Source organism: Chitinophaga sp. SYP-B3965, assembly GCF_009647655.1.
In the GTDB taxonomy this organism is placed as follows: domain Bacteria; phylum Bacteroidota; class Bacteroidia; order Chitinophagales; family Chitinophagaceae; genus Chitinophaga.
This window is the reverse complement of the sequence record NZ_WJFD01000006.1, coordinates 288,357-334,138: the sequence shown is the minus strand read 5'-3', so window position 1 is coordinate 334,138 and position 45,782 is coordinate 288,357. Positions and strand designations below refer to the sequence as shown.

The window sequence follows — 45,782 nt, the reverse complement described above, 5'->3', positions numbered from 1 at the left end:
ATCAGGAATAAACTCGTAGACAGGATGTTTGCCGTCATTAAACGACAAACACCCTACTCTGAAAATTTACAGACAGCTGCCTGATATAAATTTGGAACTATCTTAGAATACACAACGGCGGCTGAATAAAGAAGAAAAGCCGGCTACATCATCTCCTTAAAAAAGACCCTTAAATTTGTACAAACCCGATCATTATGAAAGCACTAAGTACCTCCGTTGTCATCCACGTTTCTGACCTGGATCGCGCGCTTAATTACTACAAGGATACTTTAGGTTTCAGGGAAGATTTTAAACTGGAAGCCTATGCAGGATTGGAACTTGACAACGTTTTCATCCATCTGAGCGGACCGGCAAATCCCGGGAGAAAGAAAACACCGGGCAGTGCTCACTTCTGTATTGAATGTGATGAAGTAGATGATTACTTTGATACCATCTCGAAAAAGGGTGCTTTCATAGATGTGCCATTGGAGGACCGCTTCTACGGCATGCGGGATTTTGCAGTGAACGATCATGACGGCAATACGCTGGTTTTTGGGAAAGCCCTCTAAAAGAAAAAGGGAAAGACCCGTGGCCTTTCCCTGCTTATATAACCCATGTAAATAGCTTAGTTGTCCCTTGTGAGGATATCTTTTAAAGATTGCTTTTCCAATAGTTTCAAAGTGGCGTCCCGTACCTTGCCCATCACCTCATTCAGCCCACAAACTGCTTCATCTTTACAATTGTCGCAGCGTTCGTAATAGTTCAGACTCACACAGGGCAGGAGGGCAATAGGGCCGTCCAGCAAGCGGATAATACGGGCCAGCGGAATTTCCTTTGGCGTACGCATGAGGTAATAACCCCCGCCTTTACCTTTTTTACTTCCTAAAATTCCGGCATTTTTCAATTCCAACAATATATTTTCCAAAAATTTAATGGAAATACTTTTTTCGGACGCTATCTCTGATATCAGGATAGGCCCTTTGTCGACATTTTCGGCCAGATATATTAATGCGTGAAACGCATATTGTGTTTTTTTAGACAGCATGTTTAGTAATGGATCTGTATTTTTTGCACTCCCAAAGTACAAATATAACAAAAACCGGCGTCATTTGGGGCCATGCCTGATGGCTTAGAGGCTGAGCACGTCTTTCATGGTAAAGATACCCTTCTTGCCTTTCAGCCATTCCGCTGCGGTCACAGCACCAGCGGCAAAACCTTCGCGGGAATGTGCCGTATGGGTGATAGTGATATCATCAATGGGAGAGCTGTAAGTAATAGTATGTGTGCCGGGAGCCGGATTGATCCTTTTGGAAATGATGGCCAGCTGGGCAGGGTCTGCACTTTCTTCGTTCACCCAACCTTTTTTACCGGGTACTTTTTCCAGGATCTGCTCTGCCAGGGTAATAGCTGTACCACTGGGGGCATCCTTTTTCTGGGTGTGGTGGATCTCTTCCATGCTCACGCTGTAAGCACTTTGCGGTGCCATCAGTTCCGCCAGGCGGCGGTTCAGTTCAAAGAAAATGTTCACGCCCACGCTGAAATTGCTGGCGTACAGGAAAGCCTGGTGTTTTTCAAGACACTGGGATTTTACCTGTGGCAGTTTGTCCAGCCAGCCGGTGGTACCGCAGATAACGGGTACGTTGGCATCGAAGCAGTGGATGATATTGTTGTACGCAGTTTCCGGTGTGGTGAATTCAATGGCCACATCTGCTTTTTCCAGATGCTCTTTTTCAAGCAGGTGGCTGCTGTTAATGTCTATCCTGTGGATGATCTCATGTCCGCGGCCGATGGCGATGGCTTCTATGGCCTGGCCCATTTTGCCGTATCCTATTAATGCTATCTTCATATCTAAAAATTATCTGAAAGCCAGTCCCGTTTTTGCTTTACGGGGACTGAGAGAAATATTGAGCTGAATACCCAGTGCGCGGTTGTTGATGATGGTGGGTGAAACACGCATGCTCAGATCGTCGCTGATATCAAACTGCCGGAGGTGCGCAAACACAGTGGCGTCCACAATTTGCAGCGCATAGGCTGCCACAAACACCAGTACGGAATAATCCACATATTGCCGGTAGGCATCCCGGAGGTATTTAAGGTCCTCTCCACTGTAGCGGGGATAGGGATCTATGAAATCCGGGTTGTTGGCATTGGCTACCCTTACGCGGTAAGCATTCCGGAATTCCGTGTATTTGTCCATATTAAAGATAAATACACCGGTGCTGATACCCACGGCGGCATATACGAGGGGGAGTTTCCAGAACTGACGGTTGTAGATCTGACCCAGGCCCGGCAGCACGGCTGAATAAAATGCAGCTCTGCGGGGACTGTGTAATGCTTTGTAATTGGCGAGGAGACTGTCTGTTGAAGAGACAACAGTGGGAGGCACGGTGATGGTATCCCGCATGGCGGCTTTCTCACGTTTGAGTGAGTCCATCTGCATCCGCTTTACCATTGTTGTGTCCTGCGCATTACTTGAAAATGCGGACAATATGAAGAGACACAACAAGGCACGCAACATGTACCCTGCCTTATTTTTCACCGTATAATGATAATTTTTCCAGGATGCTATCCAGTTCTTCATCTGAGTAAAACTCGATATTGATACTTCCTTTTCCGTTCTTACTTCTGTCCAGGTTCACTTTGGTGGAAAAATGGGAGGACAGGTTGTCCTGTATTTTCTGATAAGCAGGAGGGAGGCCACTTTTAGCGGTTTTCTGCACACTGCCTTTATTATCCACTTGGTTCACTTTCCGCACCAGTTCTTCTGTTTGGCGAACAGAAAGGCCATTTTTCATGATCTCACCGAAGATGAATAACTGCTTTTCCACGTTCTCTACGCCAATGAGTGTACGGGCGTGGCCCATGCTCAGTTTGCCGTTCCTTACTGCTACCTGGATATCCGGTGGCAGTTTGAGGAGACGTATATAGTTAGTAACGGTGCTGCGTTCTTTACCCATCCGGTCTGCCACCTGCTCCTGGGTGAGACTGATCTCTTCCATGAGCCTTTTGTAGCTGAGGCCTATTTCAATGGCGTTCAGATTTTCACGTTGGAGGTTCTCCAGCAGGGCCAGTTCCAGGAGTTCCTGGTCGTTAGCCTGGCGAACATAAGCAGGAATGTCCTTCAAGCCGGCCATTTTACTGGCGCGGAAACGACGTTCGCCTGCTATGAGCTGGTATTTCTTCCCCACTCTGGAAACCGTGACAGGCTGGATGATGTCATGTATCTTGATAGACTGACTCAGCTCCTGTAAAGCCTGCTCATCAAAATCCCTTCTTGGTTGTTTGGGATTCACCTCTATCTGGTCCAAGGGAATGCGTTCTATGCCGGTAGCCTGAGCCACAACACTATCACCCAAAGCATTTGTGGTTTGCTTCAGGTCAGTGTCTATATTTTGCAGCAGCGAGCGGATACCTTTCCCCAACGCTTCTTTCTTACTCGGATTGGTCATCGTTAATTGCTAAGATTTTATCTTCTGTTCTGATCTTTGTGAAGTTATGTTTTTGCAGAATCTCTTTGGCCAGGTTGAGATAATTGATGGCTCCTGTACTCATAGCATCATACATGATCACTGATTTACCAAAGCTGGGTGCTTCTCCCAGTTTGGTGTTCCGGTGAATGATGGTGTTGAACACGCTTTCTTCGAAGTGTTGTTTTACTTCATCCACCACCTGGTTGCTGAGGCGCAAACGGCCATCATACATGGTCATGAGGATGCCTTCAATTTCCAGTTCTATATTCAGCCTGCTTTGAACGATCTTAATAGTGTTGAGCAATTTACCCAAACCTTCCAGTGCAAAGAATTCGCACTGTACGGGAATGATCACGGAGTTAGACGCTACGAGGGCGTTTACGGTGATCAGGCCCAGGGAGGGAGAACAATCTACGATCACGAAATCATAATCGCCCTGGATGGAGTCGATCACGGACTTCATCACTCTTTCCCGGTTGGGGTGGTTGATGAGTTCCAGTTCAGCACCTACGAGGTCAATATGAGAGGGCAGCACTTTCAGGTTCGGAGTGTCAGACTCGAGGACAACGTCCTTAGCCTGTACATCATTCACCATACAGTCGTACAGGCTCTGCTGTACATTACGCAGGTCAAAGCCCAGCCCTGTAGTGCTGTTTGCTTGTGGATCTGCATCTACGAGCAGTGTTTTGTACTCCAATACTGCCAGGCTGCTGGCCAGGTTAATAGCGCTGGTAGTTTTGCCTACGCCCCCTTTTTGATTGGCGATTGCGATAATTCTTGCCATTGTTCTGTCTTAAATTCTAAGGTTGTAATAGGATAAATCAGGAACTTTAGATGTTGATCGTTTCCCCTATTGCCGGCAGCAGCAAGGTTAATCCTGCTGCTTCAAACTGTTGGGTTGCTTCCTTCTGATCTATTTTTATATACCCGAAAGTGTCGTAATGTACGCCAACTATCCGGCTGCATTCAATAAACTCTGCTGCAATGATGGCATCTTCCACGCCCATGGTGAAGTTATCTCCTATTGGCAGGATGGCAAAATCCAGTTTGGCGAAACGGGGAATCAGTTCCATGTCAAATGTCAAAGCCGTATCTCCGCTGTAGTAAAAATTGCCTTCTGTAGTGGTGAAAACGAAGCCCAGGGGATTCCCGCCATAGCTGCCATCCGGCAACCCGCTGGAATGATGCGCTACTACGCATTTCACAGTGCCAAAGTCAAAAGCCCATTTACCACCCGTATTCATAGGATGTACATTGGAGATGCCCTGTTTGGAGATCCACTCCGTTAATTCAAATGCCCCCACTACCTTGGCACCCGTTCTTTCCGCCACTCCTTTCAGATCCGCCACATGATCCGCATGCCCGTGGGAAACAAAAATGTAATCCGCCTCAATACGACTTACATCTATTGAACGGGCCAGATCGTTGGGTGTTATAAAAGGGTCAAAAAGTATTTTCTTGCCCTTTACTTCCACTGCAAAACTCGAATGGCCGTAATAGGTGAACTTCATATTGATATTTTATAAATTGTTAATGCCTAATCCGACAAAAATACAACGAATCGCTAAAATATCTGGCAGGCCCCCCATTTATTTATTCACACCAGCCGGTGGGGAAAAGTAAGGATTTTTCTCCGGGGATTGCAATTTTTCAGTCACATGATCGTCTACTTAACCAAACAACCATTCCTAAACGGACAGTTTGTGGTAAATTCGCCGTTTCGGCTTTTAAGAAACAATTGATTTATAAATATTTATGAGAACGGGACCTTCAGCCTTGTCTACCTTATTTATTGTACTACTCTTCCTGGCAATGGACGCTTATGTGTTTGTGGCTGTTCGGTCAATCGTGAGTAACTTCTCTCCAAAATGGAAAATAGTGATCTTCGCCCTCTACTGGGTGATCTCTGCTATTGTACTGACTTCCGTTCTTTTCTACTCTAAGATCCCCTGGGAGAAGTTCATGGAGGCACGTTCTTATTATATCACCTTTGCGGTGGGTGTGTTCTTTGCTAAAATGCTGGTAATCATTTTCTTATTGATCGATGATGGCCGCAGAGGGGTGCTTTGGGTAATAGAAAAAGTGCGTTCTGCTCCTGCCGTGGCATTGGTGGAACAGGGTAAAGAAGAGGCCACCGGCATTTCCCGCTCCCAGTTCCTCATGAAAACAGGGCTTTTGCTGGGCGGTACCATGCTGGGCACCTTACTGTATGGGCTCAGCAATAAATATAACTATCATGTGCGGAAGATCCGCCTCACTTTTAAGAACCTGCCTGCCGCTTTTAAAGGCATGACCATTGTGCAGATCTCCGATGTGCATTCCGGCAGTTTTAATGATAAGGAAGCCGTGCAGAAAGGGATAGAACTGATCAAAGCCCAGAAACCGGACCTGATAGTGTTCACCGGGGACCTGGTGAATGATAAATCTGACGAAATGGATCATTATATCTCCGTTTTTAACCAGATCAAAGCGCCCATGGGCGTATATTCCACGCTGGGCAACCACGATTACGGGGATTATTTCCCATGGCCTGATTATGATGAAAAACGCCAGAGTGTACTGAAAACGAAGAACTTAGAGCGTCTGAAATCCATCCACGGAGAAATGGGCTGGCGTTTGCTGATGAATGAACACGTGATCCTGGAGAAAGACGGAGAAAAAATGGCCCTGCTGGGTATTGAGAACTGGAGTGCGAATCCCCGTTTTCCCCGGAAAGGTGATATGAAGGCTGCTTATGAAGGTACAGCAGATATTCCTTTTAAGATCTTACTCTCTCATGATCCCACCCATTGGGATGCTCAGGTAAGGAGTGATTATAAAGATATCGATCTGATGCTGGCAGGGCATACCCACGGTATGCAGTTTGGCGTGGAGATCCCCTTTTTCAAATGGAGCCCGGCGCAATATATCTATAAACAATGGGCGGGTCTTTACCAGGATGGCAAGCAAAGCCTGTATGTGAACCGTGGGTTCGGTTTCCTCGGCTATCCCGGCAGGGTAGGCATTATGCCAGAGATCACGGTGATTGAATTAGTATAGGATTTTTCCTATATCTTGCAGTACCAAGGCCTGTTATGCGACTCCATATCACCATTACACTATTGCTCCTTACTGCTTCGCAGGCAGCGGCACAGTCTTTGGCTGACCTGGAAAGGCAATTGGATTCACTGCTCAATAAACCGGCAAAAAGCGAAGTAGTGATCGGCCTGGGATTTGGTAATAACCCGGCTTACGGTGGAAAAACTACAGACCCTTTCAGGCCGGTTACCATGAAGTCTTTCCTCTCTCCCAATATTTCGTATAACCATAAGAGTGGGCTGTATGCATCTGTGTACAGTTACTACCTCCTGAATGCAGCACGCCATCCCTGGTTTGAGCTGGACCTCAATGCGGGGTATGATTACACGAAACACAAAAACTTTATTTCCGGCATTTCGTATACGCGTTACTTTTATAAAGACTCTTCAGATATTCCCGCTACACCCATCACCAATGAATTGTTTGCGTATTTCTTTTACCGCAAATGGTGGCTGGAACCTGGCATCAGTGTAGATCTTGGCTGGGGCAAATTTTCTGAACAGGTGAACCGCAGATCAGAACGCACCATTACCGGCAGTGATTTCAATATCATTGCGGATGTGCGGCATTCCTTTATTTTCCTGGATGTGCTGAAGAAAGATGCCGCTGTTCTTCTCATGCCTGTAGCTTCTTTTACAGCGGGCACGGCACATTATTACAGCAACCTCAAAAGTTTTCAATACGTATCCCGCTCTAAGCTTATCAAGCGCCGCAACAGAGAAACCACCATCAGTGATAAAACAGGTTTCGAACCCAGGGCAGTGGACCTTGGTGTAAGGCTTTCCTATATCATTGGAAGGGTCACTGTTTCCCCATCTTATACTGCCTTCAAACTCTTACAGGGAGAGGATAATGGCATCACCGGATATTTTACCGCCAGCGTAAGTGTTACTTTATAGAATCTAGCATGGGTTTTGTGTTAGTTTTAAATGTAGGGGTAAAGAGTCATTCCCCCGTTTGATTATTATAGGACATTAAATATAACCAATATGAAAAAACTGTTTTTCGCCCTGGCAGTCATTACATGTGTAACCGTATCCACCGCCAACGCCCAAAAATTATTACGCTTCGGTATTAAAGGAGGTGCTAACCTCGGCAAGATCGATGGAACAGGTTATGATGAATCATTCAAACTGGGGTATCACCTCGGAGGTTTCGCACAAATTAATCTTGTGAAAGGATTTGGTATTCAACCGGAGTTGATCTTCTCCTCTACAAAAGCAGAAGTAGTGAATACTTCAGAATTTGAAGCGGATAATGAATTCCAGAACCTGAAAGAAACCAAACCCAAACTGAACTATCTCAGCATTCCCGTCCTGGCAAATATTGATCTGGGTTCTCCCCGTTTCAAATTACAGGTAGGTCCGCAATTCAGTATCATGACCAGCAAAAAGAAAAATGTGTTCCAGGAAGGCAAAGATGCTTTTAAAGGAGGCGATTTTTCTGCAGTAGGTGGCCTCTGGCTGCAATTGCCCATCGTAAATATCAGTGCCCGTTATGTAATAGGTCTTTCCAATGTGAACGATGTTACAGTAGCTGGCGCCACAGATCCCAGCAAATGGAAAAACCAGGCCATTCAGCTGGGTGTTGGCATCACTTTATAATTGTACCTACATCTGACATATAGAGGATATCCGACAGGGTATCCTCTTTTTTTATATCCCGGATCATGGCATTAAAGTTGACTATATAGATATACTATCTAATTAAGGGTTATTTTGGGCAGCGTACTGCCATATTGTCCCTGGACTTAAAACTGACAGATGAACACATTTTTTTTAGGCAATTCGGAAGATGAGATGGAATTTATGCCTATCATCCCCCTGAACGAAGATGGCGAGGGGATGGAGGATGACAAGATCCCGGAAGAGCTTTCCCTGTTACCGCTGAGAAATACCGTACTTTTTCCCGGAGTAGTTTTGCCTATTACCGTTGGAAGAGATAAATCCATAAAGGCCGTAAACGATGCTTACAAGACTGACAAAATGATTGGTGTTGTAGCGCAAAAAGACAGTAACATAGAAGAGCCCGGTGTAACCGATCTCAGCGATGTGGGTACTGTGGCTAAGATCGTGAAACTGATCAAAATGCCGGATGGAGGCACTACTATTATCATACAAGGGCGTAAACGCTTTAAGATCAAGGATATAGTAACAGAAGATCCTTATTTCAAAGCCAGGTATGAACTGTTGAGTGATGAAGTAGACGAAAATGATTCTGAATTTGATGCCTACGTTTCTTCCATCAAGGACCTGGCAGCACAGATCATCCAGTTATCACCCAATATTCCTTCAGAGGCCAGCATGATCCTGAAGAATATTGAGAACGCACCTTTCCTGATCCACTTCGTTTCTTCCAACCTCAACAGCGATGTAAAGGAAAAACAACAACTCCTGGAGATCAACAACCTGCGTGTACGTGCAGAACTGCTGATGAAATTACTGCAGGTAGAATTGCAATTGGCGGAACTGAAGAACAAGATCAACAACAAAACCAAGGCAGACCTGGATAAACAGCAAAGGGATTATTTCCTGCAACAGCAGCTGAAATCCATTAAAGATGAACTGGGTGGCGATACCAACGACCGGGAAGTGAAAGAGATGCAACGCCGTGCCGAATTAAAGAAATGGCCGGAAGCTGCAAAAGAACTTTTCACCAAAGGCATTGAGAAACTGGAAAGGATGCATCCCAGCACACCGGATTATTCCGTGGTGTACAATCACCTGGACCTCATGCTGGACCTGCCCTGGGCGGAATATACCAAGGACAGTTACGATCTGAAGAAAGCTAAAAAAGTACTAGATGCGGATCATTATGGTATGGACCGTATCAAGGAACGTATCCTTGAATACCTGGCCGTACTGAAACTGAAAGGGGACATGAAATCTCCCATCCTTTGTTTCATTGGCCCTCCCGGTATTGGTAAAACATCCCTCGGGCGTTCTATTGCCAACGCTATCGGCCGTAAATATGCACGGTTGAGCCTTGGTGGTTTACATGATGAAAGTGAGATCAGAGGACACCGGAAAACTTACATCGGCGCTATGGCGGGCAGGATCCTGCAAACCATCCGCAAGGTGAAATCTTCCAACCCGGTGATGATCCTGGATGAAATAGATAAAGTAGGCAACGATTTCAGAGGAGATCCCGCTTCTGCATTGCTGGAAGTACTGGATCCTGAACAAAACGGTACCTTCTATGATAACTACCTGGAACTGGAATATGACCTGAGCAAGGTATTGTTCATTGCTACGGCCAACAATATCAACGCTATCCCGCATGCCCTGCGTGACAGGCTGGAGATCATTGACCTGAGCGGTTATTCTATTGAAGAAAAAATAGAGATCGCCAAACGCCACCTGATCCCTAAACAACGGGAAGCACACGGCCTGAAGGATTATAAATTCACTTTTTCCAATAAAGTAATTGAAAAGATCATTGCTGATTACACCCGGGAAAGCGGGGTGCGGGAACTGGATCGCCAGTTTGCTGCTATCATGCGCTCCCTGGCTAAAGATGTGGCCATGGGCACAAAGCTGAAAGACACCGTTTCAGAAGAAAGGGCGGACAAAGCTTTGGGTAAATCCAAATACAGCAATGAGATCTACAAAACAGGCAACCCGGCAGGGGTAGCAGTAGGTTTGGCCTGGACGTATGTGGGAGGAGATATCCTCTTCATAGAAACGAGTCTCAGCGATGGTAAAGGAGAATTGAAACTCACCGGTAACCTGGGGAATGTGATGAAAGAATCAGCCGTAACAGCCCTCAGCTACCTGCATGCCAATGCAGCCGCATTTAAAATTGATCCGAAATTATTCCAGCATAAGAATGTGCATGTGCACGTACCGGAAGGCGCCGTTCCTAAAGATGGCCCCAGCGCAGGCATCACGATGCTCACAGCACTTGTTTCCGGCTTTACCGGCCGCAGGGTGAAACCTTACCTGGCTATGACCGGTGAGATCACTTTACGCGGACAGGTATTACCGGTAGGAGGGATCAAAGAAAAGATCCTGGCCGCAAAACGTGCCGGAATCAAGGAGATCATCCTCTGCTGGCAGAATGAGAAGGATATTACGGACATTAATCCTGAATATATTAAAGGATTAAAGTTCCATTATGTAAGAGAAATGAACCAAGTGCTGGAAACAGCGTTATTAAAGAGATAGAAACAAAGTGATCCATTCCTGGAATACCTTGTTACCACAAGTTCACTTTTAGCGAAGTGAGCGCATGTTGATTGTTTAAGGGTTTAAAATAAAGCCATCCGCAAGGGTGGCTTTATTGTTGTTATTTGTATCTTCATTTTCGTGCTCCGATACCTGCTAATATTACTGTTATTATCCTCTTCCGCCAGCGCACAGGTGCTGGGCGGGAAAAATGTATATTCCTTCCTGGATCTGCCGGCTGCCCCGCAGATCACTGCTTTGGGAGGTGTGAATGTGAGCCAGCAGAATAATGATCTTTCCCTCGCATTGCTGAATCCTGCATTATTGCGGCCGTCTATGCATACCCACCTACAGGTGAATTATGCCAGTTACTTTGCCGGTGTAAAATACCTGCATGCAGCCACTGCTTTTCATGTACCGTCTGTAGCTACTACCTTTGCCACCAGTTTGCAGTATGTAGGATATGGTGATATCACCCATACAGATGCCGCAGGCAATGTGATGGGCACTTTCCGCCCGAATGATCTTGTATGGCAAGTCAGCGCTTCCCGGCAATACCTGGAAAAATGGCATTACGGGCTGAGTGTAAAATATATTCATTCCCGTTACCAGCAATATCAATCCTCCGGTATCAGCACAGATGTGGGTATTGCTTACCAGGATACCGCCAGGGGCTGGCAGGCCGGGTTGGTAGCAAAGAATATGGGTACGCAGTTTTCTACTTATGACGGTGCCGGAGAAAAGGAACCCTTACCTTTTGATCTGCAGATAGGTATCTCCAAAAGGCTCGCACATATACCCTTACAATTATCCGCCACCCTGCATCATATTTACCAGTTTGATATCCGGTACGCAGATCCCGGTTTTGAAGATGGTACCGTGATTGAGAATGGAGATACCACCAGCAGAGGAAGCGGAACTGTCGATAAGATCTTCCGGCACTTTGTACTGGCTGCCCAGTTTGAAGTAGGGAAGTATGTGGAATTAACAGCAGCTTATAATCACCTGCGGCGGAAAGAACTGGCCATGATGTCCCAACAGGGATTAAGCGGTTTTTCTTTAGGCATCGGGGTGATCGTGAATAAAATACAATTACGTTTTGCACGCTCCTGGTATCAGCGTACCGTTGCGTTTAATCATCTTGGGATCAGTCTGCCATTGAATCAGTGGATGGGCTTAGGGAAGTTCGGGGACCGCATTGGCTGGAAACCGGACGGACCGCTTTAAAATTATACATATGCAGCCTATTATCTCTATCAGGGAGCTTAGAAAAAGTTATGGTGAAAAGCAGGTGCTGAAAGGCATCAACCTGGAAGTTTATCCCGGCCAGATCATTGGTTACATTGGTCCGAACGGGGCCGGTAAATCTACTACGGTAAAAATACTGATCGGTTTGCTAAGCGACTTTGAAGGAGAAGTGACCGTACTGGGGCATGACCTCCGCAAAGATGCGCTCACCATTAAAGGATTGATCGGTTACGTGCCGGAGAATGCAGAAATATATGATGTACTCACGCCCATGGAATACCTCTCCTTTGTAGGAAAACTCTACAAACTGGATGATGCCATGATCGAAGAGCGGGCCACCCGTATGCTGGAAGCTTTTGGATTAATGGACAACAGGCATCAGCGGATGGACACTTTTTCCAAAGGGATGAAGCAGAAAGTACTGATCACTTCCGGCCTGTTGCATAACCCGCAGATCGTAGTGCTGGATGAACCGCTCTCAGGGCTGGATGCCAACGCCGTGATCATTGTGAAAGAGATCCTCTCCCTGTTGAAAAAAGAAGGTAAGACCATTTTCTATTGCTCTCACATGATGGACGTAGTGGAAAAAGTATCAGACAGGATCGTACTGATCAATGAAGGAAGTATTGTGGCAGATGGTACGTTTGAACAGTTGAAACAATCTGAAGGAGATACGCTCGAAAAAGTATTTGCCAACCTTACCGGTAAGGAAGGTTTCTCCGGTGCAGCAGATGCATTTATTCATGCATTAGGGAATCAAAACAGTTAACCATGAACAAATTCTTTTTATACCTGGTTTCCCTGTTTAATCCCGTCTGGAAACGTTTGGGGGTAGATGTGGAACAGCTGAGGGCCATCCTGGAAGTAAAGCTCATGATGGATGACCGCCGGCCTAACGCTTACACGCAGGCACGGCAGCAACAGAAGAAGAAACCGATAAAATATGGCTCCTGGGGCGTGATCATTATGTCCTTTGTGATGGGCATATTTTATCTCTATGCTTTCTTCATTGCGAAGGATCATTTCCTGCAAATGCTGATATGGTTCTCTTTATTCATGATGATGATGTCCACCACGCTGATCGCGGATTTTACAAGTGTGCTGATAGATGTGAAAGATAATTTCGTGATCCTTCCCAAACCGGTGAATGATAAAACAGTAGTGGTATCCCGCATGATGCACATTGTGATCCATATCTCCAAGATAGTGGTGCCCATGATGCTGCCGGTGCTCGTATTCCTTTTAGTTGAAACAGGGGTGATCTCTGCGATATGGTTTGTGATACTCGCGTTTTTATTATGCATCCTGAGCATCTTCCTCATCAATGCGGTGTACCTGGTGGCCTTACAATTAACCACGCCACAGCGGTTTAAGGAGTTGCTGAATTACATACAGATGATCCTCTCCATATCTATATTCGCCATTGTGTACCTGGCGCCGCGGATGTTGAAGAATGTAAACCTGGATGATATAAAACTGGCAGATCACACCTGGCTGAACCTGATCCCCATTACCTGGTTTGCCGGCGCCTGGCAGGCTGTTACAGACGGCATCTATACACCGCAGTACTTAATTTTCATCGCCTTATCATTCATCGTTCCTTTTGCCAGCCTCTGGCTGGTGATCAAAGTATTTGCACCCAGCTTTAACAGGAAGCTGGCCATGCTGGGTGGTAGCGGAACGGATGGTGGTTTGCCTTCTCCTGCAGCGGTTGCTTCTTCAGGGACGCCCTGGTACAAACGTTTCGCCCGTTTACTTACGAACGGTGGTCATGAGCAATTGTCTTTTGAACTGGTATGGCTGATCACCGGCCGCAGCCGTGAGTTTAAGCTGAAAGTATATCCTTCCCTGGCTTATGTGGTGATCTATTTCATCTACTTCTTTTTTACCGGTAAACATGCATCCGTAGGAGAGGCCTGGAAACAATTGCCGGAAACGAAGATGTTCGTGTTCCTGATCTATAGCAGCAGCTTTGCTTTTATCACCGCTATCAGCAACCTCGTATATTCTGATAAGTATAAAAGCGCCTGGGTATATTTCGCCGCACCGCTTGATTCACCAGGGCCTTTATTGATGGGTGCTTTCAAAGCATCCCTCGTGAAATTCTTTGTACCATTCTATTTACTGCTCTCTGCTTTCTCCCTGTGGGTATGGGGGCTGAAGATCCTGCCGGACCTGGCGCTTGGTTTCTTTAATGTAGTAGCTATTAATCTATGCTTCGCATTTTTATACCTGCGGAGGTTTCCCTTTTCAGCTGAACTAAATATCAAGCAAAGTGCCGGTACCTTCATTAAAGGAATGCTCATCCTGATCATCCCCTTTACAATTGGTCTGGGGCATTATTTTATTGCAGGTTATATCTGGCTGGTAGCTATTTTCGGCCTGATGTCCTTTGCGGCATTGTACCTCTTGTATACAAAGTACCGGGAAACAGGGTGGGAGAGACTGGAAACGAACTAAATAAAAAAGGCGGGAATCACTTCCCGCCTTTTTTTAATCGATCAAAAGCCGCTTATAGAGCTGGATGGTATTTTCCAGTCCAAGGTAAATGGCATCTGCCACCAGTGCGTGGCCAATAGATACTTCCTTCAGTTGCGGAATATGCAGTTTGAAGAACCGGAGGTTATCCAGGTTCAGGTCATGGCCGGCATTTAATTCCAGTCCAATGGCGGAAGCCTCTTTGGCGGTATTCTTGTAATCGTTGAATAAACGGAAGTTCTGTGGCTGGGTGCGGGATTTCGTGTATTCCTCTGCGTAAGGGCCTGTATAAAGCTCAATACGGTCTGCACCGGCAGATTTTGCACCTTCCACTTTGCTGATGTCCGGATTGAGGAAAACAGAAACCCTGATGCCTGCCTTTTTGAGTGAGCTGATCACGTCTTTGAGGAAAGACTGGTATTGCACTGTATCCCAGCCGGTGTTGGAAGTTATAGCTCCGGGGGGGTCAGGAACAAGGGTGCACTGGTGTGGTTTCACCGCCAGTACCAGGTCCATAAAATCCTTCGAAGGATATCCCTCAATATTAAATTCAGTGGTAACGATAGGTTTCAGATCCCTTACATCCTGGAAACGGATATGGCGTTCATCCGGCCTGGGATGTACCGTAATACCGTCAGCGCCAAATCGTTCACAGTCTTTTGCTACCTGTAAAAGATCCGGCAGGTTACCACCGCGTGCATTGCGCAGTGTGGCAAACTTGTTGATGTTAACACTCAGCTTCGTCATTCCGCAAAATTACGCCAACGATTTCAATTTTCATTACTGATACTGCAATAAGAGTTCTACAAAAAGCCCTATAAAAATAGAGGCAGAAAAGCTCATCAGCGTACCAATAAGGATGTATTCCGTTTCCCTGCGGTTCTCATTGTCCTTCAGATCATTAAAACGCAGAATGGATTTGGCTGCGATCAGGAAACCGATGCCTTCATAATGGTTCGTGATAATAAAAGTAAGCACCAGTGCCCTCTCAAAAATACCGATCCATTTTCCGGCCTCACTAAGGGAAGCTTTGCTGTTGGTAAGCCTTGCATCCGCCACCTGGTCCCGCCAGCGTTTGGTGGCAAATCCCAGCAGGAAAGAAATAGGCCATACCACGGCGGCATACCCCAGCAGGATGGTCCACACCGCCTTATTTTCCAGGATAGCAGAGAGAAAAGGAAGCACACTGGTCCATCCGGTAGATACCTGGATCCACAATACCAGTAATACCAGTAAATGCAAAGCCTGGTCAATGATGAAGTTCCGGGCATTGTCCTTCTGGTATACCTTCCACCAGTCTATCGCGAAATGGGAGACCGCTACGATCATCGGAATGATCCATTGATCCCACCAGCCGGTGAAAACATAGATCAGTATACCATGCAGGAGGCAATGAATATAAAGATAAGGAGAGGCTGCTTTGTGACGCCGTTTGTGTTGCACAAAACGGGTGGTCTGGAGCGCGAAATCGCCAATAAGGTGGGCACATAGCCACTTGATCAGTAATAGCATCATGTGATATGGTTTTTTTAAAACAAGGATGAGATCTGCAACTCAAACCGGCTGATGATCATGGTGGCTACATGCCATCCTGCTGCCTGCAATCTTTGATTAACGGCGGGCTGGCGGATCTTCAGCTTCTCGGCGGTTTGCAATTGTGTAAGTCCGTTTAGTTGTTCCAGTATGGCTTCTGCCTGCGGAGCACTCCAGCGCTCTATGAGGTAAGAAAGCACCTGGCTGTGAATAGCCCATTCCTGGTTAACAACGGAATGGGGGCTAACAATAGAGATGAGTCCGTTCTTTTTCTTCAGCTCATCCAGGTAGGGGCCTGAATGTTGAAAGGCCGTACCATCTGAGGTAACAATTTTTTTGGAAGTGAAAGTGATATCTCCTGTACCAATGGCCAGGCGTACCTTAAAATCCTCTTTGCGCAGCCATGCCAGCAATAAGAGGCTGCTATACAGGGCCAGTTCAGGTTTTTGAATGAATACCGCCTGAAAACTGTCTCCCCGGTATTGCTCTGCCTCGAAACTAACATCCTTTTCCTGTATTGTCATGAAAACCCTTTCCAGTATTTGCTGGAGACGCTTACGCCTGGAGGCTTTCAGCAGAGAGGATTGAATGATGTCGCCGGTAATAACGGCTGCTTGCTTTTTCATTGGCTACCACAAATATAAGCCTTTAACCTTATAATGCACCATTATAAGCCTATAACCTTATATTAACCCATTATAAGCCTACAGCCTTATAATCAGAAAAGCAGCCCACTGGGGCTGCTTTTCCTGCGATATTATCAGATCTTTCAGATCTACTAGTAACGATAGTATTCAGGTTTGAACGGACCTTCAGCCGGAATACCCAGGTAAGAAGATTGTGCATTGGTAAGCACATCCAGCTCAACGCCGATCTTTTTCAGATGCAGGCGGGCTACTTTCTCATCCAGGTGTTTAGGCAGTACATACACCTTGTTCTCGTAGTTCTCTGTGTTTAACCACAGTTCAAGCTGAGCGAGTGTTTGGTTAGTGAAGGAGTTACTCATCACAAATGAAGGGTGACCAGTAGCGCAACCCAGGTTCACCAGGCGGCCTTCAGCCAGCAGGATCACATCTTTACCATCAATGGTATATTTGTCAACCTGTGGTTTGATCTCCACTTTAGTATGTCCGTAGTTGGTGTTCAACCAGGAAACATCAATTTCGATATCGAAGTGACCGATGTTACAAACGATGGCTTTATCTTTCATCGCTTTGAAGTGTTCGCCGGTGATGATATCACGGCAACCAGTGGTAGTTACGATAATGTCTGCTTCTTTTACAGCATCAGACATCTTCTTTACTTCGTAACCTTCCATAGCAGCCTGCAGCGCACAGATCGGGTCAATTTCAGTTACAATAACACGGGCACCGGCGCCAGCGAGAGACTCGGCAGAACCTTTACCCACATCACCAAAACCAGCAACAACAGCAACCTTACCTGCAATCATTACATCCGTAGCACGACGGATAGCATCTACGCAGGATTCGCGGCAACCATATTTGTTATCGAATTTGGACTTAGTAACGGAGTCGTTGATATTGATAGCAGGCATTGGTAAAGTGCCGGCTTTCATTCTCTCATACAGACGGTGAACGCCGGTAGTAGTTTCTTCGCTAAGGCCTTTAATATGCTGGATCAGTTCAGGGTAAACGTCAAAAACCATGTTGGTCAGGTCACCACCGTCATCAAGGATCATGTTCAAAGGACGATCTGTACTGCCAAAGAACAGGGTTTGTTCAATGCACCAGTTAAAATCTTCCTCGTTCAGACCTTTCCATGCATAAACCGGGATACCTGCAGCAGCAATAGCAGCAGCAGCGTGGTCTTGCGTAGAGAAGATATTGCAGGAGCTCCATTGTACCTCTGCACCCAGGGCAACCAGGGTTTCGATCAAAACAGCTGTTTGGATGGTCATGTGAAGGCAACCGGCAATACGCGCACCTTTCAGGGGCTGAGATTTACCATACTCTTCGCGCAGGGCCATCAAACCCGGCATTTCGGCTTCCGCCAGTTCTATTTCTTTGCGACCCCACTCTGCCAAAGACATGTCTTTAACTTTGTATTTGAGGCTCAAATCAATTTTGGATTTAGCAATTGTGGACATTCCAGTAAATTTTTGGCAAATCTACCTTTATTTCTACTTTTTACATAATGCTTTCTCATTACCCCTATTTTAATTAAATGGGCCTCTCCCGGGGAGTAACTACTTAATATACATATAAATTATCGTAAATTATTATTTGCATTAATATTATAAATATTATACATTTGCTATCTGGTGCAGTTAATACCAGTTTGTTACATATTATTATTTAGAGTCATTGACGTTCAGTAAACGTTTGGAATAGAAGGAGTTAAGCGTCTAAAGAGGGAGAAAAGGGCTATCCTGCCTGAGCAGATTACCCACAACAGTGAAATTCCACCACCGGAAAAAATGTATTTGCCGGTATATAACGTCAGCCTCGAGAAACATAGTATGAGATGTAAAGAAATTTAAGCTATTATGTTAGTCCTATCCTTACCTAAGAAAGAAAAACCGCAGGATGCGGGTTCAAAACACCTGCGTTTTGCCATCGTGGCCATTATTATGGCATTCTTTTTCCTTTGCGGCGAAGTACATGCCCAGGTGCAACCAGCTATTATCAATCCTACAGGTGGTACCGCACTGGATAATAACCTGCGTATTGAGATAAGGGATAGTTGTATCCTCGTCAGGCGTAAAGGAGTGGACCAATATAACCTGGATGGCTCTCTTCCAAAGGAAGATATTGGCTTAAGGACTTATTTCATCCTGCAACAAAGGTTCGGGAGTTTATATGAAAAGGATCCCAAGTACGTAAAAGCCTGCGAAATATCAGACGTTTATGGCAATGGTACGCTGGCAAATCCCTGGAAGATAGTGACCTTGTCTACTTTTCAAAACGTTAGTAATGCTACCTATAATGTTACCACAGTATATACTTATGTAGACGGTACCTCTTATTATAATGTTGATTTCTTTATCAGCTCTAATGAAAAACCACTGAACGGACCTACAGGCGGACCGTATTATATTCATATTTATTTGTCACAACGCAGCTGGATGAACACCGTGGATTGTAGCACAGGCTTTTCCTCTGGTGAATCATCTATTGTCTTTGATGAATACCTGAATGCAGGTATGCCAGATCCCACCCAGATGTTGAAAAGCGTAGTGGGTACAAAAAAAGAAAATGGGTCCTGCCCAACGGGACCAGAAGGAGAAGGTGTGAATGTGTTCAAAACAAATGGTGGTTTTACATCCTGGTTTGCAGGCCCTACCAACAGCAGGGATGTAAAAGTGAGCCCGGGTTACATGTTAAGTAATAACATTAATGCTGTGCCGCAGGCCCAGGGGGTTGCAGTACATAAGGCCATTTTAATGGATGCTACGGACTTAGAGATCAATCATGAAACGAAACGTTTTGCCGTAGGGTTTGATTCTACAGAGATGAAGGCGCTCTTTGTGCAGGACCCCAATCTGATAGCAGGTGATACACATTATCCTTTTGCAGCAGCTACTATTGAATTATCTGATGCCAACCCTTCCGGCCCGGAAGGGGATAATACCCATGTGATCACCAACCTTACATTAAAGGTAAGCGGCGCCAAATTTAATTTGCCCCAGCTGGCCACCGTGAAAGTAACCGCTACTACCAGTGGTGTAAATGATGCGGTGGAAGGTGCAGATTATGAAGTTACTTATACTAAGATACTGATCCCTGCGGGTGATTATACTTATACGCCGGCATATTTCCCTTTGAACAATATCCTGATCAAAGGAGATGATGACCTGGACCCTAACAAAACATTACGGGTAGAACTAACGAAAGATTGTTCTCCGCATCTGGTGTTAGGCGCCATTAATGATGTTATTTATACGATCATTGACGATGATGCCAATGAGTTATTTATAGAGCCTGCTCAAACTACACTGGAAGAAGGGAAGACCATGAAGGTGAAATTGAGGATGTCTGGTACACCCTTATTAACGGATGTGGTAGTTACTTTGGCAAAAGGAACAGCAGATGCTGAATCAACAGATCATAGTGTTATTCCTGCTACGATCACTATTCCTGCGGGAAGTCTTTTTGCAGAATTTGATTTTGATGCGATAGCAGACCGGATACTGGAACCAGCCACGGAAAATCTTGATATTACCGCTACGGCAACTATATCAGGGATTAACAGAACACATACTACCAGCATCGGTATCATTGATACAACAGGATTAAACCCTGCCAACAAGGTGATCACTTTTACTTCTCCTGCTACCACAGAAGGAAATGATGCTACGATCACTGCCAGCCTGCCATTTGGGGTAACGACGGAGTTCCCTATTGTGATCGGTATGACAGAAGAACCGCCTCCGACCACCACAACTGACCCTACAGATTTTAGTTTTACATCTCCCTTTCCGTCGGACATGACGATTGCAGCCAACGGTAATAGTGTTGCTTATACATTGCCCGTTACTGCAGATACCAAACTGGAACTACAGGAAACACTTTTTTTTAGTGGCGCCAGCACCGGGTTTGTTTTTAATAACGGGCAGCTGGATGTTATCCAGGAGCCGGTGAACCTTACAGTAGAATTTGATGATCCTGCTATCACAACTGTAACTGAACCATATTATCCGCAGATAATAGTCCGCTTGCCTTATGCAACGGATTTTGCATTTGACGTTGACCTGGAAATAGATCCCTCTTCTACGGTAGATGCATCCGATTATTATCTTCCTGACCCGCTGAATTTTAAAGTACATTTTACGCCGGGGTCAGATTTTGTAACATTTAATCTTTTGGAGATACCACAGGATTATTTGCAGGAGTTGCAGGAGAAGTTGGTCATAAAGGCAAGCTCACCAGGTTTTACAGCTGGTTCCGCTGCTTTATTGATCGATGATTACACTACCGCGAATCCTACCTCCATGGAATTTTTCCTTGAAGCAGAGAATGGTGAGTACGAGTTCACAGAAGGCGAAACTGTTCGGATGAAGATCACATCAGTAGGTGACCTCTCTTCTGAACCGATCACTTTTACCATTGGCAATGCTAATGTAGATCCTAATATTAATGCTGCTGATTTCGAATTACCACTTACCGTTACACTGCTCCCATTTGAAAGAGAAGTGTTTTTTGATGTGAAAGCCAAAACGGATGCACTGACGGAAACATTTGATGAAGAACTGGTTATTACGGCAGATGCGAATGTGTCTGGTAATCCTTATACCACATATCCTTATTATATTTATATAAAGGATGGCATCAATCCTGTTATCGAATACACTGTATCAGATGTTACAGAAGGAGGAAATGCTACAGTTACTGCAACCTTGCAATCCGGAGTAGCGTCATCAGATATTGTGATCACCCCTGCAAGGATTTCAGGCAGTGCTACAGATGATGATATTACTTTACCTGCTTCTTTTACTATCCTGGCCACCACTAATTCCCAAACCTTTACGCTCACTGCAGTTCCTGACGGTATCCTGGAAAGGTTAGAAACACTTGAGTTAGGTGGTACAGCTACAGGGTATATCATTACCCCGGTAAACTTAAATGTTATTGATGCAGAAAGTGCAGTTTCTGCTAATAAGAATATTACAGTAACCCCGGTTGCTTCAGATGTAACAGAAGGTAATACTGTAAAGGTATGGGTTAGCCTGCCGGGTACTATTAAAACTTCGGAAGATCTGACCATTGCCCTGACTGCGGGGGCTGGCACAGTTGTAACTTTACAGGGCACGGAATATACATTGCCGGCCAGTGTTAAGATCCTGGCAGGTGAACATGAGCATTCGTTTGACCTGGTAGCTGCCCCGGATAATATATTAGAACCTGATGAGCAATTAGAGATCGCTGCCAGTTCATTGATCTTCAATGAAAATAAAACGGCCAGTGCCCTTGTAAATATTAAAGATGGTACAGGGAATATTGCTGCCAATAAGATAATAACAGTTACTGGCCCGGTGTCTGTAACAGAAGGAGGGAGTACGGCTAATTATTACTTCAGTTTACCCGTCGGTATAACAACACAGGACCCGATTGTTGTTCAGTTGGTTTCAGGTCTGGGAACAGATGCTGCACCGGCAGATTTCCAGGGTAATGTATATCCTGCGACGGTAACTATTAATAGTAGTACGGGAACGCTGGGTGTTGTGGCAAAAGCAGATGGCGTCATTGAACTTCAGGAGAAACTGATATTGGTTCCATCTTACCTTGATTTTACATTTACTCAGAACGTAGATCTGGATATTATAGACGCTGATTTGGCTGGTGCAACAATTACATTGTCTTCTTCTGCGGCTAACGTGGCGGAAGGAGGTACTGTGAGGATTACGGCCACCTTAAGTGTTACGTCTGCAACACCAATAAATGTTGTACTGGCAAAAGATGGATTATCCGTTGCCGGCAGTGGAGATCATGGGGCTTTAGGAACGATTACGATCGCTGCAGGTTCCAGCGATGGATATGTAGATATTACCGCTAGTAGCGATCTGCTCCTGGAGAATACAGAATCCCTGATCCTTAATGGAACAGCAACTGGTTTAACTGTAACTGGTACAACAGTAAATATTACGGATGCCACAGGTATCTCTGCCAACAAACAGATCACACTAACCCCAGCTGCATCCACTGTTGCAGAAGGCGGAAGCATCCAGGTGAGAGTAAGTTTACCTAATACCATTCTTACTTCGGAAGCACTTACCATTAACTTAACAAGTGGTACAGGCACTGTAGTTACCTTGCTAGGCACAGAATATACTTTACCATCGACAGTTACGATCCCCGCAGGAGGAAACGAAGTCTTCTTCACCCTGACTGCTAACACCGATCAACTGATAGAACCGAATGAAACATTAGAGATCAAAGCAAATGCTACCGTATTCGGAGAAGCAGTAACTACATCATCTAACGTAGCTGTCACAGATGTGACTGCGAACAAACTGATCACGATCACCGGTGCCACTACGGTAACAGAAGGCAGCAGTGCAACGATCACGTTCTCTTTACCATCAGGTATCATCACTGTGGAAGCATTGGATATCGATCTGGCCGTTGCCGGAACCTCCACTGCTTTACCTGCAGATTTCACTGGCGTGTTCCCCAATAAAGTAACAATCCCACCTAACGGTGATCACATCGATCTCACCTTACCAGCTAAAACAGATGGTGTTATTGAAGCATTAGAGAAACTGGAACTGATACCAAGTGCTGTTGGTGGATTTACATTTAATAGTAACGTAGAACTGGATGTTATAGATAATGACTTAGTAGGCGCATCAATTGCATTGTCTGCTTCTATAGCTAGTGTGGCAGAAGGTGGTACTGTAAGAATTACAGCTACTTTAAGTGTGACTTCTTCAACAGATATTATTGTAACACTGGCAAAAGATGGTACATCACAGGCTGATAACACAGATCATGGAGCATTAGGCAGCATTACCATTCTTGCCGGTGCAAGTAGCGGATATGTAGACATCACTGCCAGCAGTGATCTGCTCTTGGAAAATACAGAATCTCTGATCCTCAACGGAATAGCAACTGGCTTCACTGTAATTAGTACCACAATTAATATTACAGACCTGAATGGTCAGAATAGTAATAATAAGATCTTTACGATAACACCTGTTGCTGCATCTATTGCAGAAGGAGGTTCAACAGTTGTGAAGATCAGTCTGCCATCTCCGCATAAAACACAGGATGCACTGACGATCAATTTAAGCAGAGGTGCTTTATCAAGCGCTTCGTTACTGACTTCAGAGTATAGTGCTTTTGTGGGCTCGGTAGTAATACCGGCTGGAGGAAACGAGGTTACTTTTAACCTGGATGCATTGACTGATGATATAATTGAACCTACAGAACAATTGCAGCTGGAAGCTACTGCGATGGTGTATGGTACATCCATTACAGCCAAGACTACAGTGGATATCACAGATGTAACCGCAAGTAAACTGATCACGATCACTGGTGCTACTACAGTAACAGAAGGTAGTAGTGCAACGATCACGTTCTCTTTGCCATTAGGTATTACCACTGCAGAAGCATTGGATATCAACCTGGCTGTTGCCGGAACCTCCACAGCTTTACCCGCAGATTTCACCGGTGTGTTCCCGACCAAAGTGACGATTCCGCCTAACGGTGATCACATCGATCTGATTTTACCAGCTAAAACAGATGGTGTAATAGAGGCATTAGAGAAATTGGAATTAGTGCCAAGTGCGGTTGGTGGATTTACATTTAATAGTAACGTAGAATTGGATGTTGTAGATAATGATCTGGCTGGTGCATCAATTGCATTGTCTGCTTCTGCGGCTAGTGTGGCAGAAGGTGGGACAGTAAGAATTACAGCCACCTTAAGTGCGACTTCTTCAACAGATATTATTGTAACACTGGCAAAAGATGGTACATCACAGGCTGATAACACAGATCATGGAGCATTGAGTAGCATTACCATTCTTGCCGGTGCAAGTAGCGGATATGTAGACATCACTGCCAGCAGTGATCTGCTTCTTGAGAATACAGAATCCTTGATCCTCAACGGAACAGCAACTGGCTTCACTATAGCCAGCACCACCGTAAATATTACAGATGCCACGGGTATCTCTGCCAATAAACAGATCACGCTGACCCCAGCTGCATCCACTGTTGCAGAAGGAGCGAGCATCCAGGTGAGAGTAAGTCTGCCTAATACCATTCTTACTTCAGAAGCACTTACCATTAACTTAACGAGTGGCACAGGAACTGTGGTTACCTTGTTAGGCTCAGAATACACTTTACCATCGACGGTTACGATCCCTGCAGGAGGAAACGAAGTCTTCTTCACCCTTGCAGCCAATACCGATCAACTGATAGAACCAAACGAAACATTAGAGATCAAAGCAACAGCTACCGTATTCGGAGAGGCGGTTACTACATTATCTAATGTAGCTGTTACTGATGTGACCTTGAGTAAATTGATCACGATCACTGGTGCGGTTTCTGTAACAGAAGGCAGCAGTGCAACGATCACATTCTCTTTACCATCAGGTACCACCACTGTGGAAGCATTGGATATTGATCTGGCTGTTGCCGGAACCTCCACTGCTTTGCCCGCAGATTTCACTGGCGTGTTCCCCACTAAAGTTACAATCCCACCTAACGGTGATCACATCGATCTGACCTTACCAGCTAAAACAGATGGTGTTATTGAAGCATTAGAGAAACTGGAACTGGTACCAAGTGCTGTTGGTGGATTTACATTTAATAGTAACGTAGAACTGGATGTTGTAGATAATGACCTGGCTGGTGCATCAATTGCATTGTCTGCTTCTGCGGCTAGTGTGGCAGAAGGTGGTACTGTAAGGATCACGGCTACTTTAAGTGTGATCTCTTCAACAGATATTATTGTAACACTGGCAAAAGACGGTACATCACAGGCTGATAACACAGATCATGGAGCATTGGGTAGCATTACCATTCTTGCCGGTGCAAGTAGCGGATATGTAGACATCACTGCCAGCAGTGATCTGCTCCTGGAAAATACAGAATCCCTGATCCTTAATGGAACAACAACCGGCTTAACTGTAACCGGCACAACAGTAAATATTACAGATGCCACAGGCATCTCTGCCAACAAGCAGATCACACTAACCCCAGCTGCATCCACTGTTGCAGAAGGAGCGAGTATCCAGGTGAAAGTAAGTTTACCCACTAACATCCTTACTTCTGAAGCGCTTACTATTAGCTTAACAAGTGGTACAGGAACCGTAGCTACCTTGTTAGGCACAGAATACACTTTGCCATCGACGGTTACGATCCCCGCAGGAGGAAACGAGGCCTTCTTCACCCTTGCTGCGAATACAGACCAACTGATAGAACCGAATGAAACATTAGAGATCAAAGCAAATGCTACCGTATTCGGAGAGGCAGTAACTACATCATCTAATGTCGCTGTCACAGATGTGACTGCGAACAAGCTGATCACGATCACTGGTGCCACTACCGTAACAGAAGGCAGCAGTGCAACGATCACTTTCAGCTTGCCATTAGGTATTACCACTGCAGAAGCATTGGATATCGATCTGGCGGTTGCCGGAACTTCCACTGCTTTACCCGCAGATTTCACCGGTGTGTTCCCGACCAAAGTAACGATCCCACCTAACGGTGATCACATCGATCTTACCTTACCAGCTAAAACAGACGGTGTTATTGAAGTATTAGAGAAACTGGAACTGGTACCAAGTGCTGTTGGTGGATTTACATTTAATAGTAACGTAGAACTGGACGTTGTAGATAATGACTTGGCTGGCGCATCAATTGCATTGTCTGCTTCTATGGCTAGTGTGGCAGAAGGTGGTACTGTAAGAATTACAGCCACCTTAAGTGCGACTTCTTCAACAGATATTATTGTAACGCTTGCAAAAGATGGTGCATCACAGGCTGATAATACAGATCATGGAGCATTTGGCAGCATTACCATTCTTGCCGGTGCAAGTAGCGGATATGTAGATATTACAGCTAGTAGCGATCTGCTCCTTGAGAATACTGAATCCCTGATCCTCAATGGAACAACAACCGGCTTAACTGTAACCGGTACCACGGTAAATATTACAGATGCCACAGGCACTTCTGCCAATAAACAAATCACACTGACCCCAGCTGCATCCACTGTTGCAGAAGGCGGAAGCATCCAGGTGAGAGTAAGTTTACCTAATACCATTCTTACTTCCGAAGCACTTACCATTAACTTAACAAGTGGTACAGGCACTGTAGTAACCTTGCTAGGCACAGAATACACTTTACCATCGACAGTTACGATCCCCGCAGGAGGAAACGAAGTCTTCTTCACCCTTGTAGCCAACACGGATCAACTGATAGAACCAAATGAAACATTAGAGATCAAAGCAAATGCTACCGTATTCGGTGAAGCAGTTACTACATCATCTAATGTGGCTGTCACAGATGTGACTTTGAATAAACTGATCACGATCACAGGCGCTACCACAGTAACAGAAGGTAATAGCACAACGATCACCTTCAGTCTGCCATTAGGTACCACTACTACAGAAGCAATAGAAATTAACCTGGCACAGGGAACAAACACCCCTGCCGTCATAGCAGGTGACCTCAATGGTGGCATCCCTGATAAAGTGATCATACCAGCCGGTGGCAACGATATCACCTTAACGATACAACCGAATACAGATGGTGTCATAGAAACAGTAGAGAAGCTGCATTTGATCCCATCTGCCATTGGAGGCTTTACCTTCAACCAGGATGTATTATTAGATGTACTGGATCAAAGTCACAGCGGAACGATCACCTTCAGCAGTAACACTACAGCTATCACAGAAGCGCTGGATGTGGCAACTATAACAGTCAGCCTCCCTGGTGTACTTACTGCTGGTAGCGATATCCAGGTGAACATCACCAAAGGCATTTCCTCTGCAGGTAACGCAGATCACAGTGTTTTACCCGCATTCGTAACAATTGCTAATGGTCAGCATGAAACAACCTTCACCGTTACAGCTCCGCTGGATCTGATCCTGGAAGGTAATGAAGACCTCGTGCTGGAAGGTTCTGCATTAGGATATGGAGTGAGTGGTACAACAATACAGATCCAGGATTCTACACACAGGGATCCTTTGAATACAGTGATAACACTGAATCCGAATGGCGGCAGCATTTCAGAAGGTACTACAGGGCATTTCCATGTAAGCCTTCCTAATAATGTTGTATCCACTACGCCGATTGTAGTACAACTGGCTAAAACAGCCGCTTCCTCTACAGCTGCCGATACAGATCATACACAGATCCCGGTAAGTATTACTATCCCGGCCAATAGCAATGTCAGTGCTAATTTTGATATCTCTGCCGTGGTGGATGGTATCATTGAACCAACGGAAGTAGTGAAGGTAGATGGCGTTGTTCCTGCAGGATTTACTTTCGCAGGTACTAATATAGATATCACAGATGTTACCGGTCTTACCCTGGCAAACAGGCAGATCCAGATCACAATAGATTCAACTATCCTGCATGAAGGCAATACCAGCAAAGTAACCTTTGCATTACAATCTGGTATTACTTCTTCCACGGATATAGCTATCACCGTGAATGCGGATGGCGGATTCTCTGCTGCTGCCGCTGATTTCACCCTTACACCAAATACAGTGATCCTGCCAAAGGATATGAATACGGTGACGGTGATACTGGAAGCAATTGCAGATAATACAGACGAACCTGATGAACAATTAAAACTGACAGGTACTGCTACAGGCTTTACAGTATTGCCAGGTGGTACAGTTAATATTCCCGGATCAGGTGCTCCCGCTGTTACGGTAACAGCGGTTAAAACAACCGATGCAGCTGAACCTTCCACACAAGGTGTATTCACGATCAAACTGCCTGGTGCCGCTAATGCTCCTGCAGATATTACGGTGAATTATACCGTAACAGGAACCGCAGTGTCCAATGATGATTACATACCACTTTCCGGTGTAACTATCATCAAAGCAGGTGATAACAGTGTCGCTGTTCTGGTTAATGTAAAAGATGATCAGATCATTGAAGGAGATGAAGCGCTGCAATTGACATTACAGTCTGCCAGCTTCGTTCATTTCGGCAATACCATAGCTGCAAGTGTTGACAACTCAGGTGGCGCCGGTATGTTGATCCTGGATAATGAAAACACCGCAGAAGGCCGTAAGATCTTAATAGAGAAAATACACCATGCCGCTGAGCCGAACGAAAACGGCAGCGTAAGGGTACGTTTTGCAGATGCACAATTTACCGCTACTGTTCCTGTAACCGTTACCTACACGGTAGCTGGTACTGCCACAGCTGGTGTTGATTATAACACATTATCCGGTACGGTAACCATCCCTGCGGGTGATCATGAAGCGATCATCAGCATCGTACCGATAGATGATACAGATCAGGAAAGTATAGAAACCATCACAATTCAATTAACAGGGGCCAGCGCCGGACTTCCGCTCGCAACGCAACAACAAGTCTCTGTGGATCTGTATGATAATGATAAGATGACGGTGGAGGTATTTGCATCGGCAAGTGTAACAGAAGGTACTACGATACCAGTAACAGTACGCGCATCGAAAAATACACCGGTAGATATGCCGGTAACGATCAGCCTGCAGCATGATGCTTTCAGAACGGTAACTACCAGCGCAACATTTACCATTACAATTCCAGCGAACCAGAAAGAAGCAACAGCTAATGTTGTCCTGGTGGATAATGATGTGAATGATGACAATGGGTTCGTAAACCTCGCCATCCAGCCATTTGCAGGTGGAGGCCAGCCATATGCCATTGGCTCCAGTGCTACAAGTGTTACAACAGTCACAGATAACGATGCATTAGAGATCTCATTCAAGGTAGATACTGCCAGGGTAAAAGAAGGCAATTCAGCTATTACACCATTAGGCTTCACCGTGAAACTGAATCGTATGAGCAGCCGCGTAGTTAACCTGAATTACCTGTTTGCAGATGCATTTGAAGGAGCAGGAGCGGACAAAGATCCAATGAGGGCAAGAGCAGGAGAGGACTTCCAGCCACATATCACCAGCCTGGCCATTGCACCTATGCAGTTGGAAGCAGAGATCGTGGTACCAGTGATCGGAGATGTGGATGCTGAAATAGACCAGCTCTTCGCTATCCGGTTAACCACAGCTACAGTGGCTTCTTTACAGAATGCCGCTGTGGTGGTGAACCCGCTTACAGCTATAGGCATCATACAAAATGATGATCAGCCGATTGAGACAGAGATCAAAGTGAATAAGGGCTTATCGCCAAATGGTGATGGTAAGAATGATGTGCTCTTCATTGAGAACCTGGATAAATATACACAGAATGAGATTGTGATCGTGAACCGCTGGGGTGGAACAGTTTATAAAACAAGTAATTACAATAACCAGTCAAACAATTTCAGCGGTCGCGCTAATACTGGTGGTGGTTCCGGAAGTAATCTGCCGGATGGTTCCTATTTCTTTGTTCTGCATGTGTGGGACAGCAATGGAAATATGACACGCCACACGGGATATATAGTATTGAAACGATAAACTTATTACTATGAAAAAGAGCCTCAGAAAGCTGTTCGTAGTCGGGATGATCTGTAGTTGCACGCAACAGGTAGTTGCTCAGCAGCAACCAGTATTTGCGCAATACCTTTTCAACGGTATGGTTGTAAACCCCGCATATCCGTCCATGGACGAATTTAGCAGCGCAACCGTTGTTGCCCGTAATCAGTGGGTAGGAATGGAAGGTGCACCAAAAACCGCTGCCTTTTCTTTTTATACGCCGATCAATGCCACAGGTACAAGTATTGGTTTTATGGCGATGAAAGATCAGATCACCATTTATTCACAGACAGGTTTTCGTTTCAATATTTCCCAGAAAGTGAAGATGAATGAAAAGCTTTTCCTGGCGCTGGGATTAAATGGAGGAATGGAACAGTTTTCCGACGACAATACGCATCTGGGAACAGATGACCCTGTATTTGCGACTAACCAGAAATACTGGAAATCTGATGTAGGCTTCGGTATGACGTTGTTCTCCGAGAAGTTTTTTGTTGGGATAGGAGCGCCGGTCTTTAAAAGTTTTAACCTGGGAAGCGCTGCCAACAAAGTAGAATTTAAAAGACATTTCTATCTGCAGGCAGGTATTATAAAAGATGTGAGCAAGGAGATCAAATTCAGGCCGGGCCTGTTATTAAGACAGGTAACGGGAGCGGGCCTGCAACTGGATCTCAGTGCAGCATTCCTCATCAAGGATATTGTTTGGGCTGGCGCTACATGGCGTACGGAAAAAACAGCCAGTGCTATGATACAGATCCAGATCACAAAGAATTTTATGCTGGGATATTCTTATGATTTTGCATCCGCTACACACCTCAAAGGAATGCAATCAGGCTCTCATGACCTGATGCTGAATTACCGTTTTGCATTTAAGAAAGGGAAAACCCTCACCCCACGTTTATTTTAGATTATCAATAAATAACATATTATAGAAAGAAATATCCGGAATAATAAATCCGGATATTTCTTTTATACGTATATACCACCTTCAAGCATATACTAAGGGATAATTCTTCAAAAAGTGTTGAACATTTTTATAGGATTTGTGTTAAGTTTGGAGGTGCAGGTTAGTATGAATTTGATGTACGATCTTTGAAAGGAAAGGGACAATCATTAACAGATAAAGTGCCTGGAAGCAGGAACCATAAAAGGTTTGAGACGTACAGCTATTTATTTTAGTTAACAGTTAGTTATCCTAACATAGAATTGTTTGTTTCTTCGTTTTTTTCATATAGATTTGGTTAAACGAATTTGAGAAGCACCTTGCCAATCAATAAGTTCTTTTTAAACACATTGAGAATACACCACTGTAAGATATTTAGTAGGCCCATAAGGCGCTTACACAACTTTTTGTCTTAAGCTAAATTGGAGAAAAAACCGAGCCTGATGTTCGTGTCGGGCTCTTCTTTTTTTTAGTAGACATCCAACTTACAGTGAACGCAACATATTGATTTTAATTAGGGAATAAGGGATTTTTGTCTTAAGCTAAATTGGAGAAAAACGAGCCTGATGGTCGAATCGGGCTCTTTCTATGAAGGATAAATACAATGACATTACATATATAAAAAGCTCGGGTAAACCCCGGGCTTTTTCGTTTTATATGCTAAAAAATAGTAGTATTCCTAACATAGTAAATATTTTTTTGTAGATTTAAAGCGTGAATGATGGCCTTTGTGCGAAAAATTAATCACTATCTCCCTGATATATAACTCTTTTATCCACTTTGCATTACTAGTTAATTTGGAGGATGGGCCTGATTGTCAAGTCGGGCTCTTTTTTTGCTTATAAAAGAAGGGTTCAGTATCAACTTATACGGAAATTTCGTAAATTTCAGTAAAGCATTATTGGATGGATTTATTAATGACAGAAGGCTTAATTACGTTATTTGCCATGCTCCATATTTGGCTGGTAGTGAGGTTTTGTGTACAGCATACCTTTAAGCAGTCAGACAATCCGCGTCCTTATCACCTGAAATGGCTGATCCTCGTATTTTTCCTCCCCTACATAGGATACGGCCTGTACCTTTGGTTAACAAGAGGTTATGTAACAGAAGAGAATTAAGGTTCCTCCTTATTCCAGCGCCGGGATATTTCCCTTTGATGTTTTATGGCCCGGATAGATAAACGCACTGCAATATAGAAGCAGAGGAGGGAAGCCAGCATCAGGTAAACACTGTCCCCTATAAAGAGAAAGAAATCATAGGCGCCATGGAATAGCACTGCCCAGAAGAGACCTGTCATCAATAATGTACCCCTGTGTAATGGGATGAACTTAGCCAGCCCGGTGTAATACCCCATTAAAACTGCAAAAGCAGCATGCGCAGGTACAGAAATAAACATGCGCGCCAGCCCGGTCCCGATACCATACTGCGCTACATAAGTGATATTTTCTGCTGTGGCAAATCCCATTCCTATCATCACAGAATAAACGATCCCGTCAAAAGGTTCATCAAATTCAGCTTTGGGATAAGCATAGAAACGGAGCACCAGGAATTTACCCAATTCTTCACTCAGGCCTACCACACCAAATGCATAAATGGCAGTATTGAGCAGTCCCGGCATGGAAGCACTCCAGCCACGGGAAGCGGCAAACATTTGAATAGCCAATGGAAAAGATACACTCAGTACACCTAGCAGGAAGGCACGGATCAACAGTCTGACCGGCTCACGGTTACGGCTATCCAGCATGTAAATGAGCAGGGAAATAGCAACGCCGGGCGCTATGGCTATAGCCAGTATCTGTAAGATCATCAGATCCCTTTTTGTTGTTTACGTTGCGCAAGGAAAGATTCGAATTCTTGCAGTGTAAAACTGCTCAGGTTCTTTTCTTTCGTCAATCCTCCTTTTTGCGCAGCCAGCGTACCGTATTTAATATCATGATATCCGCTGATGGTATGGGCATCCGGGTCAATAGAAAGTAACGCCCCTTTTTTAATCGCAGAAGGGATAAAGGTCCAGTCTATATCCAACCGGCGGGGATGTGCATTTAATTCTATCACCACATTATTGGCGACGCAGGCATCAATGATCTCCTCATGATTGAGCGGATAACCATTTCTGCTCAGCAGCAGCCTGCCCGTCATATGCCCCAGGATGGTGGTATATGGATTAGAGATGGCTTTCAGCACACGTGCCATGGCTTTCTCTTCCGTCATTTTAAGATTGGAATGCACAGAGGCGATCACAAGATCAAAACTGGCGAGGATCTCATCAGGATAATCCAGGTTGCCGTCATTGAGGATGTCCGCTTCAATACTTTTGAAGATCTTAAAGGGTGCCAGCTGGCTGTTTAATTGATCTATCTGTTGATGCTGGGCAACGATCCTCTCGGTATGCAGGCCGTTTGCATAAAAAGCAGAGCGGGAGTGATCACTGATCACGAGATACTCAAAACCCTGGTCCCTGGCAGCTTTGGCCATTTCTTCCAGGCTTTGCAGACCATCACTCCATTGGCTGTGAGAGTGAATAATGCCTTTAATATCAGTAGTTTCTATCAGTTTGGGTAAAGCATTACCCGCGGCCAGCGCTATTATTTCATTCCCTTCGCGAAGGCAGGGATGGATGTAAGAAAGACCGGCTTTCTCAAAGATAGCTTCTTCTGTAAGCGCGTCTCCGCCTGATGCCGGGCCTGCATGAGCAAAGAACTGGTCCAGGAAACTTTCTGTACCGGTGGTAACAAAAAGTTTGGTCGCAAAATGCGCTGGTTCTACGCCGTATATCTTTAGTTTGATGTGTTCTTTGTATTGTACGATGATGGCATCATCTGTATTATCCAGCCGCGTGAAGCCTTCCACTGTTTTAAGCTTTTCTGCCACCTGATCTATAGCCACTGCTATCACCAGCTCCAATTCGTCAATGATGGGCTGCTGGCGGCGGAAATTGCCTGAAATGGACACTTGTGCAGGAGCAAATATTTGTTGCAACATGCCTTCCATTTCACCGGCAAAAGCTTCAACTTCCGCATAGAGGTAACGCTCACGGTTAGACAAAAAGAATTCAATGCTTTGCTTGATGCTATCCTGTGTTTTCTGTCCAAACCCTTTGAACAGGAGGAGGCGGTTTTCATTGCAGGCGTAGAGTAATTCCCCTAAGCTTTCTATTTCCAGCTCTTTCCAGATAGTGGCGATCTTTTTAGGTCCAAGACCCTTGATCTTCATCATTTCCAGGATACCTGCCGGTGTTTTTTGCAGGTAGTCTTCCAGTACCCCGAACCTTCCGGTCTGGAGCATTTCAATCACACTTTTACCAGTGGATTCACCGATCCCCTTGATCTTAAAAATGGCGTCATGCGGAGTTTCTGCCAGGGGAACGGTCAGCTTTTCTATCTGGAAAGCTGCATTGGCAAAGGATTTGGCTTTAAAAGAATTATCGCCATGAATATCCATCAGTTTTGCGAGCAGGGAGAAGTTATCTGCAATGATATAGTTGTCCATAGATGGCGTAAGTTAGGCGATTCGGCTTGAATGAACAAAGGGGGGAGGGGGAGTTTACACAAAAAAAGAACCCCGATTTGCATCGGGGCTCTTTATGCTACAGTTAGTAAATTCGAAATTACATGGCCGGAGCTGAAGGTGCAGAAGGAGCAGCTTTCTTTTTAGGAGCAGCTTTCTTCTTAGGAGCAGCCTTTTTAGCGGCGGCTTTCTTTTTAGGAGCGGCTTTCTTAGCAGCAGCTTTCTTTTTAGGAGCGGCTTTCTTAGCAGCAGCTTTCTTTTTAGGAGCAGCTTTCTTAGCAGCAGCTTTCTTTTTAGGAGCGGCTTTCTTAGCAGCAGCTTTCTTTTTAGGAGCAGCTTTCTTAGCAGCAGCTTTCTTTTTAGGAGCGGCTTTCTTAGCAGCAGCTTTCTTTTTAGGAGCAGCTTTCTTAGCAGCAGCTTTCTTTTTAGGAGCAGCTTTTTTAGCTACTTTCTTAATTGTTGCCATTGTTTTTTGAATTTTTGGGTTAGTAAAAAAATTGGGTATCAAAAAAAACTTTATGGCTAACACTACCTAGGCTTCCGCCTGTGCAGTGGTATCAAATGACTTAACTGAAACGAAAGTTCTGTCTTTCTGACCTTTTCTAAATTCCACAAGACCATCTGTAAGAGCGTAGATGGTAAAATCCTTACCAATACCTACGTTAGAACCTGCGTGGTAAACTGTGCCTCTTTGACGGATAATAATATTACCTGCTACCGCCACCTGGCCACCGAAGATTTTAACTCCCAGCCTTTTGCTATGGGAATCACGACCATTCTTAACACTACCTTCACCTTTTTTATGTGCCATTGTATTGTTACTTTATAGTTTTTATCAATATAAAATTAAGCAATTTCGTTGATCTTGATACGGGTAAAATGAGTACGGTGACCCACTTTCTTTCTGAAGCCTTTTCTTCTCTTCATTTTGAAAGCGATCACTTTGTCACCTTGAACGTGAGCCAGGATCTCTGCTTTTACTACTGATTTTACATCAGTGCCAACGGTTATCTTGCCGTCGTTGTCGGTCAGCAGAACTTCTGCGAATTCTACTTTATCCCCGATATTACCAGTCAATTGCTGTACAAAGATCTCTTGATCTTTAGCTACCTTGAATTGCTGACCTGCGATTGTTACAACTGCGAACATAATATTCCAAAAATAATTTCCTGCAAAGGTATTACATTGTTATTTAATTAACAAAGAAATTAATACTTATTACAGTGCATATCCCACAGACGCAGGACACTACATTGAAAAATAGCTTTTTACATATCAAAGATACGGAGTTTTTACTATTTTAGTTTTTTTTAACAATTGTTTAGCATCCCTGTTCCCCCGCGCCCTACCCTGTTATACCCCAATTTCCGCTACAATGGCCAGCTGTAGCCATTCCGAAAAACTGTTATCTTGCGTACAATTTTTATACTTTTGTTTTTTACGTTGATCATTAATATAAAAAAATCGGGGCATGAAGTTTAAATCACTGCTGGCCAAACCATTTGCTTCCATTATCGCAAATAAGGTAAAGAAGGAAATGCAAAGGGCGGTGGAAGATCAGGAATCAATCTGGCAAGAACTGATGAAAACCGGCAGGAAAACGGAATTTGGCAAAGATCACCAGTTTGAGAATATACAATCCTATGAAGCCTTTAAGCAGGCTGTTCCCGTTAGGGACTATGAACAATTCAAGCCTTATATTGAGAAGATAAAAGAAGGCAAGCATAATATATTGTGGAAAGGGCAGCCCATTTACTTTGCCAAAACCTCAGGAACTACCAGCGGGGTTAAATATATCCCCATCACAAAGGAATCTGTAGACCACCATTTTAATACTTCCCGCAATGCGGTGTTCTGTAATGTGGTGGAAACCGGCGATACCAGCGTATTTGATGGTAAGCTCATTTTCCTTTCCGGATCACCGGAACTGGAACGTGTTGGCGGCATTCCCACCGGTAGACTGAGTGGTATTGCCAATCACCAGATCCCACGTTATCTCCGCACCAACCAGTTACCCACCTACGAAACCAATTGTATTGAAGACTGGGAAACCAAACTGGGCAAGATCGTGGAGGAAACCATCAATGCAGATATGCGTCTGATCAGTGGTATTCCGCCATGGATGCAGATGTATTTCGACAGGTTGATGGCTCAGAGTGGTAAATCTGTAGGGGAACTGTTCCCGAATTTCAAATTACTGGTGCATGGCGGTGTGAACTTTGAACCATACAAGGCCAAACTGATTGATTCTATTGGCCGGAAAGTGACCACCATTGAGACTTTCCCTGCTTCTGAAGGGTTCTTCGCCTTCCAGGATTCACAGGAACAGGAGGGATTGTTGTTGAATACCAACAGCGGTATCTTCTTTGAATTTATTCCCGCAACGGAAATATTTAATGAGAATCCCACCCGTATTCCGCTGAAAGAAGTGAAAACAGGAGTGAATTATGCCCTGATAGTAAGCACCAACGCAGGTCTTTGGGCTTATAACATAGGAGATACCGTTAAGTTTGTGTCTACCAATCCTTACCGGATCGTAGTAACAGGCCGCACGAAACATTTCATTTCTGCTTTCGGGGAACATGTGATCGGAGAGGAGGTAGAACAAAGCCTGATGGGGGTTGCGGATACCAGTGGCGTACGTATCACTGAATTTACAGTAGCCCCGCGTATCCAGGTAAATGGAGAATTACCTTATCATGAGTGGTTTGTGGAGTTTGAACAGGTGCCGGATAACCTGGAAGCATTTGCCCTCCAGGTGGATCAACAATTGCGGAACAAGAACATTTACTACGAAGATTTGTTAACCGGTAATATATTACAACCTTTAAAGATCAGGCCCGTACGTAAAAACGGATTTATTGACTATATGAAATCCATCGGTAAGCTGGGAGGGCAGAACAAAGTGCCCCGGCTCAGTAACGACAGGCGCATTGCTGACGAACTGGGCAACTACCTGGCAGGACGCTAATCATATTATTACGCAAAGGACCGGCTTCTTCAATTATATGCGCAGAAGCCGGTTTCCGCACGCATATTGAAAAAACTGTTTAAATTTAACCACAGGAGTCATTCTTGTCTGATCATGAGTAAAAAACGTATTGCAATATTTGGTTCAACCGGATCTGTTGGTCGCCAGGCTTTAGAAGTGATTGCGGCGCATCCGGATAAATTTGAGGTGGAAGTATTAACTGCTCAGCAGAATACAGAACTCTTGATCCAGCAGGCTTTGCTGTTTTCTCCAAATGCCGTTGTAATTGGCGATGAGAGCAAATATGCTGCCGTTAAAGAAGTGTTATTTGATAAAGGGATCAAAGTATTTGCAGGTCCCGCCGCTATGGTGGAAGTAGCAGCGTGGGATACTATAGACTTTATGCTGGCGGCCATTATGGGTTTTGCTGGTCTTGCACCTACCTTATCTGCGCTGGAACAGGGTACACCGGTTGGCCTGGCCAATAAGGAAACATTGGTGGTAGCAGGAGATATTGTGATAGCCACTGCCCGCAAAAAGAATGTGCCCATTATCCCTGTTGATTCTGAGCATTCTGCTATCTTCCAGTGTTTACAGGGAGAGCCCTTGTCTAAAGTGGAAAAAGTGATCCTCACCGCTTCCGGCGGGCCTTTCCTGGGGAAAAAGACCAATTTCCTCTTCAACGTAAAGAAAGACCACGCTCTGCAACATCCTAACTGGAGCATGGGCGCCAAGATCAGCATAGATTCTGCCACCCTGATGAATAAAGGCCTGGAAATGATCGAAGCCAAATGGCTGTTTGGCCTGGCAGCAGACCAGATTGAAGTGATCGTTCATCCGCAATCTATCATCCATTCCATGGTGCAGTTTGCAGATGGCTCCATGAAAGCCCAGATGGGCCTCCCGGATATGAAATTACCTATTCAGTATGCCCTGGGATATCCGGACCGTTTGTCCAACGATTTCCCACGCTTTTCTTTTAAGAATTACCCCTCACTTACTTTTGAGCAACCAGATACCAAAACTTTCCGTAACCTTGCTATTGCCACAGAGGTATTGAAAAAAGGTGGAAATGCCGCCTGTATCATGAACGCAGCCAACGAAGAGGTAGTGAACGCTTTTTTAAAGAACCGCATAGGCTTCCTGCAAATGACGGAAGTGATTGAGGAAACACTGGTAAAGATCCCCTTTGTTGAAAAGCCGTCTTTACAGCATTATTATCAGGCTGATGCAGCTGCCCGCGAGCACGCTGCCGAGTTAATCCACAGCCTGACCTGACACTTGTCACCTTAATTATCTACATTAGCTTAAAAGTATACATTCAATAATACATGACAACACAGGAAATATTTGTAAAAGCAGGACAATTGATCTTGTCGCTGTCAATTTTGGTGGTCCTGCATGAATTAGGGCATTTTATCCCGGCCAAGTTATTCAAAACCAAAGTGGAGAAGTTCTACCTGTTCTTCGATCCCTGGTTTTCCCTTTTCAAATTCAAAAAAGGAGATACGGAATATGGCGTGGGCTGGTTACCACTGGGTGGTTACGTGAAGATCTCCGGGATGATAGATGAGAGTATGGACAAGGAGCAGATGAACAAACCTCCCCAACCCTGGGAATTTCGTTCCAAACCAGCCTGGCAAAGACTGATCATTATGATCGGCGGGGTAACGGTGAACCTGATCCTCGGATTCCTCATTTTCACGATGTTGCTTTGGCATTATGGTGAAGAGTATCTGCCAACTTCAAGTGTAAAATATGGTATCGTAACTGATTCTCTGACAAGAAGTATTGGTTTGAAAGATGGAGATAAGATCGTTGCTGTAGCTAATAAACCAGTAGATAATTTTGAAGGATTGGCAGGTGAAATGATCCTGAGAGAAGCACAAAGCATCCAGGTAGAAAGAGATGGTCAGAAAATGGACATCAAACTACCCGAAGGTTTTGTGAGACAATTGATCAAGCGGAAGGGACAGTTTGCAGAGCCACGGGCATTGCCGGTTTTGGATACTGTATTAAAAGAAAGAGATGGTTACAAAGTAGGATTCAGACAGGGAGACCGTGTGTTAAGTCTGAACGACAGCACCGTGAATTACTTCCATGAATTCTCTCTTGCTCTTCGCAAAGACACTAATAAAGTAGTGAAAGTAGTATTATTGAGAGGGGCAGATACCGTAACACTCCATCCCAAAGTACCGGTGAAAGGTTTTGGAATGGCTTACCTTTTAGAGAAGCAATTCGACATCACAACAAAGCAATATACTTTTGGCCAGGCAATTCCGGCAGGTTTCAACAGAGCGGTGAGTACGCTGGTGAAATATGTACAGCAATTGCGCCTGATCTTTGTTTCCAAAGAAGTAAAAGTAACAGAATCCCTGGGTGGATTTATGAGCATTGGTAACCTGTTCCCTTCTTATTGGGACTGGCAGAGCTTCTGGACGTTCACTGCATTATTGAGCATTATCCTCGCCTTTATGAATATCCTGCCTATTCCTGCATTGGATGGCGGTCACGTAGTATTCCTGACGTATGAAATGATCACCGGCCGTAAGCCAAGTGAGAAATTCATGGAATATGCACAGATCGTGGGTATGGTAATATTATTCAGTTTATTGCTGTTTGCAAATGGATTGGATGTGTGGCGTTGGATCACCTCGAAATTTTAATGTATCTTTGCATTCTGTAAAACATGGGGCCGACCGGTTTTGACAGCATAGGTCTTTGAAAGTGTAAGCATGCCGTGCGTTGGATAATTAGCACGTAAATCTGAATACCCAAACATCAAAAGGCGAATCTAACTACGCCATGGCTGCCTAATTAAATTAGCGCACCCATTATGGCCGCTGTGAGTTGCTGTCTGCTGTGACTTCAGCCGCTGAATCAAACCAATAGCGGAATAGGTACTCATGGTTTCTGTGAGTGGGTACCGAAACTCAAACGGATAAGGACGAGGTTGGTTTGTTTTGCCCCTGCCAAGTTCCGACAAACCAATGCAGAAATAAGCATGTAGAAAGCTTTCGGTGAATATGTTTGGACCCGGGTTCGACTCCCGGCGGTTCCACCAACTTATAAAAAAGGCTATAAATCACAGATTTATAGCCTTTTTTATGCTATCTAGCCAGCAGGGCCTGCCCTTCAAAAACTATCCCCGGCCAGCCATGCACTATAAACTGCCTGATATTCTGGTGGTCCGTACCTTCCGGATTATTTAATACCGATTGATAATGCTCCGCAAACAGGTAGAGCGTATCTTCCTCATCCAAATGATTGAGTTGGGCACAAGCAAAAACCCTGGCACTACCCTGATTTTGTGTTGCTTCATTATATGTCTCTCCATTTTTAAAGGCAGTTGGCTGATGTTGATAGTGAGTATCTATCAATTCCAGCACTTCTTTGAACGTGAGTGAATTGTCTTCTGATCTTTTGATCAAAGCAAAGAGTTGTTCTTTCATTCCGAATAGTATTTAACCGGCCAAAAATAGAAATTCTTTTATATCTTTTGTGAACCTGAAATAGCCATAAGAAAATTAAAATGCCCCGGGAATTCCCAGGGCATTTTAATTTTCACTAATAGGTATTATCACTTTTGTTTAAAGGTTCGAACATGAAGTAGCTGTACAGTTTTCGCAGCGGGACGATCAGACCGCAGATCCGAGATATGCAAATGATCCACATCATCGGCGATCACAGGTGTCCGGGGATCGGCTGCCAACGAACGGAGCGTAATATCAAACAGCGCAATGTCATTAACATGCCGGATGAAAAAACCTGAGCTCGGCAGGTTGCCCCATTTGTCAGGCGCAGGATATTCCTTTTCCAGTTCAGCAACTTCGCTTCTATATTCTCCTTGCTTAAGGCCACCCCTGTTCACTATTCGGATATTGTTCAACGTTATATTCTCTATCGGAGAGCCGGGTATACCGGTAATGGAGGAAGAATAATTACCGGCGCCATATACGTTTATATTGGATAAAGAAATATTACGCATTTTCCCGGGAGGTGGCTCCGGCGCTTCATCTGTATGTTTACGAGCTCTGTTACCAAGCCTCACATAGATCGGACATTCCGTACCTTCTATGATAATGTTGCTCACGGTTACACCATCCATTATTCCCCCGTCAACAACTTCAAGCGCAATACCCACCTGCCCTATACGGGGAGTTCTGAAAATGGGTGCTGTAGGGCAGGAAGAGGGTCTTACAATGCAATTGCTGATCAGGATATTTTTAAACCCTCCGGTCGATTCTGTACCACATTTAATGGCGGCACAAAAACTGCTCACTATACAATTGGTGATGGCAATATCTTCACAGGGAGCTGCGCCTGTGCTTTTGAGAGTAATGCCATCGTCATCCGTATCCATTATGCTGTTAGACACTACTACATGTCTGCATCCGTCTAAATCGATCGCATCGTTATTCCTGTTACTGTGATTATAAACACGGATATTATTGATGACCACGTTTTCGCAATTCAGATAATGCTGGTTCCAGATACCGGAGTTCTGCATTGTTATATCCTGTACCGAAATTTTCTGACAGGATATGAAAAGGATATTCCTTGGTCTTCCGTCCCTGTCTTCATGAACAGCACCTTTGGGGCCAGGGCGTGGCACTTGCCTGGCGCCCTGGCCATCTATTGTCCCAAACCCACTGATGCCAATGTTGCTGGCACTTTCCGCATAGATCAGGGCATACCATCCACCGGGATCTTTTTGAGAGCGGTATGCGGGCTGCTGTTGACGGGGATAATCGTGATGATCAGTACTGCCGTATAACACTGCACCCCGTTCTAAGAAGAGCTCTACATTATTCAATAAAGTGATGGTACCACTTTTAAAATTGCCGGCCGGAATAATGACCCTTCCGCCTCCGGCTTTAAAACAAGCTTCTATCGTTTTGTTGATGGCCAGGGTGCTTAGTTTGCTGGTGTCCCTGATTGCGCCAAAATCGAGTATGTTAAAATCATTTCCTTTTGCATGGAATGAGATCAAGGTAAAGAGTAATAAAGCATTCTTACATTTCATTCTTCCAATGTTTAATATCCATATCCCTGGCGAAGACTGGGATTGCTGCTGAGTGTTTGAGGCCCATAAGGCAAAATTTCTCTTTGATTAGACACAAAACTTCCGGCCCAGTCATTAGCAAAAGTGTTTCCATACGAAGATGCCCAGTTCACACTTGAATATCCTGCGGGTGGATTGGCCTGTGAAGGCTGATAATAACTGGAATAATAAACGATGCCTGTGGTAGAACCATTGAGGTAATACATCCTTGCAGGCACATTATTGTAAGGAGCCTGCCGCAACCTGAATTTCTCCAGGTTGATGCGGGTTTCGGCAAATAGGGGAGTGATGAGGTTCCAACGGATCAGGTCCCATTTTCTCAATCCCTCACCGCCAAATTCAAACATCCTTTCATCGGCGACAGCCTTGAAAAATCCGGTGTAGTCAGAAGGGATAACGCCTATTTTATTTTCGTCCCCATTAAACCCTCTTACACGCACTTGTTTAAATGCGCTAATCGCTTCTGCCGAAGGTCCCTGTTTAAGTTCGTTCTCCGCTTCTGCAAACATCAGCAGCACATCAGAATAGCGGATCATTGGCCAGCTGATACCTGTATAAGCAGTATTGCTATTAGGCGGGGTAACAGGATTGGAGTGCCAATCCCTTCTGAACTTTGCCATCACAAAAGGTCCGTAAACAGTGGCGATCCCGGTATACTGACCTGATCCGTTTATGGCATAACTGGCGATGGTCACATCCCTTCTTGCATCCAGGCTATCGAACTTGTAGAAATAAGTAGGAAGTGCCCAATAGGACCCCATGCCATTACCGTTAGTACGGATACCATCGATAAAACCTACGCGGCCGTCTGAAACACCATTTCCACCGGATAGTCCCACCTGGAACAGTGCTTCGCCATTGGGTTCAATCCTATGTGCATCGAAAGCATCTTTGAATACAGCCATAAAGCTTGGATTCAGTTTGTGTTTTCCGGAGAGCATGATATCATTGCATTCATCCCTGGCAATCTGGTAATATTTAAGATAGTCGGCAGGACGCTCCATTTGCTTAGACACAGCTCTCAGCGAATATCCGCCTCTGAAAAGTGCGATCCTTGCCCTCAGGGCTTTTGCAGCTCCTTTGGTTATCCGCTCATCAACTGCAACACCCGGATCGCCGCGCCATGGCAAAAGGGTTGCGGCCAAAGCCAGGTCGTTCAGGATATGGTCATAGATGGAATCCCTGTTCGTTGCCGGCAGGTTAAGATCCGGTTGGTCTAAGGAAGGAATATAAGGAGCCGGCACATCTCCCCAGAATTTGATAATGTCAAAAAAGAACTGTGCCCTTAAAGTCAGTGCTTCACCATGTAATCTTTTCAGATTTGCTTTCTCGTTGTCAGATCCATTGGTGTATAAGGACATTTTCGGAATGTTCTTAATGCAATTATTGGTACGGTCGATGCCTGCGTAATAGATATTCCATTCCGCATCCAGTTCCGTATTGGTGGCAAGTGCATTATACCGGCAAAGTGCCTTAGCCCCGTTATCACCACCAATAGCCACTGTATTACTGGCGTTGCAGTAAGAATCATCGGAGTCATTGGAAAAATAATACTGGATCCTTCCGCCGTATCCTCTGTCCCCGGAGAGTGAAGCGTAAGCACCTAATACGGCGCTGTAAGCATCGTTCACACTGCCGAAAACATAAGCTTCATCAAAAGCGGAATCAGGGCTCAGTGTTAAAAATTTCTCGCACGAATTAAGTGAGATGGTCAGGAGAAGAATCCCGGTAAGAACAGCAAGCTTCTTTGAATTAAGTATGTTCATATGCTGAATGATCTAAAATTTAACATTAATACCCGCGATGAATGTTCTGCTGCGTGGGTAAGGAGAAGAATCAACGCCGGGAGTTACAAGACTGGAATTTTTGGTGCTCACCTCAGGATCCAGGCCCGTATATTTGGTGAGAATACCGGCGTTATTTACAGTGCAATAGATGCGGAAGGCGCTGATCTTTTTCTTTAACAGCGTTTCCACCGGCAAGCTATATCCCAGTGTTATATTATTGAAGCGCAGGAAAGAACCATCTTCAACAGCCCAGGAATCCAGCAACAGGTAATTGCCTCCTTTGATAGGCTGCCAGATGTTTGCACCCTTGTTTATTTCAGCGAGTGTTTCCGGAGGAGCACCTGCAGGCAGTGTTTTCCCATTAACGGAAACAGCCCATTGTACAGCCTTGCCATTCGCATCAATGGTACGCCAGCGATCGTTCATGATAGCAGTAAGATTAGAAAAGCTGCCTGCATAGGCATTGCTGAATTCAACCTTATCGCCGTTCAGTATTTTATTTCCATACACAAAGTTCACGAATACGCTGAGGTCAAATCTTTTATAGGTGAGCTGGTTATTAAGCCCGCCGGTAAATTTCGGTTGTGCTGTACCGAGGATCGTCCGGTCATCTGCATTTACTATACCATCGCCTGTCAGATCTTTTAATTTCTTTGTTCCCGGAGCGGGGATACCTACAGAGGCTGTATTATCGGCCACTCCTTTCTTCAGTACATAAGCACCATTACTGGAATTGTAGTCGAAATCATTCAGGGTGTACATGCCATCTGACTCAAACCCCCAGATGGTGCCCACCGGCTGTCCCACCTGCACGAGGTAATCATTACCCGGTCCCCATCCGGAGCTGGCAAAATAACGGTTGGAAACATTCGAGAGCCCAATGATCTTATTGCGATTAGTGGATATGTTGAAATTAATAGCCCACTTAAAATTTTTTTTCGAAATAGCTGTTGTACTCAATTGTAATTCCAATCCTCGGTTCCTCACGCTGCCAACATTCTGCAATTGTGTGCTGAATCCGGAATTGGCGGCAATGGGCACATTGATCAACAGGTCCCGGGTATCATTCAGATAAGCATCCAGGGTTACCTGGAAAAGGTTATTAAAGAGACTTACATCCAATCCTACGTTGCGGGAAAGAGTAGATTCCCATTTCAGGTTTTTGTTGGCCAGGTTGTTTATTGCATAACCCGGAATAAGTGTATTATTCAGGCTGTAGGGAGTGGCGTTAGACCTGTACAGGGAAGAGTACAGAAAATCATTAATCCGGTTATTACCAGCTAGCCCATAGCTCAAGCGGAGTTTAACATCGGAGGCAAAGCTGTTCTTGTTAAAGAACTCCTCGTTGGAGATCCGCCAGGCAACAGATGCCGATGGAAAGTATGCCCATTGATTGCCGGGGGCAAACTTTGAGGATCCGTCTGCCCGCATATTGAATGTGGCCAGGTATTTATTCTTATGG

The 45,782-nt window shown here is 44.9% G+C and carries 33 protein-coding genes and 1 other RNA gene (1 of these 34 only partly in view); 15 read left to right on the top strand and 19 right to left on the bottom strand.

The features are described from left to right. Positions 1-194 precede the first annotated feature (194 nt). A complete protein-coding gene (locus GFS24_RS26230; RefSeq protein ID WP_153664950.1) occupies positions 195-548 on the top strand; it encodes a glyoxalase/bleomycin resistance/extradiol dioxygenase family protein in 354 nt (117 codons plus the stop codon). A 56-nt stretch (positions 549-604) separates the two neighbouring features. Here the strand turns inward: GFS24_RS26230 and GFS24_RS26225 are convergent, their stop codons facing one another. From GFS24_RS26225 to GFS24_RS26200, 6 genes are all read right to left on the bottom strand, one after another. After that, the gene (locus GFS24_RS26225; RefSeq protein ID WP_153664948.1) at positions 605-1,024 is read right to left on the bottom strand and encodes an Rrf2 family transcriptional regulator; all 420 of its coding nucleotides are present in this window, start codon (positions 1,022-1,024) and stop codon (positions 605-607) included. Positions 1,025-1,108: 84 nt separating this feature from the next. Beyond that, complete coding sequence (gene dapB, locus GFS24_RS26220) at positions 1,109-1,825, bottom strand: 4-hydroxy-tetrahydrodipicolinate reductase (protein WP_153664946.1); 717 nt, start codon at positions 1,823-1,825, stop codon at positions 1,109-1,111. A 9-nt stretch (positions 1,826-1,834) separates the two neighbouring features. Further along, positions 1,835-2,413 carry a DUF5683 domain-containing protein gene (locus GFS24_RS26215; RefSeq protein ID WP_153664944.1) on the bottom strand — a complete coding sequence of 193 codons (579 nt, stop codon included), beginning with the start codon at positions 2,411-2,413 and terminating at the stop codon, positions 1,835-1,837. A gap of 94 nt (positions 2,414-2,507) precedes the next feature. Then, positions 2,508-3,428 (bottom strand): ParB/RepB/Spo0J family partition protein, encoded by a 921-nt coding sequence (locus tag GFS24_RS26210; RefSeq protein WP_153664942.1) that lies wholly within the window; start codon positions 3,426-3,428, stop codon positions 2,508-2,510. Beyond that, the gene (locus GFS24_RS26205) at positions 3,412-4,233 is read right to left on the bottom strand and encodes a ParA family protein (protein WP_153664940.1); all 822 of its coding nucleotides are present in this window, start codon (positions 4,231-4,233) and stop codon (positions 3,412-3,414) included. The genes GFS24_RS26210 and GFS24_RS26205 overlap by 17 nt, the downstream gene beginning before the upstream one ends. 46 nt (positions 4,234-4,279) lie before the next feature. After that, positions 4,280-4,960 (bottom strand): metal-dependent hydrolase, encoded by a 681-nt coding sequence (locus tag GFS24_RS26200; protein ID WP_153664938.1) that lies wholly within the window; start codon positions 4,958-4,960, stop codon positions 4,280-4,282. A gap of 244 nt (positions 4,961-5,204) precedes the next feature. Between GFS24_RS26200 and GFS24_RS26195 the strand changes: the two genes are divergently transcribed. From GFS24_RS26195 to GFS24_RS26165, 7 genes are all read left to right on the top strand, one after another. Further along, entirely contained in the window at positions 5,205-6,488 is a 1,284-nt protein-coding gene (locus GFS24_RS26195) for a metallophosphoesterase (RefSeq protein ID WP_153664936.1), read from the top strand. A gap of 35 nt (positions 6,489-6,523) precedes the next feature. Then, the gene (locus GFS24_RS26190) at positions 6,524-7,426 is read left to right on the top strand and encodes a hypothetical protein (protein ID WP_153664934.1); all 903 of its coding nucleotides are present in this window, start codon (positions 6,524-6,526) and stop codon (positions 7,424-7,426) included. A gap of 90 nt (positions 7,427-7,516) precedes the next feature. Next, positions 7,517-8,131 carry a porin family protein gene (locus GFS24_RS26185; protein WP_153664932.1) on the top strand — a complete coding sequence of 205 codons (615 nt, stop codon included), beginning with the start codon at positions 7,517-7,519 and terminating at the stop codon, positions 8,129-8,131. Between the two features lie 159 nt (positions 8,132-8,290). Then, on the top strand, positions 8,291-10,693 hold the full coding sequence (lon, locus tag GFS24_RS26180) for an endopeptidase La (RefSeq protein WP_153664930.1): 2,403 nt from the start codon (positions 8,291-8,293) through the stop codon (positions 10,691-10,693). A 141-nt stretch (positions 10,694-10,834) separates the two neighbouring features. Further along, positions 10,835-11,920 carry a type IX secretion system protein PorQ gene (porQ, locus tag GFS24_RS26175; RefSeq protein ID WP_153664928.1) on the top strand — a complete coding sequence of 362 codons (1,086 nt, stop codon included), beginning with the start codon at positions 10,835-10,837 and terminating at the stop codon, positions 11,918-11,920. 10 nt (positions 11,921-11,930) lie between these two features. Continuing rightward, the gene (locus tag GFS24_RS26170) at positions 11,931-12,710 is read left to right on the top strand and encodes an ABC transporter ATP-binding protein (protein WP_153664926.1); all 780 of its coding nucleotides are present in this window, start codon (positions 11,931-11,933) and stop codon (positions 12,708-12,710) included. A gap of 2 nt (positions 12,711-12,712) precedes the next feature. Then, positions 12,713-14,401 (top strand): hypothetical protein, encoded by a 1,689-nt coding sequence (locus tag GFS24_RS26165; protein ID WP_153664924.1) that lies wholly within the window; start codon positions 12,713-12,715, stop codon positions 14,399-14,401. Between the two features lie 33 nt (positions 14,402-14,434). Here GFS24_RS26165 and GFS24_RS26160 read toward each other — a convergent pair whose 3' ends face one another. The 4 genes from GFS24_RS26160 to ahcY all read right to left on the bottom strand — a co-directional run bounded on the left by GFS24_RS26160 (position 14,435) and on the right by ahcY (position 18,059). Further along, positions 14,435-15,166: a pyridoxine 5'-phosphate synthase gene (locus GFS24_RS26160; protein ID WP_153664922.1), complete on the bottom strand. Its 732-nt coding sequence runs from the start codon at positions 15,164-15,166 to the stop codon at positions 14,435-14,437. Between the two features lie 33 nt (positions 15,167-15,199). Then, positions 15,200-15,934, bottom strand: a complete 735-nt coding sequence (locus tag GFS24_RS26155) for a DUF3307 domain-containing protein (protein ID WP_153664920.1) — start codon at positions 15,932-15,934, stop codon at positions 15,200-15,202. 14 nt (positions 15,935-15,948) lie between these two features. Then, a complete protein-coding gene (locus GFS24_RS26150) occupies positions 15,949-16,578 on the bottom strand; it encodes a SatD family protein (RefSeq protein ID WP_153664918.1) in 630 nt (209 codons plus the stop codon). A gap of 152 nt (positions 16,579-16,730) precedes the next feature. Then, positions 16,731-18,059 (bottom strand): adenosylhomocysteinase, encoded by a 1,329-nt coding sequence (ahcY, locus tag GFS24_RS26145; RefSeq protein WP_153664916.1) that lies wholly within the window; start codon positions 18,057-18,059, stop codon positions 16,731-16,733. A gap of 399 nt (positions 18,060-18,458) precedes the next feature. On the opposite strand from ahcY, the gene GFS24_RS26140 reads away from it, so the two are divergent. The 3 genes from GFS24_RS26140 (at position 18,459) to GFS24_RS26130 (ending at position 32,108) form a co-directional block, all read left to right on the top strand. Then, positions 18,459-30,032 carry a gliding motility-associated C-terminal domain-containing protein gene (locus tag GFS24_RS26140; RefSeq protein WP_153664914.1) on the top strand — a complete coding sequence of 3,858 codons (11,574 nt, stop codon included), beginning with the start codon at positions 18,459-18,461 and terminating at the stop codon, positions 30,030-30,032. Positions 30,033-30,042: 10 nt separating this feature from the next. Then, on the top strand, positions 30,043-30,954 hold the full coding sequence (locus GFS24_RS26135) for a type IX secretion system membrane protein PorP/SprF (protein WP_153664912.1): 912 nt from the start codon (positions 30,043-30,045) through the stop codon (positions 30,952-30,954). Between the two features lie 983 nt (positions 30,955-31,937). Then, positions 31,938-32,108, top strand: a complete 171-nt coding sequence (locus GFS24_RS26130; RefSeq protein WP_153664910.1) for a PLDc N-terminal domain-containing protein — start codon at positions 31,938-31,940, stop codon at positions 32,106-32,108. Here the strand turns inward: GFS24_RS26130 and GFS24_RS26125 are convergent. The 5 genes from GFS24_RS26125 to rplU form a co-directional block, all read right to left on the bottom strand. After that, the gene (locus GFS24_RS26125; protein ID WP_153664908.1) at positions 32,105-32,797 is read right to left on the bottom strand and encodes a PrsW family intramembrane metalloprotease; all 693 of its coding nucleotides are present in this window, start codon (positions 32,795-32,797) and stop codon (positions 32,105-32,107) included. The two genes, GFS24_RS26130 and GFS24_RS26125, sit on opposite strands and share 4 nt — an antisense overlap. Continuing rightward, complete coding sequence (locus tag GFS24_RS26120; RefSeq protein ID WP_153664906.1) at positions 32,797-34,479, bottom strand: PHP domain-containing protein; 1,683 nt, start codon at positions 34,477-34,479, stop codon at positions 32,797-32,799. Before GFS24_RS26120 ends, GFS24_RS26125 begins: the two co-directional genes overlap by 1 nt. A 118-nt stretch (positions 34,480-34,597) precedes the next feature. Next, positions 34,598-34,963: a hypothetical protein gene (locus GFS24_RS26115; protein WP_153664904.1), complete on the bottom strand. Its 366-nt coding sequence runs from the start codon at positions 34,961-34,963 to the stop codon at positions 34,598-34,600. Positions 34,964-35,029: 66 nt separating this feature from the next. Beyond that, a complete protein-coding gene (gene rpmA, locus GFS24_RS26110) occupies positions 35,030-35,308 on the bottom strand; it encodes a 50S ribosomal protein L27 (RefSeq protein ID WP_153664902.1) in 279 nt (92 codons plus the stop codon). A 35-nt stretch (positions 35,309-35,343) separates the two neighbouring features. Continuing rightward, the gene (gene rplU / locus GFS24_RS26105) at positions 35,344-35,646 is read right to left on the bottom strand and encodes a 50S ribosomal protein L21 (RefSeq protein WP_074240352.1); all 303 of its coding nucleotides are present in this window, start codon (positions 35,644-35,646) and stop codon (positions 35,344-35,346) included. 322 nt (positions 35,647-35,968) lie between these two features. Here rplU and GFS24_RS26100 point away from each other — a divergent pair, with 322 nt between their 5' ends. The 4 genes from GFS24_RS26100 (at position 35,969) to ssrA (ending at position 40,532) form a co-directional block, all read left to right on the top strand. Continuing rightward, positions 35,969-37,468: a GH3 auxin-responsive promoter family protein gene (locus GFS24_RS26100; protein WP_153664900.1), complete on the top strand. Its 1,500-nt coding sequence runs from the start codon at positions 35,969-35,971 to the stop codon at positions 37,466-37,468. A 114-nt stretch (positions 37,469-37,582) separates the two neighbouring features. Next, positions 37,583-38,746, top strand: a complete 1,164-nt coding sequence (locus GFS24_RS26095; RefSeq protein WP_153664898.1) for a 1-deoxy-D-xylulose-5-phosphate reductoisomerase — start codon at positions 37,583-37,585, stop codon at positions 38,744-38,746. A gap of 53 nt (positions 38,747-38,799) precedes the next feature. Next, on the top strand, positions 38,800-40,134 hold the full coding sequence (rseP, locus tag GFS24_RS26090; protein ID WP_153664896.1) for an RIP metalloprotease RseP: 1,335 nt from the start codon (positions 38,800-38,802) through the stop codon (positions 40,132-40,134). A 25-nt stretch (positions 40,135-40,159) separates the two neighbouring features. Next, positions 40,160-40,532, top strand: a transfer-messenger RNA (tmRNA) gene (ssrA, locus tag GFS24_RS26085). A gap of 46 nt (positions 40,533-40,578) precedes the next feature. Here ssrA and GFS24_RS26080 read toward each other — a convergent pair. The 4 genes from GFS24_RS26080 to GFS24_RS26065 form a co-directional block, all read right to left on the bottom strand. Next, on the bottom strand, positions 40,579-40,920 hold the full coding sequence (locus GFS24_RS26080) for a HopJ type III effector protein (protein ID WP_153664894.1): 342 nt from the start codon (positions 40,918-40,920) through the stop codon (positions 40,579-40,581). A 128-nt stretch (positions 40,921-41,048) separates the two neighbouring features. After that, a complete protein-coding gene (locus tag GFS24_RS26075; protein WP_153664892.1) occupies positions 41,049-42,494 on the bottom strand; it encodes a glycoside hydrolase family 28 protein in 1,446 nt (481 codons plus the stop codon). Positions 42,495-42,505: 11 nt separating this feature from the next. Continuing rightward, entirely contained in the window at positions 42,506-44,299 is a 1,794-nt protein-coding gene (locus GFS24_RS26070) for a RagB/SusD family nutrient uptake outer membrane protein (RefSeq protein WP_153664890.1), read from the bottom strand. A 12-nt stretch (positions 44,300-44,311) separates the two neighbouring features. After that, positions 44,312-45,782 carry the end of a TonB-dependent receptor gene (locus GFS24_RS26065; protein ID WP_153664888.1) on the bottom strand. 1,823 nt of this gene lie beyond the right edge of the window, so only the last 1,471 of its 3,294 coding nucleotides appear in the window; the start codon falls outside the window, past its right edge; it ends in the stop codon at positions 44,312-44,314.

Bases quoted from the DNA above. Each gene is read 5' to 3' on its own strand.
- GFS24_RS26230 (WP_153664950.1), top strand. From the start codon at position 195: ATGAAAGCACTAAGTACCTCCGTTGTCATCCACGTTTCTGACCTGGAT.
- GFS24_RS26225 (WP_153664948.1), bottom strand. From the start codon at position 1,024: ATGCTGTCTAAAAAAACACAATATGCGTTTCACGCATTAATATATCTG.
- dapB (WP_153664946.1), bottom strand. From the start codon at position 1,825: ATGAAGATAGCATTAATAGGATACGGCAAAATGGGCCAGGCCATAGAA.
- GFS24_RS26215 (WP_153664944.1), bottom strand. From the start codon at position 2,413: ATGGACTCACTCAAACGTGAGAAAGCCGCCATGCGGGATACCATCACC.
- GFS24_RS26210 (WP_153664942.1), bottom strand. From the start codon at position 3,428: ATGACCAATCCGAGTAAGAAAGAAGCGTTGGGGAAAGGTATCCGCTCG.
- GFS24_RS26205 (WP_153664940.1), bottom strand. From the start codon at position 4,233: ATGGCAAGAATTATCGCAATCGCCAATCAAAAAGGGGGCGTAGGCAAA.
- GFS24_RS26200 (WP_153664938.1), bottom strand. From the start codon at position 4,960: ATGAAGTTCACCTATTACGGCCATTCGAGTTTTGCAGTGGAAGTAAAG.
- GFS24_RS26195 (WP_153664936.1), top strand. From the start codon at position 5,205: ATGAGAACGGGACCTTCAGCCTTGTCTACCTTATTTATTGTACTACTC.
- GFS24_RS26190 (WP_153664934.1), top strand. From the start codon at position 6,524: ATGCGACTCCATATCACCATTACACTATTGCTCCTTACTGCTTCGCAG.
- GFS24_RS26185 (WP_153664932.1), top strand. From the start codon at position 7,517: ATGAAAAAACTGTTTTTCGCCCTGGCAGTCATTACATGTGTAACCGTA.
- lon (WP_153664930.1), top strand. From the start codon at position 8,291: ATGAACACATTTTTTTTAGGCAATTCGGAAGATGAGATGGAATTTATG.
- GFS24_RS26170 (WP_153664926.1), top strand. From the start codon at position 11,931: ATGCAGCCTATTATCTCTATCAGGGAGCTTAGAAAAAGTTATGGTGAA.
- GFS24_RS26165 (WP_153664924.1), top strand. From the start codon at position 12,713: ATGAACAAATTCTTTTTATACCTGGTTTCCCTGTTTAATCCCGTCTGG.
- GFS24_RS26160 (WP_153664922.1), bottom strand. From the start codon at position 15,166: ATGACGAAGCTGAGTGTTAACATCAACAAGTTTGCCACACTGCGCAAT.
- GFS24_RS26155 (WP_153664920.1), bottom strand. From the start codon at position 15,934: ATGATGCTATTACTGATCAAGTGGCTATGTGCCCACCTTATTGGCGAT.
- GFS24_RS26150 (WP_153664918.1), bottom strand. From the start codon at position 16,578: ATGAAAAAGCAAGCAGCCGTTATTACCGGCGACATCATTCAATCCTCT.
- ahcY (WP_153664916.1), bottom strand. From the start codon at position 18,059: ATGTCCACAATTGCTAAATCCAAAATTGATTTGAGCCTCAAATACAAA.
- GFS24_RS26140 (WP_153664914.1), top strand. From the start codon at position 18,459: ATGTTAGTCCTATCCTTACCTAAGAAAGAAAAACCGCAGGATGCGGGT.
- GFS24_RS26135 (WP_153664912.1), top strand. From the start codon at position 30,043: ATGAAAAAGAGCCTCAGAAAGCTGTTCGTAGTCGGGATGATCTGTAGT.
- GFS24_RS26130 (WP_153664910.1), top strand. From the start codon at position 31,938: ATGCTCCATATTTGGCTGGTAGTGAGGTTTTGTGTACAGCATACCTTT.
- GFS24_RS26125 (WP_153664908.1), bottom strand. From the start codon at position 32,797: ATGATCTTACAGATACTGGCTATAGCCATAGCGCCCGGCGTTGCTATT.
- GFS24_RS26120 (WP_153664906.1), bottom strand. From the start codon at position 34,479: ATGGACAACTATATCATTGCAGATAACTTCTCCCTGCTCGCAAAACTG.
- GFS24_RS26115 (WP_153664904.1), bottom strand. From the start codon at position 34,963: ATGGCAACAATTAAGAAAGTAGCTAAAAAAGCTGCTCCTAAAAAGAAA.
- rpmA (WP_153664902.1), bottom strand. From the start codon at position 35,308: ATGGCACATAAAAAAGGTGAAGGTAGTGTTAAGAATGGTCGTGATTCC.
- rplU (WP_074240352.1), bottom strand. From the start codon at position 35,646: ATGTTCGCAGTTGTAACAATCGCAGGTCAGCAATTCAAGGTAGCTAAA.
- GFS24_RS26100 (WP_153664900.1), top strand. From the start codon at position 35,969: ATGAAGTTTAAATCACTGCTGGCCAAACCATTTGCTTCCATTATCGCA.
- GFS24_RS26095 (WP_153664898.1), top strand. From the start codon at position 37,583: ATGAGTAAAAAACGTATTGCAATATTTGGTTCAACCGGATCTGTTGGT.
- rseP (WP_153664896.1), top strand. From the start codon at position 38,800: ATGACAACACAGGAAATATTTGTAAAAGCAGGACAATTGATCTTGTCG.
- GFS24_RS26080 (WP_153664894.1), bottom strand. From the start codon at position 40,920: ATGAAAGAACAACTCTTTGCTTTGATCAAAAGATCAGAAGACAATTCA.
- GFS24_RS26075 (WP_153664892.1), bottom strand. From the start codon at position 42,494: ATGAAATGTAAGAATGCTTTATTACTCTTTACCTTGATCTCATTCCAT.
- GFS24_RS26070 (WP_153664890.1), bottom strand. From the start codon at position 44,299: ATGAACATACTTAATTCAAAGAAGCTTGCTGTTCTTACCGGGATTCTT.